The organism is Massilia rhizosphaerae (assembly GCF_016093545.1).
GTDB lineage: Bacteria > Pseudomonadota > Gammaproteobacteria > Burkholderiales > Burkholderiaceae_D > Telluria > Telluria rhizosphaerae.
The window spans coordinates 115,343-173,013 of sequence record NZ_JADKYX010000007.1 but is presented as its reverse complement, the minus strand read 5'-3'; the positions used below and the strand labels follow the sequence as shown (position 1 = coordinate 173,013).

39 protein-coding genes (2 of these 39 running past the window's edge) are annotated in these 57,671 nt (G+C 67.8%); 18 read left to right on the top strand and 21 right to left on the bottom strand.

Annotation, left to right across the window (positions count from 1 at the left end; genetic code table 11):
* Both ISF28_RS12945 and ISF28_RS12940 read left to right on the top strand, forming a co-directional pair.
* A protein-coding gene (locus ISF28_RS12945) for a DUF4214 domain-containing protein (protein WP_198117595.1) crosses the window boundary here: on the top strand, positions 1–177 show its final stretch. It extends 2,127 nt beyond the left edge of the window; 177 of the gene's 2,304 nt are visible here — the last part of the coding sequence; its start codon lies off the left edge, out of view; it ends in the stop codon at positions 175–177.
* A gap of 56 nt (positions 178–233) precedes the next feature.
* The gene (locus tag ISF28_RS12940; protein ID WP_198117594.1) at positions 234–875 is read left to right on the top strand and encodes an SEN1982 family lipoprotein; all 642 of its coding nucleotides are present in this window, start codon (positions 234–236) and stop codon (positions 873–875) included.
* Between the two features lie 7 nt (positions 876–882).
* Here ISF28_RS12940 and ISF28_RS12935 read toward each other — a convergent pair whose 3' ends face one another.
* The 3 genes from ISF28_RS12935 to ISF28_RS12925 all read right to left on the bottom strand — a co-directional run bounded on the left by ISF28_RS12935 (position 883) and on the right by ISF28_RS12925 (position 5,111).
* Positions 883–1,689, bottom strand: a complete 807-nt coding sequence (locus ISF28_RS12935; protein WP_198117684.1) for a DMT family transporter — start codon at positions 1,687–1,689, stop codon at positions 883–885.
* A 52-nt stretch (positions 1,690–1,741) separates the two neighbouring features.
* Positions 1,742–3,613, bottom strand: coding sequence for a glucokinase (locus ISF28_RS12930; RefSeq protein ID WP_198117593.1), 1,872 nt, complete (start codon positions 3,611–3,613; stop codon positions 1,742–1,744).
* A gap of 157 nt (positions 3,614–3,770) precedes the next feature.
* Entirely contained in the window at positions 3,771–5,111 is a 1,341-nt protein-coding gene (locus ISF28_RS12925) for an MFS transporter (protein WP_198117592.1), read from the bottom strand.
* 134 nt (positions 5,112–5,245) lie between these two features.
* Here ISF28_RS12925 and ISF28_RS12920 point away from each other — a divergent pair, with 134 nt between their 5' ends.
* Positions 5,246–7,384 carry a sensor histidine kinase gene (locus ISF28_RS12920; protein ID WP_198117591.1) on the top strand — a complete coding sequence of 713 codons (2,139 nt, stop codon included), beginning with the start codon at positions 5,246–5,248 and terminating at the stop codon, positions 7,382–7,384.
* Positions 7,381–7,980 (top strand): response regulator transcription factor, encoded by a 600-nt coding sequence (locus tag ISF28_RS12915; protein WP_198117590.1) that lies wholly within the window; start codon positions 7,381–7,383, stop codon positions 7,978–7,980. The genes ISF28_RS12920 and ISF28_RS12915 overlap by 4 nt, the downstream gene beginning before the upstream one ends.
* A 103-nt stretch (positions 7,981–8,083) precedes the next feature.
* On the opposite strand, the gene ISF28_RS12910 is transcribed toward ISF28_RS12915, so the two are convergent.
* The 7 genes from ISF28_RS12910 to ISF28_RS12880 form a co-directional block, all read right to left on the bottom strand.
* Positions 8,084–9,766, bottom strand: a complete 1,683-nt coding sequence (locus tag ISF28_RS12910) for an alpha-amylase family glycosyl hydrolase (protein WP_198117589.1) — start codon at positions 9,764–9,766, stop codon at positions 8,084–8,086.
* A 28-nt stretch (positions 9,767–9,794) separates the two neighbouring features.
* A complete protein-coding gene (locus ISF28_RS12905) occupies positions 9,795–11,435 on the bottom strand; it encodes an alpha-D-glucose phosphate-specific phosphoglucomutase (protein ID WP_198117588.1) in 1,641 nt (546 codons plus the stop codon).
* A gap of 73 nt (positions 11,436–11,508) precedes the next feature.
* Positions 11,509–12,843, bottom strand: a complete 1,335-nt coding sequence (locus tag ISF28_RS12900) for an MFS transporter (protein WP_198117587.1) — start codon at positions 12,841–12,843, stop codon at positions 11,509–11,511.
* Between the two features lie 359 nt (positions 12,844–13,202).
* The gene (locus ISF28_RS12895; protein ID WP_198117586.1) at positions 13,203–14,939 is read right to left on the bottom strand and encodes a DEAD/DEAH box helicase; all 1,737 of its coding nucleotides are present in this window, start codon (positions 14,937–14,939) and stop codon (positions 13,203–13,205) included.
* A 143-nt stretch (positions 14,940–15,082) separates the two neighbouring features.
* Entirely contained in the window at positions 15,083–17,746 is a 2,664-nt protein-coding gene (locus ISF28_RS12890) for a TonB-dependent receptor (RefSeq protein WP_198117585.1), read from the bottom strand.
* Between the two features lie 347 nt (positions 17,747–18,093).
* Positions 18,094–19,605: a tryptophan halogenase family protein gene (locus ISF28_RS12885; RefSeq protein WP_198117584.1), complete on the bottom strand. Its 1,512-nt coding sequence runs from the start codon at positions 19,603–19,605 to the stop codon at positions 18,094–18,096.
* 152 nt (positions 19,606–19,757) lie between these two features.
* On the bottom strand, positions 19,758–22,622 hold the full coding sequence (locus ISF28_RS12880) for a TonB-dependent receptor (protein WP_198117583.1): 2,865 nt from the start codon (positions 22,620–22,622) through the stop codon (positions 19,758–19,760).
* 539 nt (positions 22,623–23,161) lie between these two features.
* Here ISF28_RS12880 and ISF28_RS12875 point away from each other — a divergent pair.
* Genes ISF28_RS12875 through ISF28_RS12865 form a run of 3 tightly spaced genes read left to right on the top strand, consistent with a single transcriptional unit; the run spans position 23,162 to position 29,062 of the window.
* Entirely contained in the window at positions 23,162–25,036 is a 1,875-nt protein-coding gene (locus tag ISF28_RS12875) for a glycoside hydrolase family 13 protein (protein WP_198117582.1), read from the top strand.
* Between the two features lie 10 nt (positions 25,037–25,046).
* A complete protein-coding gene (locus ISF28_RS12870; RefSeq protein WP_198117581.1) occupies positions 25,047–27,977 on the top strand; it encodes an esterase in 2,931 nt (976 codons plus the stop codon).
* Positions 27,974–29,062 (top strand): alpha/beta hydrolase, encoded by a 1,089-nt coding sequence (locus ISF28_RS12865; protein ID WP_198117580.1) that lies wholly within the window; start codon positions 27,974–27,976, stop codon positions 29,060–29,062. The genes ISF28_RS12870 and ISF28_RS12865 overlap by 4 nt, the downstream gene beginning before the upstream one ends.
* Before the next feature lie 19 nt (positions 29,063–29,081).
* On the opposite strand, the gene ISF28_RS12860 is transcribed toward ISF28_RS12865, so the two are convergent.
* The 3 genes from ISF28_RS12860 to ISF28_RS12850 all read right to left on the bottom strand — a co-directional run bounded on the left by ISF28_RS12860 (position 29,082) and on the right by ISF28_RS12850 (position 31,543).
* Positions 29,082–29,594: a GNAT family N-acetyltransferase gene (locus tag ISF28_RS12860; protein WP_198117579.1), complete on the bottom strand. Its 513-nt coding sequence runs from the start codon at positions 29,592–29,594 to the stop codon at positions 29,082–29,084.
* Entirely contained in the window at positions 29,594–30,076 is a 483-nt protein-coding gene (locus tag ISF28_RS12855; RefSeq protein ID WP_229519054.1) for a GNAT family N-acetyltransferase, read from the bottom strand. Before ISF28_RS12855 ends, ISF28_RS12860 begins: the two co-directional genes overlap by 1 nt.
* Before the next feature lie 177 nt (positions 30,077–30,253).
* A complete protein-coding gene (locus ISF28_RS12850; RefSeq protein WP_198117577.1) occupies positions 30,254–31,543 on the bottom strand; it encodes an amidohydrolase family protein in 1,290 nt (429 codons plus the stop codon).
* Positions 31,544–31,754: 211 nt separating this feature from the next.
* Here ISF28_RS12850 and ISF28_RS12845 point away from each other — a divergent pair, with 211 nt between their 5' ends.
* The 4 genes from ISF28_RS12845 to ISF28_RS12830 all read left to right on the top strand — a co-directional run bounded on the left by ISF28_RS12845 (position 31,755) and on the right by ISF28_RS12830 (position 38,613).
* Positions 31,755–32,603 (top strand): phasin family protein, encoded by an 849-nt coding sequence (locus tag ISF28_RS12845; protein WP_198117576.1) that lies wholly within the window; start codon positions 31,755–31,757, stop codon positions 32,601–32,603.
* A gap of 159 nt (positions 32,604–32,762) precedes the next feature.
* Positions 32,763–34,514 (top strand): ABC transporter ATP-binding protein, encoded by a 1,752-nt coding sequence (locus ISF28_RS12840; RefSeq protein ID WP_198117575.1) that lies wholly within the window; start codon positions 32,763–32,765, stop codon positions 34,512–34,514.
* Positions 34,504–36,306, top strand: coding sequence for an ABC transporter ATP-binding protein (locus ISF28_RS12835; RefSeq protein ID WP_198117574.1), 1,803 nt, complete (start codon positions 34,504–34,506; stop codon positions 36,304–36,306). The genes ISF28_RS12840 and ISF28_RS12835 overlap by 11 nt, the downstream gene beginning before the upstream one ends.
* A gap of 279 nt (positions 36,307–36,585) precedes the next feature.
* Positions 36,586–38,613, top strand: coding sequence for a tetratricopeptide repeat-containing diguanylate cyclase (locus tag ISF28_RS12830; protein WP_229519053.1), 2,028 nt, complete (start codon positions 36,586–36,588; stop codon positions 38,611–38,613).
* 9 nt (positions 38,614–38,622) lie between these two features.
* On the opposite strand, the gene ISF28_RS12825 is transcribed toward ISF28_RS12830, so the two are convergent.
* Positions 38,623–38,976, bottom strand: coding sequence for a hypothetical protein (locus ISF28_RS12825; RefSeq protein ID WP_198117572.1), 354 nt, complete (start codon positions 38,974–38,976; stop codon positions 38,623–38,625).
* Between the two features lie 167 nt (positions 38,977–39,143).
* On the opposite strand from ISF28_RS12825, the gene ISF28_RS12820 reads away from it, so the two are divergent.
* Positions 39,144–40,934, top strand: a complete 1,791-nt coding sequence (locus ISF28_RS12820) for an FAD-binding oxidoreductase (protein ID WP_198117571.1) — start codon at positions 39,144–39,146, stop codon at positions 40,932–40,934.
* A 4-nt stretch (positions 40,935–40,938) separates the two neighbouring features.
* On the opposite strand, the gene ISF28_RS12815 is transcribed toward ISF28_RS12820, so the two are convergent.
* The 6 genes from ISF28_RS12815 to ISF28_RS12790 all read right to left on the bottom strand — a co-directional run bounded on the left by ISF28_RS12815 (position 40,939) and on the right by ISF28_RS12790 (position 49,771).
* A complete protein-coding gene (locus ISF28_RS12815; RefSeq protein WP_198117570.1) occupies positions 40,939–41,808 on the bottom strand; it encodes a hypothetical protein in 870 nt (289 codons plus the stop codon).
* Positions 41,809–41,817: 9 nt separating this feature from the next.
* Positions 41,818–45,570: a tubulin-like doman-containing protein gene (locus ISF28_RS12810; protein ID WP_198117569.1), complete on the bottom strand. Its 3,753-nt coding sequence runs from the start codon at positions 45,568–45,570 to the stop codon at positions 41,818–41,820.
* 25 nt (positions 45,571–45,595) lie between these two features.
* On the bottom strand, positions 45,596–46,087 hold the full coding sequence (locus ISF28_RS12805) for a hypothetical protein (protein WP_198117568.1): 492 nt from the start codon (positions 46,085–46,087) through the stop codon (positions 45,596–45,598).
* A gap of 20 nt (positions 46,088–46,107) precedes the next feature.
* Positions 46,108–47,598: a hypothetical protein gene (locus ISF28_RS12800; protein ID WP_370663428.1), complete on the bottom strand. Its 1,491-nt coding sequence runs from the start codon at positions 47,596–47,598 to the stop codon at positions 46,108–46,110.
* Positions 47,595–49,091, bottom strand: coding sequence for a hypothetical protein (locus tag ISF28_RS12795; RefSeq protein ID WP_198117567.1), 1,497 nt, complete (start codon positions 49,089–49,091; stop codon positions 47,595–47,597). Before ISF28_RS12795 ends, ISF28_RS12800 begins: the two co-directional genes overlap by 4 nt.
* A gap of 134 nt (positions 49,092–49,225) precedes the next feature.
* Positions 49,226–49,771 (bottom strand): DUF3828 domain-containing protein, encoded by a 546-nt coding sequence (locus ISF28_RS12790; RefSeq protein ID WP_198117566.1) that lies wholly within the window; start codon positions 49,769–49,771, stop codon positions 49,226–49,228.
* Between the two features lie 113 nt (positions 49,772–49,884).
* On the opposite strand from ISF28_RS12790, the gene ISF28_RS12785 reads away from it, so the two are divergent.
* The 4 genes from ISF28_RS12785 to ISF28_RS12770 all read left to right on the top strand — a co-directional run bounded on the left by ISF28_RS12785 (position 49,885) and on the right by ISF28_RS12770 (position 54,352).
* Complete coding sequence (locus ISF28_RS12785) at positions 49,885–50,922, top strand: M29 family metallopeptidase (protein WP_198117565.1); 1,038 nt, start codon at positions 49,885–49,887, stop codon at positions 50,920–50,922.
* A gap of 58 nt (positions 50,923–50,980) precedes the next feature.
* The gene (locus tag ISF28_RS12780) at positions 50,981–51,820 is read left to right on the top strand and encodes a phytanoyl-CoA dioxygenase family protein (RefSeq protein ID WP_198117564.1); all 840 of its coding nucleotides are present in this window, start codon (positions 50,981–50,983) and stop codon (positions 51,818–51,820) included.
* A gap of 173 nt (positions 51,821–51,993) precedes the next feature.
* Positions 51,994–52,863: an NmrA family NAD(P)-binding protein gene (locus tag ISF28_RS12775; RefSeq protein WP_198117563.1), complete on the top strand. Its 870-nt coding sequence runs from the start codon at positions 51,994–51,996 to the stop codon at positions 52,861–52,863.
* 211 nt (positions 52,864–53,074) lie between these two features.
* Positions 53,075–54,352, top strand: a complete 1,278-nt coding sequence (locus tag ISF28_RS12770; protein WP_198117562.1) for a glucan 1,4-alpha-maltotetraohydrolase domain-containing protein — start codon at positions 53,075–53,077, stop codon at positions 54,350–54,352.
* 13 nt (positions 54,353–54,365) lie between these two features.
* Here the strand turns inward: ISF28_RS12770 and ISF28_RS12765 are convergent, their stop codons facing one another.
* On the bottom strand, positions 54,366–55,571 hold the full coding sequence (locus tag ISF28_RS12765) for a GGDEF domain-containing protein (RefSeq protein ID WP_198117561.1): 1,206 nt from the start codon (positions 55,569–55,571) through the stop codon (positions 54,366–54,368).
* A gap of 144 nt (positions 55,572–55,715) precedes the next feature.
* Here ISF28_RS12765 and lplT point away from each other — a divergent pair, with 144 nt between their 5' ends.
* Complete coding sequence (gene lplT, locus ISF28_RS12760) at positions 55,716–56,942, top strand: lysophospholipid transporter LplT (RefSeq protein WP_198117560.1); 1,227 nt, start codon at positions 55,716–55,718, stop codon at positions 56,940–56,942.
* Positions 56,943–57,120: 178 nt separating this feature from the next.
* Positions 57,121–57,671, top strand: the 5' portion of a protein-coding gene (locus ISF28_RS12755) for a PEP-CTERM sorting domain-containing protein (RefSeq protein WP_198117559.1). The gene runs 91 nt beyond the window's last position; 551 of the gene's 642 nt are visible here — the first part of the coding sequence; its start codon is at positions 57,121–57,123; its stop codon lies beyond the right edge, outside the window.

Here is a 57,671-nt window from a genome sequence, read left to right as displayed (position 1 = left end):
ATGCCGGTCACGCTCAAGCCGGGCCAGAGCGTCGCGATCACGTACCGGCTTTCCGTGCGCACGGGCCCCGACGGCAAACCGAAGCGGCCGGGCCTGTACAACGGCCAGCTCACCGTCACGTCGGACGACCCCGGCAGCGCGCGCGTCTATCTGGCGGTACAGGGACGCGTGCGCTGAGCCGTTCGCATGCGGCATGACGGACCGGCCCCAACCCTTGGTACAATCGCCTCACCATGAACAAGACCGCCATTTCCCTGATCCTCGGCGCGACCCTGGCCGCCGCGCTGTCCGCCTGCGACAGCAAGACCTCCGCCAACGACAAGAATTTCGGCATCGCCGTCAACCAGTACTTCGCCAAGAAGGGCGACATGTGCCTGGACCCCGTGACGTGGCCGGTCGACGTGTACGAAGCGGACCTGCGCCAGCAGAAGCTGTACCCGGACGGCCCCGCCGGCCAGATGGCGGCGCTGGAAGCGGCGGGCCTGGCCAAGGGCGAGGACATGGAATTGCCCGTCACCTTTGTCGACGGCAAGCCGGGCGGACCGAAGGTGAAGGTCAGGCGCTACGTCATGACCGACGCCGCCAAGCCCTATCTGCGCGCGGATGCGGGGCGCAAGCCGCGCCTGTGCTGGGGCCACAAGTCGCTGGACAAGGTGATCCGCTGGGCGGACCCGGCCAAGGCGGGCGACCACGAGGAATCCGCCGTGATCTACACGTACACGCTGTCGAACGTGGCCGGCTGGGCCAGGAAGCCGCAGGTCAAGGAGGCGTTCCCCATCCTCGGGCGGACCGTCGACGGCGAGCACACGCAGAAGGAAAAGCTGTACGTGAAGCTCACGCCGCAAGGGTGGGAAGGAATCGGCCTGAACGACTGAGGCTGGGTCAGCCCCGCTTGCGTGCCCGATCCGTCAGCACGAGCGCGATCCCGCCCAGGATCGCGACGACGGCCACCGCGAGCCGCGGCGTGAACGGCTCGTCCAGCCACAACGTGCCGCCGCATGCCGCGATCACGGGCACGGACAACTGCACGCTCGCGGCCTGCAACGCCGACAGGCCGCGCAGCGCCGCATACCAGATCACGTAGCCGAGCCCCGACGTCAGCGCGCCCGAGGCGATGGCGAGCGCGATTCCGGCGGCGTCCGCATGGGCACGCGCGCCGAACGCGACACCCAGCAGCAAGGCGAGCGGCAACGCGCGCAGGAAGTTGGAGGCGGTGGCCGCCAGCGGATCCGGCACCCCGCGCCCGCGCAGCGAGTACGCGCCCCACGCGGCGCCCGCGACCGCCATCAGCGCGGCGCCGGCGAGCGGCGGCGCCGCGACGCCGGGCAGCACGAGCACGACGAGCCCCGCGGCCGCCAGCGCCAGTCCCGCCCAGCCGGCGGGCGCGAACCGCTCGCCGCCCGCGAGGCCCACGGCGAACATCGTCAGTTGCACGGCGCCGAACAAAATCAGCGCGCCCGTCCCCGCCGACAAGGTGAGGTAGGCGAAGGAAAACGCGGCCACGTAGGCGAACAGCATGACGGCGGCGCGCCAGTCGGGGGTTGCGGCGGGACGCGAGCGCAGGCGCAGCGCGACGGCCAGCACGAGCGCGCCGGCCGTCACGCGGATGACGCCGAACGACGCGGGGTCGACGTGGCCGTCGCGCAGCGCGACGCGGCACAGCAGCGAATTCGCCGCGAACGCCGCCATCGCGAGCGCGGTCAGGGCGATCGTGGCGGAGGTCGCGCGCGCCACGAGGACGTCAGATGTCGAGGTGGGAGATCAGCAGGCGGCGCCGTTCGGTGTCGCCGTCGCCCGTGACCTCGCCGGCCGGGCCCAGCGAGATGCCGACGGCCATGATGTCGATGAGGAGCAGTTGCAGGATGCGCGAGATCATCGACAGGAACGTCGTGCTGTCCTCGCTGTGATCGACGGCGAGGCACACGCTGGCCTTGCGCGCCAGCGCCGATTTGCTGCTCGTGATGGCGATGACGTCGGCCCCGGCGGCGCGGGCGACGTCGACGGCGTCCAGCAGTTCCGGCAACTGGCCCGTCGTCGAGATGGCGACGACGACGTCGCCAGGGCCCAGCAGCTCGGCCGCCAGCGCGAACAGGTGCGAGTCGCCGTACGACGACGTCGGGATGCGGAAGCGGAAGAATTTATGCTGACCGTCCAGCGCCACGACGCGCGAATTGCCCATCGCGTAGAACTCGACGCGCTTGGCGCGGCGCAGGATGTCGATGGCGCGGTCGATCGAGTTCACGTCGAGCTGGTCGCGGAATCTCAGGATCGCGGACACCGTGTTGTCGATGACCTTCGCGGACAGGTCGTGCGTGCTGTCCGTCATGCGCACCTGGCTGTGGCGCACGGGGATCGTGCCCGTCAGGCTGCCGGCGAATTTCAGCTTGAAGTCGGCCAGGCCCGAGAAACCCAGCGAGCGGCAGAAACGGATCACGGTCGGTTGGCTGACGTCGGCCAGCTTCGCGATCTCGGCGATCGGCTCGGACAGCACCTTGCGCGGATGCTCGATCACGAGCTGCGCCACGCGCTGCTCGGCCGGCGACAGTTCGGGCTGCAGGTGCTGCACGCGCTCCATCAGCGTGTTGGCCCCGCTGCGGTTGCGCAGGTGTTCGGACAGGATGCTCGAGACGCCGTACAGTGCCGGCGTCGGCATCATGATCACGTACGTCGGGATCTGCGCCAGGTAGCTGGAGAAGCGGCCCTTGGCCTCGAAGCGCGTGCGGAACGGCGACGTCTTGAACCACTCGGCCATGCGCGGCACGATGCCGCCGCCGATGAAGATGCCGCCGAACGCGCCCAGCGTCACCGCCAGGTTCGCGGCCGCGCCGCCCAGCATGCCTGCGAAGCATTCCAGCACTTCCAGGCACAGCGGGTCGTTCTGCTCCAGCGCGCCCGCCATGATCGCGGCGGCGTCGCGCGGCGGCGCCTCTACACCATTGCGGAGCGCGAGCGCGCGATAAATGATTTCCATGCCGGGGCCGGAGATCAGGCGCTCGTTCGACACGTGCTGCCATTCGCGCCAGGCGTATTGCAGGATGGCGAACTCGCGCTCGTCGGCCGGGGCGAAGTTGACGTGGCCGCCCTCGCTGCCGAGGGTGACGAAACCGTCCATGGTCGGGATCACGCCCGACACGCCCAAGCCCGTGCCCGGACCGAGCACGCCGGCCACGGCGTTCGGCACAGGCTTGCCGCCGCCGATCTGCAGCAGGTCTTCCGGCTTGAAGCCGGGCAGCGCCATCGCCAGCGCCGTGAAGTCGTTCACGATCAACAGCGTCGTCAGGCCGAGCGTGCGCCGCACCTCTTCCGTCGAAAACTGCCAGTCGCGGTTGGTCATGCGGATGAAATCGCCGCTGATCGGGTTCGCGAGCGCGAACGCCGCGTGGGTGATGCGGGCGCCGCTGCTCTGGGCCTGGGTCTGCGCCAGGTAGGCGTTCAGCAGCGGGAGGATGCCGGGGTAGTCGTCGCACAGCAGCACGGCCACGTTGCGCATGACGCCCGGCGCGATCTCCAGGGCAAAGCGCGCATGGGTCGCGCCGATGTCGGCCAGGAGGCGCGGGCCGTCGGAGTAGGCGCCGCGGGTTGGCTTTTGTTCGGTATCGGGCTCAAGCGTCATCGTATTGCGTTTCTTGCGAAGGTGTCCTCTATTGCGGCTAGGATACCATTGATTGAAATGCACCAAAAAGCGATTATGAACCGAATCGGACGGTTACAACGAAAAAGCGGCCCCACAGGGACCGCTCTTGCCATATCGACAATTTCAGATCGAGGCTTCAGTGCGCGCGCGTCTCGGCATCGATCTTCGACTGCGCGCTGAAATCGCGCATGAACCAGCAGACGGCCAGCGTGCAGGCGATGACGGCCGTCGCGTACCAGTAAAAGCCGCTTTCCAGGTTGATCGACTTGAACCACAGGGCGAGATACTCGGCCGTGCCGCCGAACACGGACACCGCGAACGCATACGGCACGCCGACGCCGGTGGCGCGGATCGACGCCGGGAACAGCTCGGCCTTGACGAGCGCGTTGATCGACGTGTAGCCGGACACGATCATCCAGGCGCAGGCGATCAGGGCGAACGCTTGCCACGGGCCGCTGGCGTGGCGGATGGCGGACAGCAGCGGCACGGTGAACAACGTGCCGAGCAGCGCGAAGCCCACGAGCAGCGGACGGCGGCCGATGCGGTCGGACAGCGCGCCGTACAGCGGCTGCAGGCACATCGCGAACAGCAGCGACGCGGCCGACACGGCGGTGGCCTGCGCATCCGTCAGGCCGACGGACAGGCGCAGGAATTTCTGCATATACGTCGTGTAGACGTAGAACGCGAGCGTGCCGCCCATCGTCAGGCCGATCACCAGCAGCACCTCGCGCGGGTGCTGCGCCAGCTGCTTCAGGCCGCCCATCGGCTTGGCCTTTTTACGGGCGGCTTCGAACGCCTGGGTCTCCGGCAGGTTGTGACGCATGCGCAGCGCCAGCAGGGCGAGGCAGGCGCCGACGACGAACGGAATGCGCCAGCCCCAGGCATGCAACTGCTCGGCGTCGAGCAGGAATTTCTGCAGCACGAGCAGCAGGATCAGCGCCAGCAACTGGCCGCCGATCAGCGTCACGTACTGGAAGCTGCTGTAGAAGCCGCGGTGCTTCGAGTCCGCCATCTCCGACAAATACGTCGCGCTGGCGCCGTATTCGCCGCCGAGGCTCAGGCCCTGCAGCAGGCGCGCCAGCAGCAGGATGCACGGCGACAGGATGCCGGCGGCGGCATACGTGGGCGCGCAGGCGATCATGAGGGAGCCGAAGCACATCAGCAGCACGGACGTCATCAGCGCGGTCTTGCGGCCGACGCGGTCGCCGATGCGGCCGAACAGGACGCCGCCGATGGGACGCACGAAGAAGCCCAGCGCGAAGATGCCGGCCGTGGACATCATCTGCGCGGTCGGGTCCTGCTTGGGGAAGAACGCGCCCGCGAAGTACAGCGCGAAGGCCGAGTAGCAGTAGAAATCGAACCACTCGACGAGGTTGCCGGCCGAGCCGACCAGGATGGCCGCGAGACGCTTGCCGGAGATGCGTTCGGTGGTAGCGGCGCCGGCGCCGGCGGGCGCCTTGGACGTGACGGTGTTCATGGATGTCTCCTCCTTATTGGTGTGCCCACTATCCCAGCCGGCGCGCCGGCGCACATCCGCAACTTCGCTCTGCCGGCCTCCGTAAAATTACGGAGGCGGTTCCATTCGCTCCGCGCAACTGCTATCGTTGCTCCATGCCCATCCTGCCCAACCCACGTCATTGGCGCCGGCTGCTCGTCGCCGCGGGCGCGCTGGCCGTCATCGCGGCGTCGGGCAACTGGGCCGAGCGGCACGAGCTGCGGACGAAGACGGAAGGCCTGCGCCAGGCCGCGGCGGCGCACGTGCTGGGGCTGCGCGGCCTCGTCGAAAAGCACGACTTCCTGCCGCACGCGGCATCCCGCCACCCCGACGTGCAGGCCCTGCTGCGCAACCCGCGCGACGCGGCCTTGCGCGCGCGCGTGAACGATTACTTTGCCGACCTGCAGGCGACGACGGGCGCCGCCGCGCTGTTCCTCGTCGACCGCGCGGGCCTGACGCTCGCCGCCAGCAACTGGAACCTGCCTTCCAGCTTCGTCGGCCAGTCGTACCGCCAGCGCCCCTATTTCCAGGACGCCGTACAGGGCCGCCGCGGCCTGTTCTACGGCCTCGGCCTCACGACGGGCCAGTCCGGCCTGTTCATCGCGGAGCCCGTGCAGGCGGACGGCGCCATCCTCGGCGTGGTCGTCGTCAAGATCAGCCTGGAGCCGCTGCAGGCCGCGTGGATGCGCGGCGCCGACCCGGTCGTCCTGCGCGACAACCACGGCATCGTGTTCCTCTCCGCCGTGCCGGACTGGCTGTTCCACGCGATCCGGCCCGTGTCCGCGGCCGACCTGCGCTGGATCGTCGCGCACCGCCAGTACGGCGACCGCGACCGCTTCTACGTCCTGCCCTGGGAGACCGAAACGCGCGGGACGGCGCCCGCCTTCGTCCTGCACACGCGCGCGGAAAACCGCCGCATGGACCTGCTCGCGCTCGACACGCCGCTGCCGGAACTGGGCTGGACCCTCACGGTGACGACGGACATGAAGGAAGTCGTGCAGGCGCGCCAGCTGGCGCTCGTGCTGGCGGCGCTGGCCGTCGCGCTGCTGCTGCTCGGCGTCCTGTACTGGCGCCTGCGCGAAAAGCGCTTCATCGAGCAGAAGACGGCGCGCATCGAGCTGGAACGGCGCGTCGAGGAACGCACGCGCGACCTGGAGGAAGCGCACGCGTTCCGCAAGGCGATGGAAGACTCGCTGCTGGTGGGCATGCGCGCGCGCGACCCGGAAGGCAAGATCATCTACGTGAATCCGGCCCTGTGCGCGATGGTCGGCTACAGCGCGCAGGAGCTGCTGGGCCGCCGCCCGCCGTATCCGTACTGGCACCCGGACGACCTGGAAAAACAGGCGCGCGAGAGCGACGAGGTGCTGCAGGGCCGCGCCGCGCCGCACGGCTTCGAATCGCGCATCCGCCACAAGGACGGCCACGACGTGATCACGATGGTCTACACGGCGCCGCTCGTCGACGCCCAGGGCGTGCACCGGGGCTGGATGAGTTCCGTCGTCGACATCACCGCGCAAAAGCAGGCCGAGGCCCGCCAGCGCGACCAGGAAGTGCGCCTGCAGCGCAGCGCGCGCCTGGCGAGCGTCGGCGAGATGGCGTCCACGCTCGCGCACGAACTGAATCAACCGCTGATGGCGCTGTCGAATTTCGCCGTCGCGGCGCGCGCCCTCGCGGTGCAGTCGGCGCCGCCCGACATGCTGGCCGGGGCGCTCGACGAGATCGTCGAGCAGAGCACGCGCGCCAGCGAGATCGTCAAGCGCGTGCGCGCCTTCATCAACCCGCAGCGGGCCCAGTACGAAATCCTGGACATCGACGGCGTCGTCAAGCACGCGGCGGCCCTGCTCATGCCGGAATTGCGGCGCGACGGCATTGCCCTGCGGTTGGCGCTGGACGACGACGGCGCCCGCGTGCGCGGCGACCGCGTGCTGCTCGAACAGGTGCTCGTGAACCTGATCCACAACGCGATGCACGCCATGCAGGACCGGCCGCGCGGCAGCATCGAACTGGCCAGCCGGCGCGCCGACCAGGGCGTGCGCGTCACCGTCGCCGACGAGGGGCCGGGCATCCCGTTTGAGCAGCGCGAACAGATCTTCGCGCCGTTCTTCACGACGCGCCCGGACGGCCTGGGGCTGGGCCTGAACATCTGCCGCACCATCGTCGAAGCCCACGGCGGCTGCATGACCGTCGACAGTGCCGCCGGCGGCGGCGCCGCCTTTTCCTTCACGCTTCCCACCGTGCTTCCCACCGCGCCATGAAAGACATCCCGCTGACACTCTATGTCGTCGACGACGACGAGGCCCTGCGCCGCTCCCTGCTCCTCCTGCTGTTTTCGCAAGGACTGGCCGTGCAGGCCTTCGAGTCCGGCGAAGCGTTCCTCGATGCGGTCGACATGCGCCAGCCGGGCTGCGTGATCCTCGACCTGCGCCTCGGCGGGACGAGCGGCCTGGCCGTGTTCGACCGCCTGCGCGCGGCACACAGCCCGCTCGTCACGCTATTCCTGTCCGGCCACGGCGACATCCCGACCGCGCTGGAAGCGGTGCGGCAAGGCGCTTACGACTGGGTCGAGAAGCCGGACACGCGGCACCTGCTCGACAAGCTCCCCGCCGCGATCGCCGAGGCGCGCGAGCGCGCGCTGGCGCTGCGGCTGTGGGCGGAGCTGACGCCGCGCGAACGCGAGGTGGCGCGGCTCGTGGGGCTGGGCCAGCCGAACAAGGAGATTGCGCGGGTGCTCGTGCCGCCGTGCGGGCCGCGCTCGGTGGAGACGCATCGCGCGAATATCTTCAGCAAGCTGCAGTGCGCGAACGATAATGAGCTGGGGCGGTGGTTGGCCGCCCATCCGTGGTTGGGATGACGCGAACGTCGTGGTGGGCACGGGGTGCCCACCCTACGGCATCGGCAAATCGTAGGGTGGGCTCACCGAGCCCACCAGGCGCATGCGGTATGCGAACGTTTGGTCAATCCAGCGAAATCAACGCCACCGGCGCGCGCGTATCGAACTTCACCTTGCCGCCCGCGACGACGGCCGTGCGGCCCGTGTACGCGTCGCGCACCGTCTGGCCGTCGCCGAACACGCCGGCCACGGAGATCGGCACCGCGCGGTCCTGCGGCAGGTCGAGGGCGACGACGACGCGGTCGGCCACGCCGTTCTTGTCGTAGGTACGCTTGAACGTGTACGGGCTGGACGCGATCATCTGGTGCACGCCCGCGCCCACCGCCGGATGCGCGTGGCGGAAGCGGATCAGCCGCGCCCAGTAGTCGCGCACCTCGGCCACGCCGTGCAGGCCCACGCGCGCATTGTTCTTCAGCTGGTCCCAGTTCATGAAGGCGCGCAGGTTGGCGTCGCCCACCGCGCCGTCGATCTTCAGCACGCGCGCCGTCTCGTCGCCGTAGGTGACCTGCGCGGCGCCCGGCGTCAGCAGCAGCTTGTTCGCTTCCTCGAACGGGTGCTCGCGCATGGCCTCGAACGGGTGGGCATCGTCGTGCGAATCGAGGTAGTTCAGCACCGAGACGCCTTGCAACGGGCCGTTCAAGAGGTTCGAATAACGGGAGAACAGCGCCTCGTAGCCCTGGCTCGCGTCGCGCGGCAGGGTGAAGTTGATCATGCTGTCGAAACCGTTGTTGAAATAATCGACCTTCGTACCGTCGTCGTAGGCGAACGTGCGGCCGTTCTCGATCGCGTAGTTGAAGGCCTCGGCCGTCATGTAGAACGGCGTGTTGCCGATCCTGGCGACGGTCTGCTTGCCGGCCGGCGTGCGCTTCCAGTCCTCGTAGGCCTGGCTCGCGACCTTTTTCAGGTCCTTCCACACGCCCGGTTCCGTGTGCTTGACGGTGTCGGCGCGGAAGCCGTCGAAGCCGTACTTGCGCACCCAGTCGGCGTGCCATTTCATCAGGTAATAACGCGGCGCGCGCGGATAGCCCGTGCGCTTGAAGAAGTCGTCCAGCTCCTTCGTCTCGCGCTCGTAGCGCCCTTCCTTCTTCCATTTCGCGACGAGGAAAGCCGGCAGGGCGACGTTCGCGTTGCTGTCGGTGCGGAAGTCCGGCAGGTTCTTCACGAGCGTGCAATCGACCGTGCCTTTCACGTCCTTGAACGTGCACGTGGGCGACGTGCGCACCCAGTCGGAAGGCCACACGGTGTCCTCGGGCGTGACGGGACCGGTGTGGTTCATCACGACGTCGAGCAGCACGCGGATGCCGCGCGCATGCGCCGCCTCGACGAGGTCGCGCACGTCCTTCTCCGTGCCGAGGTTGGCGTCGACGGCCGTGAAGTCGCGCCCCCAGTAGCCGTGGAAGGCGTAGCTCCGGCCCGTGCCTTCGTCCGTGGAGCCGTGGATCTGCTCCACCGGCGGCGAGATCCAGATCGCGTCCACACCCAGATCCGTGAAATAGCCGTCCTTGACCTTGGCCGTGAGACCGGCCAGGTCGCCGCCCATGAAACCGCGCGCGACGGCAGCGTCGTTCCTGCGGCCGTAGGCGTGGTCGTTCGACGGGTCGCCGTTATTGAAGCGGTCGAGCATGACGAAGTAGACGGTCGCGTTGTCCCAGGTGAACGCCTTGCCCTTGGCGGGCGACAGGTCGGGGGCGGCCGACGCGGCGCCGAAGGCGAACGTCAGGGAGGCGGCGAGAACGGCGAGTTTCATTCAGGGTCCTGTGTGGTGGGTGGAAGAATCAGGTGACGACGCTCGGCTCCTCGCGGCCCGCGCGTTGCTTGAGCGCCGACACCTGTTCGGCGATGGCGATCAGCGGGGCCAGCGCGTCCTGGGTGTCGAGGCCGTGGCGTGCCGGGTCGGCTTCGTAGCGTTCCAGGTACAGGCGCACGGTCGCGCCCTCGGTGCCGGTGCCGGACAGGCGCAGCACGATGCGCGAGCCGTCCGTCATGATGATGCGCACGCCCTGGCGCGTGGAGACGGATTGATCGACCGGGTCGGTGTAGGTGAAGTCGTCGGCCAGCTCGACGCGGAAGCCGCCGAAAGTCTGGCCGGCGAGGCCGGCGAGCTTGCCGCGCAGCGCGTCCATCATCGCGTTGGCGGCGGCCGCATCGACGGCCTCGTAGTCGTGGCGCGAATAGTAATTGCGGCCGAAGCGGGCCCAGTGGTCCTGTACGAGTTCGTTCACGGACTTGCCCGTCGCGGCGATCAGGTTCAGCCAGAACAGCACGGCCCACACGCCATCCTTTTCGCGGATGTGCATCGAGCCGGTGCCGTAGCTCTCTTCGCCGCACAAGGTCGCGAGGCCCGCGTCCAGCAGGTTGCCGAAGTACTTCCAGCCGGTCGGGGTCTCGAAGCACGACACGCCCAGCGCGGCGGCCACGCGGTCCGCGGCCTGCGACGTCGGCATGGAGCGCGCGATGCCCTTGATGCCGCCGCGGTAGCCCGGCGCCACGGTCGCGTTGGCGGCGATGATCGCGAGGCTGTCCGACGGCGACACGGCGAGCTTGCGGCCGACGATCATGTTGCGGTCGCCGTCGCCATCCGATGCGGCGCCGAAGTCCGGCGCGTTCGGGCCATCCATCAGCGCGATCAGTTCGGCCGCGTTGACGGGGTTCGGGTCCGGGTGGTGGCCGCCGAAGTCTTCCAGCGGTTCCGCATTGACGACGGTGCCGGCCGGCGCGCCCAGCATGCCTTCGATGATGGCCTTGGCGTACGGGCCGGAGACGGCGTGCATGCCGTCGAAGCGCATCGTGAAGCCGCGCTGGAACAGCGCGCGGATGGCGTCGAAGTCGAACAGGCCGGCCATCAGCTCGGCGTAGTCGGACACGGAATCGATCACCTCCACTTCCATGTCTTCCAGACGGATGCTGCCGGTCTGGTCCAGGTCGACGGGGTCGGCGTCGCTGATGCGGTACGACGTCAGGGTCTGCGTGTGCGCGTAGATCGCCTCGGTGATTTTTTCCGGCGCCGGGCCGCCGTTGTCGATGTTGTACTTGATGCCGAAATCGCCGTCCGGGCCGCCCGGGTTGTGGCTGGCCGAGAGGACGATGCCGCCCAGCGCGGCGCGCTTGCGGATCACGCAGCTGACGGCCGGCGTCGACAGGATGCCGCCGCGGCCGACGAGCACGCGGCCCACGCCGTGGGCGGCGGCCATGCGCAGGATGGTCTGGATGGCTGCGCGGTTGAAGTAGCGGCCGTCGCCGCCGAGGACCAGGGTGCGGCCCTGCACTTCACCCAGCGCGTCCAGCGTCAGGAAGATGGCCTCGACGAAGTTTTCCAGGTAGCCGGGCTGCTGGAACTCCGTCACCTTCTTGCGCAGGCCGGACGTGCCGGGGCGCTGCCCGGCGAACGGGGTCGTCGCAATCGTAAGAATCGTCATATCGTGCTCCTGTCGGGGGGGTTGTTGTCAAACCCGTAAGGATACGACACCCGCAGGGCGTATGGCGCCGCTCTTAGGCGGCGGCGAGGTCCGCCTTGTCGGTGACGAACACGCACAGCACGGCCGCGATGAGCATCGAGACACCGCCCAGCACCAGCGTGAACACGGCGTGGTTGCCGAAGAAGTGCTTCGTGAAGTAGCCGAGCACGAGACCGCTGACGACCTGCGGGATGACGACGAAGAAGTTGAACAGGCCCATGTAATAGCCCATGCGGTTGGCCGGCAGCGCGGCGGCCAGGATCGCGTACGGCATCGTCAGCACGCTCGCCCACGCCAGGCCGACGCCCAGCATCGGAATCATCAGCAGATGCTTGTCGTGGATGAAGAACACGCTGGCCAGCGACAGGCCGCCCACCGCCAGGCAGACGGCGTGGCAGGCCTTGCGGCTGGTGGCGCGCGCCAGCACGGGCAGCGCGAAGGCGGCCAGCGCGGACAGGCCGTTGTACACGGCGAACATCACGCCGACCCAGTTGCCCGCGTCCTGGTAGCCGGCCGACAGCGGGTCGGTCGTGTTGTAGACGTTGTCGGCGATCGCGGGGCCGGTGTAGATCCACAGCGCGAACAGGGCGATCCACGTGAAGAACTGGACGAACGCCAGTTGCACCATCGTCTTCGGCATGTCCCCGAAGCCGCCGACGATCTCGCGCAGCGCCACGCCGACGTTGCGCGACTGGCGGCGCTGGGCCATGAAGCGGTCGAGGTCGGGCGGCGGCAGTTCGGTCGACGTGAACACGGTCCACGTCACGGCCACGATGAAGGCGGCGGCGCCGATGTAGAACGAGTAGCGCACCGAATCCGGCACACCGCCGCCCACCGGCACATTGGACACGCCGAGGTAGTTCGTGAAGATGATCGGCAGCAGCGACGCGATCACCGCGCCGCAGCCGATGAGGAAGGTCTGCATCGCGAAGCCGGCCGTCTGCTGCGACGTATCGAGCTTGTCGCCGACGAAGGCGCGGAACGGTTCCATCGAGATGTTAATCGACGCGTCCATCAGCCACAGCACGGCCACGGCCATCCAGATCGCGACCGAATTCGGCATCAGGAACAGCGCGGTCGCGGCCAGCACGGCGCCGAGGAAGAAGAACGGACGGCGACGACCCCAGGTCGGGTGCCACGTATTGTCGCTGAGGTAGCCGATCACCGGCTGCACGAGCAGGCCCGTGACCGGCGCGGCCAGCCAGACGAGAGCCAGGTCGTCCATCGACGTGCCGAGCGTGGCGAAGATCCGGCTCGTGTTCACGTTTTGCAGCGCGAAGCCGAACTGGATGCCGAAGAAGCCGAAGCTCATGTTCCACAGCTGCCAGAACGACAGCCGCGGCTTGAGCGTGTGAGTTTGCATTTCCATCTGTGTCCCCTAACGCGCCTGGACTTCCGCCAGGCTGCCACATGTAGCAAAGTAACATGCAGTTTTCTGGGTGTCAACGAAGATGGCGCCCTAACTCGCTAGGAGGCCCACAGAAAATGTAGTCAAACAACAAATTCGGGGTCAGAGCATATTTTTTGCCAAATTCGGGGTCAGAGCACTTTTTGGGGCAACGGCTACTGAGCAATTTTCGACGTTCGGCCAACCGGATTCGAGCCCTCGAGCTCGCACGTCCGCCTGCGGTCTGCGAACGATTACTTCCTCGGATCAATTGCCGAGAAATGTGCTCTGACCCCGAATTTCAAACAAAATGTGCTCTGACCCCGAATTAAGGCGGGTTTTTATTTGCGGGGCTTTTTGTCGGCGAACTTGCGCTTCGCCGGCTTTTTCTCGGGCGGTTCCTCGCCGTCGCGCGTGATGGCGAGTTGCTGGCCCGCGACCCACACTTTTTTCAGGTGGTCGACCAGGTCGCGCGGCAGGTCGGCCGGCATGTCGAGCGTGCTGAAGTCGTCGTAGATCTCGATGCGGCCGATGTCGCGCGCCGCGATGCCGCCTTCGTTGGCGATCGCGCCCACGATATTGCCCGGCTTGACGCCGTGGAAGTGGCCCACCTCGATGCGGTACGTGGCCATGCCCGGTTCCGGCGCGCGTACGATGCGCTCTTTCTTGAAGGTTTCGCGGCCGGCGCGGGCCGGGCGCTCCTGGCGCGTTTCGCGTTCGCGCGGCTCGTGGACGTCCGGCTTGGGCTCGCGCTCCGGCTTTTCCAGCAACAGCGGCTCGTCGCCGCGATACAGCTTGGCCAGCGCGGCCGCGATGTCGGTCGCGGGCACGTTCTGTTCACGCTCGTATTCCTCGATCAGGGAGCGGAACACGTCCAGGCCGCCCGCGGCCAGCGTCTGCCCGATCTGCTCCTTGAAGCGGGTGATGCGCACTTCGTTGACGGCCTTGATGGTCGGCAGCGCGAGGGGCGCCACCGGCTGGCGCGTGGCGCGTTCGATCGCCTTCAGCAGGCCCCGTTCGCGCGGCGTGATGAACAGGATCGCGTCGCCGCTGCGGCCCGCGCGGCCCGTGCGGCCGATGCGGTGCGTGTAGCTTTCCGGATCGGACGGCACGTCGTAGTTGATCACGTGGCTGATGCGCTCCACGTCCAGGCCGCGCGCGGCGACGTCGGTGGCGACGAGGATGTCGATCTTGCCGTTCTTGAGCTGCTCGATGGTGCGCTCGCGCTGTTGCTGCGCCATGTCGCCGTTGATGGCCGCCGCCGCGAAGCCGCGCGCCTGCAGCTTGGCCGCCAGTTCCTCGGTGCCGAGCTTCGTGCGCGCGAACACGATCATGCCGTCGAACGGCTCGGCTTCCAGGATGCGCGTGAGCGCGTCCAGCTTCTGCAGGCCGGCGACCAGCCAGTAGCGCTGCGTGATGTTGGTGGCCGTCGTCGTCTTGGCGGCGACCGTCACCTCCTTCGGCTCGTGCAGGTAGGTCTTGGCGATGCGCTTGATCTGCGGCGGCATCGTGGCCGAGAACAGCGCGGTCTGGCGCGTTTCCGGGGTCTGCTGCAGGATGTGCTCGACGTCGTCGATGAACCCCATGCGCAGCATTTCGTCGGCCTCGTCCAGCACGAGGGTCTTCAGCTGCGACAGGTCGAGCGAACCTTTTTCGATGTGATCGATGACGCGGCCCGGCGTGCCGACGACGACCTGCACGCCGCGACGCAGCGCGGACAATTGCGGGCCGTAGCTCTGGCCGCCGTAGATCGGCAGCACGTGGAAGTTCTCGAGGTGCGCGGCATAGCTCTGGAACGCTTCGGCCACCTGGATCGCCAGCTCGCGCGTGGGCGCGAGCACGAGGGCCTGCACGGCCGGGCTCTTGACGTCGATCTGCGCCAGCACGGGCAGCGCGAAGGCGGCCGTCTTGCCGGTGCCCGTCTGCGCCTGCCCCAGCACGTCGCGGCCTTCCATCAGGAGAGGGATGGTGGCCGCCTGGATCGGCGACGGCGTCTCGTAGCCGACCTCCTTCAATGCCTTGAGGATGGGGGCCGGGAGGTCGAGGTCGGCGAACGTCTGGAGCTGTGTGTCGTGCATGGAAAGTATTTTCAAAAATCGTAAGCAAACCTGCAGTTTACTCCTTCGCACGCCGGGGTTCAGGTTTATTTGCCGCGGCGTCCATGAAAAATGCCCCTTGCCGCAACAACGGCAAGGGGCATGCGGACTGGGTCGGAACCCGGTTACAGCTTGTAGTTAAAGCCGAACAGCATCTGGCGGCCGTACTTCGTGTAGCCGCGCGGACGGTCCGTCGTGCCGGAATAGGTCTGGAACGCCGTGTCGGTGAGGTTGTTCACCTGGAACAGCACGGACAGGCCCTTGACCGACTTGAAGTCGTAGCCGAGCTGCAGGTCGACGACGCGGTCCGGCTTCGTGAACGTCAGCTCGGTGGCGCCGCCGATGCCGCCGATCTCGGCCACGTAGTCGCTGCGGTAACGCTCGCTGACGCGGGCCGAGAAGCCGTTGTCCTCATAGTAGGCCGTCACGTTGAACACGCGCTTCGACAGGCCCGGCAGCGGGATGCCCATGTCGCCGAAGCTCTGGTTCTTGATCGAGATCTCGCTGGTCGTGAACGCCGCGTTGGCCGTCACGCCAAAGCCGCTGAGCACGGGCGTGAACATGTCCAGCGGCACCGACGCGGCCAGTTCCAGCCCTTCCAGCTTGCCGCCCTTGCCGTTTTGCGGCTGGGTCATCGTGCCGATATTGCTCGTCGCGCCCTGCAGGTGATATTCGGAGAAGTCGCGCGGACCCGTGACGGTGTAGATGTAGGACTTCAGGTCTTTATAAAAGCCCGCCGCCTGCACGTACCCCTTGTTGCCGAAGTATTTTTCCCACGACAGGTCGACCGCGTTCGCGCGCCACGGGTCGAGCTGGGCATTGCCGCCGTTGCCGTAAGGCGTACCGGTGCTCTGGTGCGTCAGGCCGACTTCACGCGACGCGTTCAGCTGATCGAGGCGCGGACGCGCCAGCGTCTTGTTGGCGCCGAAACGCACGATCTGCTGGTCCGGCAGGCTCCAGATCAGGTTCAGGCTCGGCAGGTAATCGTTGTACTTCTTGCCGTCGGTGAGCGGCACCAGGTCGGCGAACGGCCAGGCGCGCAGCGTCTGCGCGGTCGAGCTCTGGTCCGTGTGCACGGCCTGGATGCCGACGTTGCCGCGCAGCGGCATCGACAGCAGCTCGGTGTCGATGTTCAGCTTGGCGTAGCCGGTCTGGACTTTCTCGGTGATCGTCCAGTTCTTGGTCGCGCCCCACGGCACCAGCACGGCCGGCGTGTACGGCGCAAAATTCTGCGACAGCACGGCCGGGATATCCCAGCTCAGCGTATCCGGCAGCGCGTACAGCGACTGCGAGCCGTTGACGGCGCCGGCGGCGATGGCGCCGTTGCCCAGCTTGGTGAAGCCCGTCTCGAGGTGGTGCTTTTCCTTGTCGCGCTTGGACGAATTGAAGCCCACTTCGACGCTGTTGAACAACCTGCTGTCGAAGCGGTATTCGGCGCTGACTCGGAACGAATTCAGCTTGTCTTTCAGGTGCGGCGCGTTGACGTAGCCGTCGCCGTACTGGCCGCCGATGGCCAGCTGCGACGGGTCGTCGTACACGCCCGTCAGGCCGATGGCCGGCACGGTGCCGTTCGCGTAGTCGAACGTCATCGTCTGGCGCGATGCGGGACCGGTGTTGATCTCGTCGAGCTCTTCCCGGTGGTCGGCCTGCGAGTGGCTCAGGTCCGCGACGAAGGTCCAGTCGCCCGCGATGTATTTGTTGTTCCAGCCGTAGGCCGACAGCGTATCGGTCTGGTGGAAGTGGTTGTTGCGCACCACCGGGTTGACGTTGTTGGCGGTGCCGGCCGTCATGATGCCGTTGCCGTTGATCGAGCCCGGCGCGAACGTGACGTTGCCGTCGTCCGTCAGCTGGACTTCCATGCCGCGGCGGTCTTCGTCCTGCTTGAAGCGCGAGTGGTAGGCGTCGACGGTGGACGTGAATTCGCGCATCGGGTGCCATTCGACGACGCCCATCAGGCCGTCGCGCACCTGGTTGCCGGTCTGCGCCAGCGACTTGATGCCTTTCGGGACCTTGACGGTCTTGCCCGGCACGGCCGTGGTGTTGTCGACCCAGTCCCAGGTCTCGAACTGTTTCGACACGTTCGGCTTGTCGGCGCGGGCATAGCCGACCGCCACGCCCAGCGTGCGATTGAAGAACTGATCGACGTACGACGCGCTGACGCGGCTGCCGGTGTCCGGCGAACCCGCGCTGATCTTGCCCATGCCGTTCCGTTCGCCGCGCGCGTTCAGCGTGATGACGCGTTCGCGCAGCAACAGCGGCTTGATCGTCTGCAGGTCGACCGTGCCGGACAGGCCCTGGCCGACGAGGGCGGCGTCCGCCGTCTTGTAGACGGTGACGGCGTTGATCAGTTCGGACGGGTACTGGTCGTACTCGACGATGCGGTTCGGGCTCGTGCTGACCTGTTCGCGGCCGTTCAGCAGCGCGGTCGACAGGTCGCCCGACGTGCCGCGGATGCTGATCTGCTGCGCCTGGCCGTTGACGCGTTGCGCCGACAGGCCCGGCAGGCGCGCCAGCGATTCGGCGATGCTGATGTCCGGCAGCTTGCCGATGTCCTCGGCGGAGATGGCTTCGACGATGCTGGTCGAATCGCGCTTGACGGCGATCGCATCCTCGATACTGCGGCGGATGCCCGTGACGGTGACGGTGGCCACCGGCGCCGCCTGGGCGCCCTCGGCACCCTGCGTCTGCGCGGACGCCTGCGCGCCCGCGAGCGCCAGGAAGACGGCACAGCCCACGGCGACCGGGCTCGGTTGGAATGCGGGCGCGTGCGGCCCCTTCGTAATCTTCATGTGTCCCCTCGACAAAATCGGTTTGCTTATCAGAGGAACGTCAGCCTTTTGCCGAAGCAGGCGCCGGCCACGGGCTGAAACGTTCGCGATCGATTCTGTATTAAAACTAGATTGCATGTCAACGAAACCAGAAATTTAGTGAAGTATTTGTCGTTTTTGCTCACGATCTGCGCCATATCCTGCGATTTTTACGCAGATTGAGTAAATACATATATGAAGCAAATGTAGTTCGAGTACAAATTACCGAGAAAAAGCAGACGCAGTGCGGCAGCGGCGCGTGCCGGCGGCCATGGCGGAGGGGGGCGGGAACATGCGGGTGCCGCCAGGCCGCGGCACCCGTCGTGGACTTACATCTTGGGGGCTTGGCAATACTCGGCGACGAACTGGGCGTGATCCGGCATGAAATCGACGCACTGGCGGATCACGTCGGCCACGCCGTCCATGTACTCCTGGATGCCCTCTTCCGACTGCACGTCCACCAGCGGGTGATAGGCCTCGGGGTGGATGTTCTGGCCGATGAGCACCTGCAGCCAGCCGACCTCGGTGAACAGTTCGCTGTCGACGCGGCGCAGGCGGCCGTGCGTGCGGAACAGGTCGATCTTTTCGCGCAGCGTGGCCGGGATCTCCATGTGCGCGCAGGCCTGCCAGAACGGGGCGTCGTCGCGCTGGTTGGCGTAGTAATGCAGAATGATGAAGTCGCGGATGCGCTCGTAGTGGAAGCGCGACAGGCGGTTGAACGCGTCCACGTCCGGCTGGCTGAAGCCCTGGTCCGGGAAGTAGTCCAGCAAGCGCTGGATCGCATCCTGGATCATGTGGATGCTCGTCGATTCGATCGGCTCCAGGAATCCGCTGGACAGGCCGATCGCCACGACGTTCTTGTCCCACGACTTCTTGCGCATGCCGGTCGTGAAGCGTACCGGGCGCGGATCGGCCAGCGGCTTGCCGTCCAGGTTCGACAACAGCACGGCCGCCGCCTCGTCGTCGCTGATGTAGCGGCTGCAGTACACATGGCCGTTGCCGATGCGGTTCTGCAGCGGAATGCGCCACTGCCAGCCCGATTTGTGCGCGGTGGCGCGCGTGTACGGCGTGAGCGCGGGCACCGGTTCGCACGGCACCGCGAGCGCGCGGTCGCACGGCAGCCAATGACTCCAGTCCTCGAAGCCGGCTTCCAGCGTCTGCTCGATCAGCAGGCCGCGGAAGCCCGAGCAGTCGATGAACAAGTCACCCTCGATGCGCTCGCCGTTTTCCATCACGACGGCGTCCACGTGGCCGTCCGTGGCACGCTGCGTCACGCGCACGATTTTGCCCTCGGTGCGCTCGACGCCGCGGCTTTCGGACAGCTTGCGCAAGTGGCGCGCGTACAGGCTGGCGTCGAAATGGTAGGCGTAGTTGATGTCGGCCAGCGGCGAATTGCCCAGGTCCGTGCGCGGCTGCATGAATTTATTGGCGCGGGCGGCCGCGCGCGTGATCGAGTAATCGGCCAGGTCGCGCGCCTTGCCCAGTGCGCGCATCTTGTGCCAGTACTGCTCGAAGCCGACCATCCACAGGTCCTGGCCCATGCGCCCGAAGCCGTGCGTGTAGCGGTCGCCCAGGCGGCCCCAGTTGACGAATTCGACGCCGAGCTTGAAGGTGCCGTTGGTGGCCCGCAGAAACTCGGCCTCGTCGATGCCGGCGACGGTATTGAAGCGCTGGATCATCGGGATGGTGGCCTCGCCCACGCCGACGATGCCGATCTCGTCGGACTCGACGAGGCGGATGCGGTAGCGGCCGCGCAGCGCGGTGGCCAGGGCGGTGGCGGTCATCCAGCCGGCGGTGCCGCCGCCGACGATGACGATGGTGTTCAGGTGTGGTACTTGCATGTTCGTCCCGCGATCATGAAAAAACACCCCTGCTGACCAGGGCCGGCAGGGGTGTCCAGTTTAACCGTATCGTCGCGTTGGGTGGGCGGCCCTCCGCCCACGCGTGACGTTCGCGTTGTGTCGGCGTCACGCGTGGGTGCCCACCCACAGCCTCAGAACTTGTAGCTCGCGCCCACGCTGTAGGTACGGCCGAAGCTGATGTCTTCCGCAATGCTGTCGCGGTTGCCGGCGTAGCGGATGAAGTGCGAGTTCGTGAAGTTGTTCACCGCACCCGACAGCGTCAAGCCCTTCAGCACGCTCGTGCTCGGGAAGTCGTAGTTGACCTGCGCATCCACCGTCGTGTTGCCACGGATGAAGGTGAGCTGGTTGTTGTCCTGGAAGTCGCTGACCTCGCCCAGGAAATCGCCACGCTTCTTGGCGGCCACCGAGACGCGGAAACCGGCGTTCTCATAGTAGACGCGAGCGTTGGTCACCGTATGCGACAGGCCCGGCAGCGGCATCGAGGCGAGACCGCCCGTGTCTTCCACGGTCAGGCCGGTGGTCAACAGGCTCACCGAGCTCAGGGTGTTCGAATAGTTGACCTCGACACCGAAACCGTTCAGGTACTTGGTCACCATGGCGAACGGCAGCGACGCCGACAGCTCGATACCCTTGATGTTGCCGCCCGAACCGTTGACCGGGGTGTTCAGGATACCGACGGTCGAGCCGGCGTGCGGACCGGACGCCGGCAGCGGGGTCTTGGCGCTCAGCAGGCCCGTCGTCGCGAAGTCGACGGTCTTCGGCACGGTCAGCACGTAGGTGTCGAGCTTCTTGTAGAAGGCGGCCGCGGCCACGTAGCCCTTGGCACCGTTAACCGAGAAGTATTTTTCCCACGACAGATCCAGTGCCTTCGCACGGAACGGTTCCAGGTTCGGATTGCCCGCGCTGCCCGACAGGATCGGACCCTCGCGGAACGACGTGTTCAGGCTCACGCCGCCGCCCGGACGCATGTCGTTCATCTTGGAGCGCGACAGCGTCTTGCCCAGGCCGAAACGCAGCATCTGGTCGTACGGCAGTTCGAAGCCCAGGTTCATGCTCGGCAGGAAGTCGTTGTACGAGTGGTGGCCCTGGACCGCGTAGGCCGGGCAAGCCTGGCCGGCGACGCCGGCGCACTTGCTCGTGTCGACGACGGTGCCGGTCGAGCTCTGGTTCGTGTGGATGTACTGCGCGCCGATGTTGCCGCGGTAGGACAGGCCGAACAGCTCGCCTTCCAGGTTGCCCATCAGGTAGCCGGTCGAGACTTTTTCCGACACATCCCAGTTCTTGTCCGTCTGGATCGGCTGGTCGACTTTCGGCAGCAGCTGATAAATCGTGCCCAGCGAACCGAGCGGGTTCCAGGCGACGACCGGGATGCCCGACTGCGGCGTCACGACGACGTCCGTGCCCGGCACCGGTGCCGAACCGTACGGACCCGTGCCGACGACCAGGTTGCCTTCGTTCTGGTCGCGGCCCTTGGTGCGGTTGGTGCGGTTGACGCCGAATTCGACGGAGGTCAGCGGACCCAGCTCCAGATCATGCTTGGCGGACAGGCGGCCCGACTTGATCTCGTCGGTCGTCACGCCCACGGCCACGTAGCCGGCCTGCGGGTTGCCGGTCAGGCCGCCACCCCAGCCGGCGTGGTCGGTCAGGACGACCTGGCCGCGGTCGGCGTAGTTGAGCGACGTCGTGTATTTCGGCGCCAGGTTGTCGTTGCCGTTGTAGCCGGTCCACGAGATGGTGGAGAGGTTCGTGGCATCGCCCGGCTGGCCGGCCGTCGTTTCATAGCGGCTCGAGTCGTGCTTGACCTTCGAGCCGGCCACGTCGCCGGTCACGGTCCAGCCGTCGTGGCGCAGGCGGCTGTTGATGCCCCAGGAATTCAGGGTGTCGGTCACGGCCTCGATGTGGTTGCGCACGTCGCCCTTGAAGTTCGAGCAGGTGCCCGACGTGGCGACGCCGTCGACGATGGTGGCGTTGGTCAGCACGCCGTTCGGATCGTACGAGCCGGTGCTGCCGCAGACGGAGCCTTCCAGGCCGGTCTTCTTGGTGTTGTCGGTGTTCTTCGAGTGGAACAGGTCGACGGTGGTGAGGAAGTCCTTGTTCGGGCGGAACTGCAGGATGCCCATCACGCCCTTGTTCGTCTGCGGGTCGCGCTGCACGTCCGTCTTGAAGCCGTTCGGCACCTTGACGCTCTGGCCGTTGTACATGGTCGAACCCGCGCCGCCGCCCCAGCCATCGGCCTGGAACTGTTCGGCGCCGGTGTCGTTGAACTTGACCGCGCCCAGGGCCACGCCGATCGTGCGGTTGGCGAACTGGTCGATGTAGGTCAGGGTGCTGCGGTAGCCGGAGCCGGTCCCGAGACCGTTGTTGTGCTCACCGAAGCGCATGGCCTTGTAGCCGACGGCGACGGTGCGCTTGGCGAAGTCCAGCGGCATCACGGTGCGCTGGTCGATCGTCGAGGCGATGCCCTGGCCCATCAGGCTGGCGTCCGGCGATTTGTAGATGGTGATGGTGCCCAGCATCTCGGCCGGGTACAGGTCGAACTTGACGCCGCGGCTGTCGCCGGCGGACGCCTGCTCGCGGCCGTTCAGCAGCGTGCCGTTGAAGTCCGGCGACAGGCCGCGCACGGATATCGCGGACGCGCGGCCCGACGACTTGTCGCGCTGCGCCGTCACGCCCGGCAGGCGCGAGATCGACTCGGCGACCGTCGCATCCGGCAGCTTGCCGATGTCTTCCGCCGAAATCGCTTCGACGATGGAGTTCGAATTCTTCTTGATCGAAATTGCCGCTTCGATGCCGCGGCGGATGCCGGTCACGGTCACCTGGCTGATCGGATTGCCGTTGGCGTCCGTCGTCTGCACGGCCTGCGTGGTGGCGTCCTGGGCATACACATTGGTGCCGAGTGCCGACAGGAACACGGCGCAACCGGCGGCCACCGGGCTCAGCTTGAATACAAGTGCGCCATTGACGTTACGTGCGTGCTTGCCATTAAAAATCTTCATTTGTCCCCTCAAATCATCAGATCTCATTGTTTTCCCGAGGACGACAGCGTGAGCCCGCACACGGGAGCCAGAAGCAAACGTTTATATATACCTACGTTCTGTCAAGGATTCTGTATTAAAACTAGATGCACTGTCAACGCGAGTTGCTTTCAATTACGGGAATGTAGGAGTTTTACGCTGTTTTGACGAAAAAATAGCTTTTCCCGTTGTATCCGAGCTACAAAACATACTCATCTGTGATGTAGTCGCGCTACAAATTGATTTCCATGCACCAACTTGAGCATGAAATGCACCGTTTTGGCGCAAATTCTCGCAATAGTTTTACGGAACGTTGGGATTTGCCAACATTTGGTCTTTGACTTTTCAGAAAACCGATGTAGCAAAACTAAAGAATACGGGACCGTGCCGCGTTGCTGGGCTCAATCGTCTGTAGTATTCTCGGCGCAATAATGTAATAAGCACATTGCCGTCAAGCAATCATCTGAGCGCGCCGATGTAGTCGCACTACGTCGACGAGCACCACCGCCCCTGGAGACCGCATGTCCATCCCCGCCCGCCCCCTGCTTGCCGCCCTGCTGGCCGGCGCCGCCCTTCTTGCCGGCGTGCCGGCCGAGGCGGCCGAGGCGGCCTCCACCGCGGCCGCCATCGACCACATGGACCCGCCGTTCTGGTGGACGGGCATGCACGACCGGCGCCTGCAGCTGATGGTGCACGGCGCGGCCATCGCCGGCCTCGAACCGGCCATCGCGTATCCCGGCGTGCGCATCGCCGCCGTCACGCGCGTGGCCAACCACAACTACCTGTTCATCGACCTGGACGTCGCGCCGGACACGAAGCCGGGCAGCTTCGCCATCGATTTCAGGGCGCCGGCGGGCAGCGCGGCGCAGCCCGCGCGCTACACATATCGCCTGCTGGCGCGCGCGCCGGGATCGAGCGAACGTCAGGGCTTCTCGACGGCCGACACGATCTACCAACTGATGCCGGACCGCTTCGCCAACGGCATGCCTTCCAACGACAGCGTGCCGGGACTCGCCGACAAGCTCGATCGCGCGCTGGGTTACGGGCGCCACGGCGGCGACATCCAGGGCATCATCGACCACCTCGGCTACATCGCCGGCATGGGCTTCACGCAGCTGTGGCCCACGCCGCTCGTCGAGAACGACATGCCGGCCGCGTCCTACCACGGCTATGCGGCGACGGATCACTACCGGATCGATCCGCGCTACGGCAGCAACGCGGACTACGTGCGGCTGGCGCAGGCGGCGCGGCAGCATGGCATCGGGTTGATCCAGGACGTGGTGCTGTCGCACATCGGCCTGAATCACTGGTGGATGAAGGACTTGCCGACGCCGGACTGGATCAACCACGACGGCAAATTCGTGCCGACCATGCACCACCGCACGGCCGTGCAGGATCCATATGCGTCGCAGGAAGACGCCAGCAATTTCACGACGGGCTGGTTCAGCCCCGGCATGCCCGACCTGAACCAGACCAACCCGTTCGTCGCCAACTACCTCATCCAGAACAACATCTGGTGGATCGAATACGCGGGGCTGTCCGGCCTGCGCATCGACACGTTCGGCTATTCGGACGGCGCCTTCCTCGCGCGCTACACGCGGCGCCTGAAGGCCGAATACCCGCACTTGGGCCTGGTGGGCGAGGAATGGAGCAAGCTGCCGCCCGTCGTCGCGCACTGGCAGCGCGCCCCGACCTCGATGCCCGGCATGATGGACTTCCCGCTGGCGGAAGCGATGCGCACGGCGCTGGCGGACAAGAACAACCGCAACACCTTCAACGACGTGTACGAGACGCTGTCGCTGGACTGGCTCTACCCCGATCCTTCGCACCTCGTGCTGTTCGAAGGGAACCACGACATGGCGCGCCTGTACAGCCTCGTCGGCGAGGATATCGCGCGCTGGAAGATGGACCTCGCCTTCGTGATGACGATGCCGCGCATCCCCCATTTCTACACGGGCGACGAGATCCTCATGACGAGCACCACCGGCCGGCGCGACGACAGCAGCTACCGCCGCGACTTCCCCGGCGGCTGGGCCGGCGACAAGGTCGACGCGCTCACGGGCGTGGGCCTCACGCCGCGCCAGCGCGAGGCGCAGGACTTCGTCAGGAAACTCGTCAACTGGCGCAAGGGAGCGGACGTCATCCACCACGGGAAGCTGATGCAGTACGGGCCGGAGAACAATACGTGGGTGTACTTCCGCTACGATCCGCCGACGCGGCGCAAGGTCATGGTCGCGTTCAACGCGAACGACAAGGAGGCCGTGCTCCCCGTCGCGCGGTTCCATGAGATGCTGGCGGGCGTCGCGGCCGGCACCGACGTGCTCACGGGCCGGCGCTTCGACCTGCGCAAGGAAATCCGCCTGCCGGCAAATTCGGTCGTCATCCTCGAACTGTAACGTCTGCGCCATGAACAAACCCACGCTCCTCGCCGCCGCCCTCCTTGTACACGCCCTGACCGCCACCGCGGCCGATGCGCCGCCGCTGCGCTACGACATCTACGTGCGCGGCGCCTTCAACGGCTGGGGCACGGACAACGCCCTCGTCTACCAGGGCAAGGGCGTCTACCAGGCCGACATCCTCGTCAGCCCCGGCAACCATGCCTTCAAGGTGGGCAGCCGCGACTGGGCCGCCGAGTGGGTCGCGAATCCGGCCGCCAGCGTCAGCGTCAAGCCCGGCGCGGCGTATCCGCTGGCGACGGAAGCGGGGCCGGAAGACTATCTGTTCACGAAGCGCACGGCCACGTTCCGCTTCCGCGTCGACGTGTCCGATCCCATGCATCCCGTGCTGACGGTCGCGCCGATCGAGATGCCCGCCGCAGCCGCCCCGGCCGACCCGCACGCGGGCGCGGGCGCAACGGCCGCGCTGACCTTCCCCACTTGGGACGGCAAGGTGGAAACGGCGCGCTTTTCCGTGCGCGACCCGCAGGCGCCGCTGCGCCGCTACGCGCAATCGACGACGATGCAATTGCGCGACCCCGGCCCGCAATCGACGACCTACGAAGAGGACGCGGCGCTGCCCGTCGTCCGCAGCGGCAACCTCGCGTTCGACGCGCTGTTCGCGCTGGCCGGACACGAGATGAAGCAGGATTCCGTGACGGCGATCCGCGACGGGAACTACAACGGCGGCGCGGCCATCCCGTGCGACTGCTTCGAAACCGGCGAAAAATGGCATTACGTGTGGACCCGCGACCTGTCGTACGCGGCGGATCTCGGCCTCGCCCTGCTCGATCCGGAGCGCGTGCGCAATTCGCTGCTGTTCAAGCTGTCCGGCTGGCGTGCCGGGGTGACGAAGGCGGCACACGTCGCGGGCAGCGCGAACGGCCTGCAAGTCGTGCAGGACACGGGCAGCGGCGGCAGCTGGCCCGTCAGCACGGACCGCGTCACGTGGGCGTTCGCGGCCGAGGACCTGCTCCAGACGCTGCCGGCAAGCGAGCGCGCGGCGTTCGCCGCCAAGGCGCTGCGCGCGCTGTCGAACACGATCGAGAACGACCGCCTGGCCGCGTTCGACCAGGCGACGGGCCTGTACACGGGCGAGGAATCGTTCCTCGACTGGCGCGACCAGACCTACGCGAAGTGGATCACGAACGACCTGGCGTCGCTGGCCGGCTCGAAAGCCCTGTCGACCAACGTCGGCCATTACAAGGCGTTGACGGTGGCCGCCGGGCTGGCGCGCGAACATGGAGACCATGAACGCGCCACGCGCTACGACCGATGGGCGCGCGACCTCAAGCGCGCCATCAACGCGCGCCTGTGGCTGCCGGACGCCGGCATGTACAGCAGCCTCACCGCGCCGCATTTCGACGGCGCGCCGCTGCACAAATTCGACTGGCTCGGCCAGGCGCTCGCCATCGTCACGGGCGTCGCCGACGGCGCGCGCGCGCAATCGATCCTCGCCCACTATCCGCACGGGCCGATGGGCGCGCCCGTCATCTGGCCGCAGCAGCAGGACATGCCGGTCTATCACAACCGCGCGCTCTGGCCGTTCGTCACGGCGTACGGCCTGCGCGCCGCGATCGCCGGCCGCAACGTCGCCGTGGCCGACGCCGCGTACGACTCGCTGATGCGCGGCGCCGCGCTGAACCTGTCGAACATGGAAAACCTGGAGTGGCTCTCCGGCCAGCCGCTGCTGCTGGACGAGCAGCACCCCAACCTGATCGGCCCCGTCATCAGCTCGAAGCGCCAGCTGTGGTCCGTCGGCGCCTATCTCGGCATGGTGATCCGCGACGTGTTCGGCGTCGCGGCGACGCCGGACGGCATCGACGTCCGGCCGTTCGTGACCGCGAAGCTGCGCGGCGGCGTGTTCGCGCCGGGCGACGCCATCGCCCTGTACAACCTGCGCCTGCAGGGCCGCGCGATCGACGTCAAGCTGCACCTGCCGCCGGTGCCGGCGGCCGGCAGCAGCGGCTATTACGCGGTCGAGCGCATCCTCGTCGACGGCAAGCCGCAAAGCGGCACGATCCCGTGGCGCGCCCTCGGCAAGCACAGCGCGATCGACGTCCAGCTGGGCAAGCTGGTCGCGGGCGACACGGCCATCCACCGCGTGAACGCCGATCCGTACGAGGAAGCGCCGGCCGTCTTCGGTCCGCGCGAACCGCGCATCGCGGCGCTCGCGCGCACGGGCGGGACGACGACCCTGACGATCGCGCCGGCCGACGGCCAGGCCGGCATCGCGTACAACATCTACCGCGACGGCAGGCTGGTCGCGTCGAACCTGCCGGCCGGCGCGTGGACGGACCGCGCGGGCAGCGCCAGGTCGTGCTACGCCGTCGAAGCGCAATACACGGCGTCGGGCAACCGCAGCCACCACAGCGTGCCGCGCTGCGTCGACGCCGGCGTGTCCATCGCCGCGACGGACCCGCGCGTGCAGGCGAGCGTGGCCCTCGCGCCGGCCAATGCGCGCTTCGCCGAGCCGCACCTCGCCGACTGGGGCCGGCCGGCGGACCGCTTCACGGTACGCGACGTGCGCGTGCCCACGGCCGGCGACTACGCCGTGCAGGTCCGCTACCACAACGGCGCCAACCAGGTGAACCTGGGCATCAGCGGTGGCGTAAAATGGCTGGCGCTCAAGGACCGGTCGGGACGCATCGTCGCGCAGGGCGTCGTGCAGCTGCCGCACGCGCGCATCGAAAAGGCGAACACGCCGACCGTGTATTCGACCCCGCTCGCCGCGCACCTGCAGGCGAACGTGCCGTACCGGATCGAGATGAGCGATTTCTACAATATGAGTTATCTGGACAGCAACCGCACCTTCAGCGCGGCGGGCGGCGTCGACGGACCGTCGAACCGCTTCGACATCTACGGCGTGCGGCTGCTGGCCATCGACGGAACGACCCCATGAAACGAATCGCAATCGCCGCCGCCACGCTGTTGCCCGCCCTGCTGCTGGTTCAACCGCAAGCCGGCGCCACCACCGTGCGCGTGCACTACCCGGCCGGCAAGGACGGCATCCAGATCCGGGCCGACAAAGGCGCCGCCGGCTGGTCGCACGGCGTGCCCGCCACACCCGACGCCGGCCCGGTGAACGTGTGGACCTTCACGTGGCCGGACGCGCTGGGCGACATCCAGATGAAGCCCGCGCTGGGCGCGGACAAGGTATCGATCGGCGGCGTCTACAAGCTGCCGGCCGGCGCCACGCTCGACATCTACCCGTTCTTCGGCCCGCCGTTCGGCAAGGTGACGATCGTGAAGGACTTCGCGTCGCCGCAGCTGGACAACAAGCGTGCGCTGCGCATCTACCTGCCGCCCAGCTACGGGGAGAACGCCGCCAAGCGCTATCCCGTCCTGTACATGCACGACGGCCAGAACCTGTTCGATGCGAAGACGGCGTCGTACGGCGTCGAGTGGGGCGTCGACGAGACCATCAACCGCCTCGTGGCGACGGGTGTGATGGACGAAGCGATCGTCGTCGGCATCGACAACACGCCGGAGCGCATCCCCGAATACACGCCCTGCTGCGACCCGAAATACGGCGGCGGCAAGCTGAAAGCCTACGACGCGTTCATCGTGGAGACGGTGAAGCCCTGGGTCGACAGCCACTACCGCACGCTGCCCGGCAAGGACACGACGGCGATCATGGGCTCGTCGCTGGGCGGCCTCGCCTCCGTGCTGATCGCCCAGCGCCATCCGGACATCTTTTCGAAGGCGGGCGGCGTCTCCAGCTCGTTCTGGTGGAACAACGGGGCGACGATCGCGCAGGCGCCGGCACGCGTGCCCGTGAAGTTCTACATCGACGCCGGCACCCGCGACGACGACCTGGACGACGCGACGAAGATGCGCGACGCGCTGCTGGCCAAGGGCTGGCGCGAGGCGGACGACCTGATGTTCTACAAGGCCGAGGGCGGCCGCCACAACGAAAAGTCGTGGGCCGCGCGCGTGGACAAGCCGCTCACGTGGTTCTTCCCGTGGGGCTCGACCCGGCAGTGACGCGGCGCGGCGCGGACGATCAGAAATCCAGGCTGTACAGATTACTGCCCGCATCCCCCGGCACCAGGTGGACGAAGCGCTCGAACCGCATGCCCATCTTGCGCAGCAGCGCGTTCGACGCGAGGTTGTTGGGCGACGTAATGGCCAGCACGCGCTTCAGGCCCAGCGCCGGCGCGTGGGCCAGCACGGCCATGCCGGCCTCGTACGCATAGCCGCGGCCGCAGTACGGTGCCAGGTAGGCATAGCCGATGTCGACGCCGTCCAGGGTCTCGCGCTTGATCAGGCCGCACATGCCGACCGGCGCGCCGGTCTCCTTCAGCTCGACGACGTAGAGCGAGTGGCCGCGCACCTCCTGCATCGCGATCGGGCCGTCGAGCAGCGCCTGGACCGCGTCCTCGCGCGTGCGGATGCCGCGGTCGCCGATGTGTTCGAGGAAGCCGGGGTCGTTGACGAGCGCCAGGTAGAAATCGGCGTCGTCCGGATGCGCCGTGCGCAGGCGCAGGCGGGCGGTCGCGAGGACGTCCGGCGGCATCAGTCTTCCTCCGGCAGCGGCCAGCGCGCCGGGTCTTCGAGCAGCTTGTACATCACGTAGGCATCCACGTAGCCGAGCCGGCGGTGGCGGTAGGCCTTGGGCAAGGTGCCGACGATGGAAAAGCCGAGCCGCTTCCACAAGTGGATCGCGGGGTTGTTGGTGCTGACGACGAAGTTGAACTGCATCGCCAGGTAGCCCATGCGCCGCGCCTCGCCGATGCTGTGTTCGCCGAGCAGGTGGCCGACGCCAACGCCCTGCGCGTTCGGACTCACCATGTACGACGCGTTCGCCACGTGCGCGCCGCGTCCCACGTGGTTCGGCTGCAGCTTGTACATCCCGAGGATGCGCTCCTCGCCGCGCACGGCGACGTAGGTCGACGCGTCGGGCGCGAACCAGTAGTCGTACGTGTCCTCCCGGCTCGTGCCCGCATCCTGGGCATAGGTCTCGCCCTCGGCCGCGTGCGCCTGGAAAATAGTCCACATAGCATTGAAATCAGTTTCAGTAGCGGGACGAATCTGGATATCTTTCACTGCGTGGCCTGCTATATGTATCGAAAGCGCAAGATTCTACCTAAGGATTCGGCTGCACGGCTGCGAATCCGGTAACTGTGCGTAGAAAATTTCCGTTGAATAAAGGTAGGAAAGAGATCGTGCCCTGCGTTACTGCCCTGCTCGCTTTGGCGTTCCCAAGCGGAAATCGACCGTGTCCGGCCGCCCCGGCAGATGCAAGGTCGCGCGTGCGGGCGGCGCCTCGCTGACGACCTTGCCGGCGCGCAGCACGAGCCGGCGTGCGGCGCGCAGGCGAATCGCTTCGACGGGGTCGGCGGCGTCGAGCCAGACGAGGTCCGCGCGGCAGCCCGGCGCGATGCCGTAGCCCTGCAGGCCGAGGATGCGCGCGGGCACCGCCGTGACCGCGTCGAAGCATTGGCGCATCGCGGCCTGCCCCGTCATCTGCGCGACGTGCAGCCCCATGTGCGCCACTTCGAGCATGTCGCCGGAACCGAGGCCATACCACGGATCCATCACGCAATCGTGTCCGAACGCCACCGGCACGCCGGCCGCCAGCAGTTCCGGCACGCGCGTCATGCCGCGCCGCTTCGGATACGTGTCGTGCCGGCCCTGCAAGGTGATGTTGATGAGGGGATTGGCGATCGCGGCCACGCCGGATTCCGCGATCAGCGGCAGCAGCTTGCTCACATAGTAATTGTCCATCGAATGCATCGACGTCAGGTGCGATCCGGCCACCCTGCCTTGCATGCCCAGCCGTAAAGTCTCGGCGGCAAGGGTTTCGATGTGGCGCGACAGCGGATCGTCGCTTTCGTCGCAATGCATGTCGACCATCAGGCCCTGCTCAGCCGCGAATTCGCACAGCAGCCGGACGGACACCGCGCCGTCCGCCATCGTACGCTCGAAATGCGGGATGCCGCCGACGACGTCCACGCCCATGCCGATGGCGCGCTTCAGGTTGGCGAGGGCCGTCGGGCTGCGCAGCAGGCCGTCCTGCGGGAAGGCGACGAGTTGCAGGTCGATGTAAGGCGCGATGCGGCGCTTGACGTCGAGCAAAGCCTCGACGGCCAGCAGGCGGTCGTCGCACACGTCCACGTGGGTGCGGATGGCCAGCAGTCCGCGTGCCACGGCCCAGTCGCAATAGCGCAGCGCCCGTTCGACCAGAGCCTCCTGCGCCAGTTGCGGCTTCAGCTCGCCCCACAGCGCGATGCCTTCCAGCAGCGTGCCGGATTCGTTCACGCGCGGCAGACCGTAGCTGAGCGTGGCATCCATGTGAAAATGGGCGTCGACGAAAGGCGGGCTCACGAGGTCCCCGCCCACGTCGATCTCGCGCGTGCCGCGCTGCGGCAAAGCGGGCTCGACGGCTGCGATGCGGGCGCCGTCGATCGCGATGTCGACCCGGCGGCCGTCCGGCAGGGTGGCGTTGCGGAGGACGAGATCCATGCTGCTGTCTCCAGATGGGTTACGGTCATATCAGAGTACCACGATGTACATCTTGTCAATGATCTAAATCAAACCCCTATGCTGCATTGCAAGATTTCCGTATAAAAACTACATAGAATTCGCTTTTCAACCCGCATAAAGACCTTTACACTCATCTTATTGCAGTGCGTCATAAACCATACGGTTATAACCTGAAAGACAAGGAACCCAGATGACTTCACTTACCGAACAGTTGTCCGCCGTCCGCAAGTCCCAATGGGAAGCTCAGCTCGACGTGTTCCGGGCCTTGAGCAAGCGCGCACTCGACGGTGCCGAACAGCTGATTGCACTCAACTTGAAAACCTCGCGCGCATCGGTCGAACAGGCCGCCGGTACATTCAAGCAAATGCTCGAAGCAAGTAATCCACGCGACCTGTTGGCGATCAGCTCGACGGCCCAGGGCCAGTGGCAACAATTCTTTTCCTACGGCCGCGAGTTGCTGGGCATTGCCGCCGGCACCCACGAACGCACCTGGAGCACGCAGCCCGCGCCCCTGCAACTGGTGCCCGCCGCGACGGCGAACATCCCGACCTCCGTGCCGCAACTGATGGAACAGGCGGCCATCGCGACGGCCGACGCCACCACGGTGAACAGCGAGATCGCCCAGGCCGCCGTCGACACGGGCGCCGCGCTGGCCGAAGCCGCGCTGGACGCCGGCAAGCAGGCGGTGGCCCGCGCCACGGACACCGCGGCCGAGCAGGTCAAGGAGGCCAAACAGGCCGAAGCCCCGGCGACGACCGTGACCGAAGCGGTCGCCGCCGAACCGCCGGTCCCGGCGCCCGATCCGGTCGAGACGGCCATCGCCGACGAGGCGCCGCGCGCCAAGGCCAAGCCCTTGGCCAAGGCCCTGAACGAGGCCGCGCCGAAGCCGGCCGCCGCCGAGCACCCGATCGCATCCACGGTGCCGCTGGAAGCCGGTCCGCAGGTCGACCTGCCGATCGTCACGCCCAGCGAAAACACGGCGCCGCTGCGCGTCGTGAAGCACGGCGGCAAGACGCCACGCACGCCGCGCAAGAAATAACGATCCGTGCACGCGACGCAAGGCGACAATAGTACGTAGGGTGGGCACCCCGTGCCCACCAATACATGCGTCGCGCGTACGCAAGAAATCGGCAAAAATAGTACAGTAGCGGGCTTCGGCCCGCTTTTTCTTTTGCGGGCACCACAACAAGGATCTTCAATGGGTTTGGCAAGGCTGATCGGCGGCTTCGTGCGCCGCCACTGGCGTTCCTATGCGTCGTCGGCGGTGATGCTGTTCGGCGTGGCCCTGTGCACGGTGCTCGTGCCGCGCAAGGTGGGCGCGATGATCGACGGCCTCGCCGCGCACCGCCTCGGCGGGCACGACCTCCTCGTCCAGATCGGCCAGCTGCTCGGCCTCGGCCTCGCGATCTACCTGCTGCGCGTGGCGTGGCGCCTGCGCCTGTATTCCGCGTCGTACCGCCTCGGCGTCGAATTGCGCACGAAGCTGTACGACCGCCTGTCGGCGCAAGGGCCGGCCTTCTTCCAGCGCCAGCGCACGGGCGACCTGATGGCGCTCGGCACGAACGACATCGACGCCATCGAGCAGGCCGCCGGCGAAGCGATGCTGGCCGGCTTCGACGGCACGCTCACCCTCGTCATGGTCCTGGGCATCATGTTCCTCGGCGTGGACTGGCGCCTGACCCTGATCGCCCTGCTGCCGTTTCCCTTGATGGCGCTGGCGTTCAAGCGCATCTCGAGCCACATCCACGCGGCGTCCACGGATTCGCTGAAGCGGTTCTCGGCCCTCAACGACCACGTGCAGGAAACCCTGTCCGGCGTGCGCACCTTGCGCGCCCTCGGCCTGGAACAACGCAGCGCCGACCAGTTCGCGCAACTGGCCGCGCACGCGGCCGAGGCGAGCCTCGCGGCGCAGAAGTGGGAAGCCGCGTACGAACCGGCCGTCGGCCTCACGCTTACCGCCGCAACCGGCCTCACGCTGGGCCTCGGCGGCTATCTCGTGTGGCAGGGCCAGATCACCATCGGCAGCCTCACGAGCTTCACGATGTACCTGGGACAGCTGATCTGGCCGATGTTCGCCGCGGGCTGGGTGCTGTCGCTGATCGAACGCGGCCGCGCCGCCCTCGCGCGCCTGCAGCCGCTGCTGGACGCGCCGCTCACCGTCGACGACCACGGCACGCTGGAACGGCTGGAGCGGGGTCCGCTCGTGCTGGAACACATCCGCTTCGCCTACGCCGGCGACGCGCGCGCCGCGCTGGACGACGTCTCGCTGCGCCTGGAACCCGGCAAGACGCTGGGCCTCGTCGGCGCCACCGGCGCGGGCAAGTCCACGCTGCTGCGCGTGCTGCTGCGCCAGGCCACGCCGCAGCACGGCAAGGTCGCGTGGGGCGGCCATGCGCTGGACGAGTACACGCTCGCGACGCTGCGCGCGCACATCAGCTGGGTGCCGCAGGAATCGTTCCTGTTCTCCGCGTCGATCGCGGAAAACATCGCCCTCGCCAACCCGGGCGCGTCGCGCGCCGAGATCGAGCAGGCGGCCAAGATGGCCGCGATCCACGACGACATCCTGCGCTTCCCGGACGGCTACGACACGCCCGTCGGCGAAAAAGGCATCACCTTGTCGGGCGGGCAGCGCCAGCGCGTGGCCATCGCGCGCGCGCTGCTGGGGCGCAGCACCCTGCTGCTGCTCGACGACGCCCTGTCCGCCGTCGACACGGGCACGGAAACGAACATCCTCGACCACCTCGACGACGTGCGCCGCAAACGCCCGGAACTGTCCGCGATCATCGCGAGCCATCGCCTGTCGGCCGTCGTGAAGGCCGACCTGATCGTCGTGCTGCGCGACGGCCGCGTCGTCGAACGCGGCACGCACGACGAACTGCTCGCCCTGGACGGCTGGTACGCCAGCCAGTGGCGCTACCAGCAACTGGAGGCCAGCCTCGATGCCATCTGATTCCACCGCCAACAAGGTCACCAAAAGCGTGACCGCCGCCCAGGCGCGCCAGGCCGCGGGCCTGCTGCGCCGCGCCGCGCATCCGGACCGCGGCCACCTCGTGTGGGCCACGTTGTGGCTGATCCTCGCCGCCGGCCTGGAAGTGCTCGGTCCCCTACTCGGCAAGAAGCTGATCGACGAGCACCTGCTGCCGCACCGCCTCGACTGGGCGCGCATGGCGTGGCTGCTGGCCGGCGTGCTGCTCACGGGATGGGCCGCGTCGTGGCTGCGCTTTCTGCAGCTGGTGCGGCTGTCCGGCCTCGCGATGCGCGCCGTGCAGCGCCTGCGCGAATGGGTCTACGGCCATGTGTTGCGGCTGCCGATGGCCTTCTTCGACCGCGCGATCACGGGCCAGCTCGTGAGCCGCGTCACCAACGACACCGAGGCCGTGAAGACCCTGTACATCCAGGTGCTGTTCGTGATCCTCGATTCGAGCATCGTCCTCGTCGGCACGTCGATCGCGATGGCCTGGCTGGACTGGCACCTGATGGTGATCGTGCTGGCGCTCGTGCCCGCGGTGCTGGGCATCGTGTGGCTGTACCAGCGGCTGTCCGCCCCCGCGGTCACCAGGGCGCGGGCGCTGCGCAGCGACATCAACGGGCAGATGGCGGAATCCATCGGCGGCATGAGCGTGCTGCAGGCGAACAATGCGCAGCACCGCTTCGGCCAGCGCTTCGCCCACACGAACGACCAGCACTACACGGCCCGCGTGGCCGAGCTGCGCGCCAACGCCTTCCTGCTGCGGCCCGCGCTCGACTTCCTCAACGTGGTCCTGCTGGCGATCGTCATCTTCAGCTTCGGGCAGCGCAGCATGAACGGCGTCGAAGTCGGGGTGCTGTACGCGTTCATCAGCTACATCGCGCGCGTCGTCGAACCGCTCATCCAGATCACGATGCAGTTTTCGGGCCTGCAGCAGGCCGTCGTCGCGACGGCGCGCGTGGCCGCGCTGCTCGACGAAGCGGGCGCCGCGGAACACCTGGCCGGGCGCGTCACATCCGAACGCCGGCCGGTCGCGCACGACGTCCCCGCCGTGCGCGTGCGCGACCTCTCGTTCGGCTACGCCCCCGGCCAGACGGTGCTGCACGACCTGTCGCTCGACATCCCGCAGGGCGCCTTCTTCGGCATCGTCGGCCACACGGGCAGCGGCAAGTCGACCTTGCTGTCGCTGCTGCTGCGCTACTACGTGTTCGAGCACGGCACCATCACGCTGTTCGGCGAACCGCTGGCGGCCATCGGCAACGAGCGCTTCCGCGCGGAAGTCGGCCTCGTGCCGCAGGATCCATTCCTGCTCGCGGCGTCGGCGCGCGAGAACATCGACATGGGGCGCGGCCTGCCGCACGAGGCCATCGAGGCGGCCGCCCGCGCCGCGCACGCGCACGACTTCATCGCGCGGCTCGAACAGGGCTACGACACGCCGCTGGGCGAAGGCGGCTCGCGCCTGTCGTCCGGCCAGAAGCAGCTGATCGCGATCGCGCGCGCCCTCGCCGGCCGCCCGCGCATCCTGCTGTTGGACGAAGCCACGTCGCGCATCGACAGCCAGACGGAGCAAATCGTGCAGCAGGCCCTGGACGAGCTGCGCGGCCAGGTCACGATCGTCGCCATCGCGCACCGCCTGTCGACGATCCGCGACGCCGACCGCATCGTCGTGCTGAACCATGGCCGCATCAGCGAATCGGGCAGCCACGACGAGCTGATGCGCATCGAAGGCGGCCTGTACCAGCGACTCTATTTACTGCAGCAACTGAGCGTCTGACGCGGCCGTATGGCCGGGAACTTGACCTTCCCACAAAGTTAGCGCCAAACCAACTTTGTTACCGAGATGTTATTGACGTGGTGACGCAGTTTTTTCGATACGAAACTGTGTCTTTTCCGCATAATCGCTCTAAAATCTGATCTTTCTCAATTGCAAGAGCCTATAATCGCGTATGCAGATGTCCCAAATTGAGGGACACCACTTCCTCGGGGAGCTATGTTGGCAGGCCTATTCCGCGCGTTGCAGCACCGACGCAGCCGTGCGCTGCCGGCTCTGCTATTGCTCGTCGCAGGCGGAGCGCTGGCCGCTGACGCCGCCGGCCCTGCCACGCCCGTACGCGACCGCTATGCCGAGATCGCCGAAACCATCCGCGTCACGCCCCAGCGCGCCGTGCCGCTGCTGGCCGGCCTGCAAGCCGAGGCGCGCCGCACGCCCGCCGAACACGCCCGTTTCCTGACCCTCTCCTGCGACCTGAGCCACCGCCTCGGCAAGCACGTGGAAGCCGTCCAGCTGTGCGAACGGGCCCTGCAACTGGGCCGCCAGGCGCAGGACAACGACATCGTCGCGCGCACCCTGCTGTCCAAGGCCTATGCCGTGTTCGGCCTGAACGAATCCGGACAGGCGCACCAACTGGTCTGGGAAGCCGAGCGCCTCGCCGCGGGCAGTGCCGACATCAACCTGCGCATCCTCGTGCTGATCTCGTCGGGCGAATCGTTCGCCGAGGAAGGCAACTTTCCCGTCGCGCTGAACAAGCTGCAAAGCGCCGTGACGCTCGCGCGCCAGAGCGGCGCCCCTCTGCAGATCGCCATCTCGCTCAATGCGCTGGCCTACCTGTACGGCGAGATGCGCGAATTCGACAAGGGCTTCGACGCGATCGGCGAAGCGGAGCGGCTCGCGGAGCAGATCAATTCGCCGGGCCGCCTGGCGATCTTCAAGACCACCGAATACATCCTCGCGGTGAACAACGGCGACGTGGCGCGCGGCACCAAGGCGCTGCTGTCCGCGCTCGCGCTGGAGCGCGGCATCGATGCGGATGCGATGGTCGCCAACACCCTCGTCAACCTGGCCGACGCCTACCTCAAGGAGCAGGAGTGGCGCCGCGCCCTCACCTATGCCCAGCAGGCGCTGGACCAGGCGGAAAAGCTGCATGACGACGCCCTCGCGGCCACGGCCCGCGTCAACGTGGGACAGGCCTATCTCGGCATGGGCCATCTGGCCGAGGGCAAGAAGGCCATCGAGCTGGGCATGGACTGGTACCAGCGCTCCGGCAACAAGCCGGACCAGCAGGGCGTGCTCGTCGAATATGGCGACGCGCTGGAACGCGCCGGCGACCTGGCCGGCGCGCTGGCCGCGTATCACCGCGAGCGCGCGCTGTCGAACGAGTTGTTCGAGACGCGCCGCCAGAAGGCGATGATGGAGCTGCAGGAAAAATACGAGGCCGACAAGCGCCAGCGCCAGATCGAGATGCTGCGCCAGGAAAACCAGGTCAAGTCGACGGAACTCGACAACCGGCGCCTGCAGCAACGCATCTGGTGGCTGCTGGCGCTCGTGTTCGCGCTCGCGTCGGTCATCGTCGGCATCCTGTACCGCAAGGTGCGCCACGCCAACGCCCAGCTCGAGGAAAAGAACCAGGAACTCAAGCTGCAAAGCGCGCGCGATCCGCTGACGGCGCTGTACAACCGCCGCCACTTCCAGGAATTCATGCGCGCGCACCAGGAGATCGAACGCCGCGGCGCCGACAGTCAGGGCAACCGCAGCGGCGAGGAAATGGTCAGCGCCATGTTCCTGCTCGACGTCGACCACTTCAAGCACATCAACGACACCTACGGCCACGGCGCCGGCGACGCGGTGCTGCGCGAGATCGCGGAAGCGCTGCGCGACATCCTGCGCGAGACCGACATGATCGTGCGCTGGGGCGGCGAGGAATTCCTCGCCTTCCTGCCGGCCGTGCCGAGGAACAGCCTGGACGAGGTGGCGCGCCGTCTGCTGGCGGGCATCCCGGAACGCGCGATCGACTACCAGGGCACCCGGCTGTCGGTGAACGTGTCGATCGGCTTCGCGCCGTTCCCGCTGGCGCCCGGCGCGAGCGACATCTCGTGGGAGCGCGCGATCAACATCGTCGACATGGCGCTGTACCTGGCCAAGGGCCATGGCCGCAACCGCGCGTACGGCGTGCGCGGCCTGGCCGGCCTGGATCCGGCCGCGATGGACGAGGTCGAGCACGACATCGAACAGGCGTGGCGCGCGGGCCTCGTCGATCTCTCGATCGTGACCGCGCACATGCCGGCGCTGCGCATGGCGTCGTAACGCCGCGCGTTACTGCGCCGCGCGCTGCATCTTCTCGCCGGCCTTTTCCACCTTCTTGCCGGCCTGCTCGGTCGCTTGCCTGGCACCCTCGCGCGCCTCGCGCACGGCGGCGTCGGCCTTGTCGACCTGCGCCTGCACCTTGTCGGTCACCTTGTCGTTGATCTGCTCGATCTTGCCGTTCACGCGGTCGAGCTTTTCCTGCACCCGGGTGCCGGCCGCGTCGACCTTCGCCTGCGCGCGCGCGCCCGCGTCGTCGATGGCCTTGCCGGCCTGCTGGGCGGGGCCCATGCCGTCGCTTGCGCGGTTGCACGCCGCCAGGAGACAGCCCGCCAGCATTGCGCCGATGATGGATATGCGGTTCATTTTCCGTCCTCCTCGGCTGCCGAATATACACCCGCGACACGGCCCGCGGCGGACGCTTCGTGCCCGCATCCGGTTCGCCCCGCCCATCCCCCGGCTCGCCACATTCCGCTGGCCCGGGCCGCCCGGCCGGCGTAGCCTGGCACGCAATGACCCAGCCAGGAGACACGATGAAACGACGAAGCCTGCTCAAGGCGGCCGCCGCGCTGCCGTTCGCGCTCACGGACATGGCGACCGCGGCGCCGCTGTTGCGGCGCGTGCGTCCGGGCGACCCGGGCTGGCCGTCCGCCGCCGCGTGGGATGGCCTGAAGCGCAGCGTGGACGGCCGCCTCGTCAAGCTCGACGCGCCCTTCGCCGGCTGCGCCGCCGGCGCGGACACGCCCGCGTGCACGGCCGCCCTCGCGCGCCTGAAGAACGGCTTCGACATGGGCGACCAGCCCAACTTCACGCACACGAGCGGCTGGATCGATGCCTGGTCGTCGCAGCCGAGCGCGTACGCGGTGGCGGCGCGCACGACGGCGGACGTCGCCGCCGCCGTGGATTTCGCGCGCACCCACAACCTGCGCCTCGTCGTCAAGGGCGGCGGGCACAGTTACCAGGGCACGTCCGACGCGCCCGGCTCGCTGCTCGTCTGGACCCGCCACATGAACGACGTGCGCGTGGAACCGGCGTTCGTCGCCCGCAACTGCGGCGCCGCGCCGCAGCCGGCCGTGACCCTGGGCGCGGGCGCCATGTGGATCGACGCCTACGACGCCGTGACGACGCGCGCCGGCCGCTACGTGCAGGGCGGCGGATGCACGAGCGTCGGCGTGGCGGGCCTCGTCCAGAGCGGCGGCTTCGGTAATTTTTCCAAGCGCTACGGCACGGCGGCGGCCGGCCTGCTGGAAGCGGAGGTCGTGACGGCCGACGGCCAGGTTCGCATCGCCAACGCCTGCACGAACGCGGACCTGTTCTGGGCGCTGAAAGGCGGCGGCGGCGGCAGCGTCGGCGTCGTCACCCGGCTCACGCTGCGCACGCACGCGCTGCCGGCCACCTTCGGCGGCCTCTTCTGCAAGGTGCGCGCCGCCGGCGACGCCGCGTTCCGTGCGCTGGTCGCCAGGTTCGTCGAGTTCTACGCGCAGGCGCTGTTCAACCCGCACTGGGGCGAGCAGATCGTGTTCAACGGCGACAACACCGTCGACGTCTCGATGGTGTTCCAGGACCTCGGCGAAGCGGAGGTCACCCGCGCATGGGCACCGCTGCTCGACTGGCTGCGCGGGCGCCCCGAGTACACGTTCGACAAGCCGTTCAAGGTCCTGGCGCTGCCGGCGCGGCACTTCTGGGACGTCGCGTACTTGCGCGACCACGCGCCCGGCTTCATGGTGTCCGATCCGCGTCCCGGCGCACCCGCGCATCACGCGATGTGGAAGGGCGACACGGACCAGGAAGGCTGGTTCATCCACGGCTACAAGTCGGCCTGGCTGCCGGCCGGGCTGCTCGACGCGCACCGCCGGGCCGGCCTCGCCGACGCGCTGTTCCGATCGAGCCGCCACTGGAGCGTCGCGCTGCATTTCAACAAGGGACTGGCCGGCGCGCCGCAGGCGGAGCTCGACGCGGTGCGCGCCACCGCGACCAATCCCGCCGTGCTGGACGCCTTCGCCCTGGCGATCATCGCCGGCGGCGACGGTCCGCACTTCCCCGGCATGCCCGGCGGCGCCGTCGACATGCCGCGGGCCCGCGACCGCGCGCAGGCGATCGGCCGGGCGATGGACGCCCTGCTGGCGGTGGCGCCGCACGCCGGTTCCTATGTCTCGGAAAGCGATTACTTCCTGGACGACTGGCAGACCGCCTTCTGGGGTACCAACTATCCGCGGCTCGCGCGGATCAAACGACAATACGATCGGGACGGCTTGTTCTACGTGCACCACGGCGTGGGCAGCGAAGCGTGGAGCGACGACGGTTTTACGCGCGTGCGGACGTGACGGTCTAGCGCGCGCCGTCCGGCGGCACGGCCAGCGGATGCTCGCGCTTCTCCGCATCGATGCGGGCCTTGAGCGCGCGCGTGTCGTCGTCCTCGCCCCAGCGCTTCGTGAACGCCTGCAGGCGCCAGCGCGCCCGCTCCACGTTGCCGGACGCCAGCGCGGACTCGACGGCCCCGCGCGCCTCGCCCCACGCGCCCGCGCGCTGGCGCTTGCGCGCGCAGACGTTCGACGCCTCGTTCAGCGCGCGCTGCAGCCTTTCCAGCTGCTGCGCCGTCGCGCGGCCGGCGCGCAGCGCGATCAGCTCATCCTGCGCCGCCTTGCCCTTGCAGTCCCGGGCCAGCGCGATGGCGGCGTCGATGCGCCGGTCGATCTTTTGCGCCGACGGCTTCGCCCACAGCCACACGACCCACAGCACGGCCAGCGCGGCGATCCACCAGCGCAGGCGGATCGGCTGGCGGCCCGGCGGCTTGTCCGCCGGCGCGGGTGCGGGCGGCGGCGGCCACGGGATGCCGCGGCCGCGTTCCGGCGCGGCGGCGCTGCCCGCGACCGGGCGGCCGCTGTGGCCGAATGCCGTCGCGGACGGCGCCGGCGCGGCCGGCTTCGGCACCGGCTGGGCCGGCGCGGCCGGTGCCGCCGGCGCCGGCTCGGGCACGGTGTCCGGCGCATCCGACCAGCCCGCCAATCCGGCCGCCGCCTCGGCGCCGGCGACAGCGGCCGTGGCGGCGGCGGCGCGGCGCGCGCGGCCGTCGTCGTGCGCAGGCGCCGGCGCGCCCGCCTGCTGCGCCGTCCCGCAATACGGACAGTAATGCACCCGGCGCGGCATGCCGCGCGCGCAATTGGCGTTGATGCAGCGGTAGATCGCTTCGTCCTGCACGGCGCGTCCTTATTCCGGGTCCGGGATGACGTCGTCGTCCGGATCGGGAATCGCCGTGCCGGCGGCCGCCATCACTTCCGGAACGTCACCGACGGTCTTCCACTTGTCCGTGCGCGGATTCCACTGCATGTTCCAGATGCGCGTGCCAGGGTCGATCTCGCCGCGCATCAGCTGCTGCACGACGTCGTCCAGCGCGAACGGCCCGCGCTGCGTACCGCCGACGAACAGCTTGTAGCGCGCGGCGATGGGCGTCGCGCCGACGACGTAGGCGGACGGCCCCAGGCTCGGCCCCGGCACCGCGTCCGGCGTGCTTGCGCCGGCCATCGGCGTGGGCGCGACGACGGTGGGCGCGGCCGGCGCGAACGAGGCCGGCGGCATGACGGGCGCGGGTGCGCGCCGTTCCAGCGCCTGCGCGGCGCGCGCGTCGGCGGCCAGGAACTCCGGACGGATCACGCGCTTGTCCGCCGGCCGCTCCACTTCCCACGCGTACGCGTCGGACGCCGAATCGGGCACCGCTTCCGTCCACGCATCCAGCTGCGCGAGCGCCGCCTCCACCTGGGCCGGCGACAGCTGCGGATCGAGCGCCACGGCGCGCCGCATCCACTGGTCGTACAGCCGCCGCGCCGTGATGTAAGGCAGCGACGGCGACGGCAGCTGGGCGCCCGTTTCGTCCACTTCCAGCTTCGGTTCGTACACGCGCAGTTGATAGTGGCGCATCAAGGCGGCCAAGAGCGCCAGCTGGTGCGGGCCCATCGCGGCCAGGCGCTGGCGCGTCGCCGCGATCACCTGTTCGCGGTAGTACACGGGCAGGCCGTTCGAGCGGATCGCGTACTCGTTGCCGATCTGGAGCCACTCGCCCGATCCCGGCTCGACCTCGAACAGGTATTGCCCGCGCGGCTGGAACGCGGCTTCGCGGTCGCCCGCGTCGTGCTTGCGGCGCAGGACGCCCAGCGCGATCGCGGCGAGGAAGAATTCGTAGTCGTCGGCCAGGCGATTCAGCTCGTCCATCGACGGCGAGATCGGATGGCGGAACCGCGTCGAATCGAAGTGCAGGTGCGTGGGAATCTTCGGGTTCTCGATCTGGTAGCTGGCGCGCCACGTCGGCAGCCCGCGCAGCACCGTCATCGGGTAGCCGGACAGCTCGATGTAGCACACGGCCCGCCCCGGCACGCCCGTGTTCACGACGGAGACGAGGTCGCCGTGAAAGAAACCGTTCGGCACGGCGGCGCGGATTTCCGGCTCCAGCTTGCGCCACGCGGCCGGGTCGCCGACGCCGACGAAGCATTTGAACTGGTCGGCGCTGGGCGTGAACTCGGCCGAGAAGCGCGCGTTAATCCACGGCATGGCGCTCTTGATCCACTCGGAAAAGATGCGGTGCCGTTCCGGCGGCGACAGCGCGCCCAGGCGCTCCACCAGCGGGTCCGGCAGCTCGGCGTCCGCCTGTTCGCCGGACAGCTGCAGCTGCGCGCGCCGGAACAGTTTAAGCAGCAGGTCGGCGCGCAATCTCTCGTCGCCCAGTAGCGGGAACAGGCGCGCGGAACCGCCGAATTCCAGCAGCACCTCTTCGCTCCAGGCGCTCACGTCGCCCGTCAGCCTGACGGGTTCGGGCAGCACGTCGCTCGCGAGCTTGATGTACGTGGCGTGCTCCTGGCGCGCGTCGGCCCGCAGTTGGCCGATGCGCTGGTCGACGGCGGCCAGCATCGCCCCCACGTTGCGCCGCCCTTCCTGGAATTCGCCGGCCACGCCGCTCCAACGCACTTGCCCGTGTTCGTCCGGCGCCTGCGGTTCGCCCAGCCAACCGGACAGACTTTGCAGCACCTCGATGGACTGTCCCGCCGCAACAGCCAGCAGGTGAAAGCGCAGGTAGTCGGCGATGTCGCGCTTGAGGTGGTTCATGATTTCCCGCGCCTGCGCATCCTTGCCGAACAAGCGGCCCGCGGCCTGCGAGAGGTTGTTCAGCGATTCCTCGACCTGGCGCGTGCGCAGCGCGTCGCGCACGTCGCGGTAGCGCTTGCCGTTGCGCTGGACGTTGGCGAGGTCGCGCTGCGCGAGGCGCGCCTTCACCTGCTCCAGCAGCGACAGTACGAATTCGAGGCCGCCCTGCTTGCGGTCGTCCAGCAGCATGTACAGGCGGCCGCGCACGTTCAGGCGCAGCTGCGCGAGCAGCTCGCCCGTGTGGCGCTTGATGCGGTCCTCGCTCGTCTCCGCCGTCGCGCCGGCCTCGCGGATGGCGTCGCGCTCCAGGTTCGGCAGCAGTTCGGCGACCTTCTCGCGCCACAGCTTCAGGTCGTACGAGGCCATGATGCGGTCCATCTCCAGCTGCACCTTGCTGTCGACGCGCTCCAGCAGCGAACGCTGGTCCTTGTCGAGCAACAGCATGTCGGTCAGCGCATATTCCGGGAACGGCGTGACGTCGACGGTGCCCTTTTTAAAATCGGGGAATTCCGCGAACGGGTGCTCGGCCATGCCCATCTGGTCGCGCATGAACGCGTCGCGTTCCTGGTCGGTGGCGCGCCGCGCGGCCATGCCGTCGGCGGCGACGAGGCCGAAGAACGCCTTCACCATCAGCGCCGCGAGTTCATACGCGCGGATGTCTTCGCGCAGGCTTTGCTGCGTGTCGAGCACGGCCTGGCCGAACGCGGAATACACCTTCGAGTACGACAGGCGCATGTCGCCGAAGCGCTGCTCCGGCACGCGCGGGTTGTACGGCCCCAGCTTGTGCTGTTGCTGGTTGACCGCGACGGAGCGCTTGCGGTTGGCGAAATCGGCCGACGCGAAATCCTCGAACAGCGTATCGGCCACCATCTGGTACACGTCCTTGACGTCTTGCGTGGCCTTGTTCGCGAGGTTCGCCGTGTCGACGAAATACACGTCGTCGAACGGCGTGCCGCGGCCGACGACGCTGTCCGGCTCCATCCACTGCACGCGCGCGTTCATGTCGCGCATGCTCGTCTCCAGCTCCATCAGCGTGGCGTACGCGTTCGCCTCCGTGCGCTCCTTGTTCGCCTTGGCGTAGCCGGACGGCAGGAACATCACGAGGTCGACCTGGCTGTCCGACACTTCCTGGCGGGCGACGGCCTTGGCGATCCACCCAAGGTCGATGGCGCTGCCGGCGCCCGTGCCGCCCGCGTTCGACGCGATGACGACGATGCGGAACTTGGAGGTGTCGACCTGCAGGCCGAGGCGCTGGTAATTCTCCTTGCGCTCGATGCCCGCGTTACTGCTCAGGAAGTTCAACGCGCCCTTGATGCGGCCGCGCAGCTTGGGGTATTTGTCGAACAGGTAGAGCCGTGCCAGCGCGCGGATCTGGCCCGCGCCCTTCGATGGATCGATGCCCAGCGAACGCAGTTTTTTCGGGCGCAACGGCATCCAGTTTTCGATGAGCGGGAAGCGCGCGAGGCTGTCGTCCGACTCGTGGTATTGCGGCAGGTCGAGCGGCTCGACGAGGCGTTCTTCGTCGGACAGTTTCACCAGCTCGAACCACGGGTCGGTGCGTTGCGACTTGCCTTCGTCGATGACGGCGTTCGCATCGAGGTCGAAGTGCAGGAAGCGGGCGACGGGGAAGTCGGCGATGGAGTCGACGCGGGTCGGATGCCGGCGGTTCCACACGGCCGCGAGGATGCGGCGGCGGATGCGCATCATGACTTCCATGCCGGTGCCGCCGGCGCCGATGAACAGGGTCGGGCGCAGGTCGACTTTCAATTCTGCGCGGCCGGCGTCGGCTGTGTTGCCGAGCGCTGCGGGATCGGGAAAATCTGCCATGGTGTTCTCTGTGAAAAGCGTGACGTCAGCGGCGGCCGACGAAGAAGGCCGCGACCAGCGTGACGACGCCGACGACGACCAGCGGTCCGGTGATGGCGGGCGTCAGGTATCTGCTCGCGTTGACGATGGCCAGCACGACGGCGGCCGACAGGAAGCCCATGCCGACGAACAGCAGCCAGCCCGCGCTGCCGGCCGCCGACGGCGCCACGCGCTTGACGACGAGGTGGTGCACGTAGGCGTTACGCACGAAAAAGTAAATCACGAGCAGCACGACGAAGGCGACGGCGCCGATCGCCATGTCGCGCCCGGCCGTGTCGCGCAGCGGCGCCGCGCTCGTGTTGGTGGCGCCGCCGGGTGCGATCTCGACGGGCTGCGTCGCCGTGTCGGGCGTCGTCTTCGGCAGGCTGTCCTGCGGCGTCGTCGCGGCCTGGCCGGGCAGCTTGAAGCCGGGATCGGTGGCCGTGCCGGCCGTATCGGGCGCGCCGGCGTGGCCTGGTTGGGTCTGGGCGTTCTGCATGATCGCTTTCCTGGGTGGGTTCATCGGCCGAGCCTGACCTGCGCGCCTTCGCGCAAGTCGAGCAACTGGTGGCCGAACAAGGTCGTCTTCAGGCGGGCCACTTCATTGCCCGCCTTGTCGTAGATCGGTTGCGTGGTCCCGGCGCGCGCTTGCACGGTGCGCGGTTCGTCTTCCACGACGAGCCGCACCTGGCGCGGCCGGCCATAGGCATACGCCGCGCCCGCGCCGGCCGCCAGCAGCGCCAGGCAGCCGGCGAGCACGGTGACGAGCGGGCCCGCGCCGTAATGCACGTGCACCTCGACGGGCAGCACGGCGGTCGACGCCTGGATGTCGGCCGGCGGCGTGAAGATGTCCGGCAGCGGATCACCCGGGAACAGCGCCGCCATGCGGTCGCGGAACGCCTGCGACAATTCCAGTTTCTGATCCTGCAGGTGCAGCTCGATGCGGCCCGGCAGCACGTAGGCGGAGCCGGCCGATTTCAATGCCGCCAGCGACCATTTGCCGGGCAGTTGCGCGACGGGCAGTTGCAACGTCGACGCCAGCGGTACGGCGCGGCCCGGCGCCAGCCGCGCGACGGTGTTCGTGCGCAGCAGGATCGGCCGGTTCTCGCCGCCGAGCACCGAGCGCGCGCTGATGGCCGCGCCCGCGATCGTGTACGGATAAATCGTGTTCTCCAGCTGCCACAGGATCGTCGCGCTGGGCGTGCGCGCGTCCGGCGCGACGTCGGCGCGCAGGCGGCCCGCCGCGTCCATCGAGAAGTCGACGCCGGGCGCGTCCTCGACCTTGCGCGGCACGAGGCGCACCGTGTCGCGGTCGAGCGGTTTCAGGCGCGCCGGCGGTTCCGTGATCACGCGCCGCACGCGGCCCGATGCCAGCATGGCGTCGAGGGCGCGCGCGCCGTTGCGGCCGACGGCGAACACATACACCATCAGGCCGTTGGCGCGGTAATGCCGGCCCACGACCGGCATGCGCAGCGGGAACGCGAGCGCCGTCGTGATGGCCGCGCCACGGTGGATCAACGCATAGAATTCGCGGTTGCGCTGGGCCGTTGCCTGGTCGTTGTTCGGGCTGTTGCGGTTGTTCGTCACGAGCCAGACGAGACCGCCCTTCCCGTCCAGCACCCGGCTGATGGTCGTCTCGACCGCCTCGCCCAGGTCGGTGTCGGCCAGCGCCGCGGCGCCGGGCTTGTGCGCCGTGCCGAGCGCCGCCAGCGCGGCCCGCACGTGCGCGGGTGTGGCGCTCGTCACCTGCTCGGACAGCAGGGCGCGCGGCGACGGCGCGCCGGGCAGCGACTGGTTGAACGCGGCCAGCACGAGCGCGTCGCCCGGCTGCGCGACGCTGGCCGCCAGCGCCGCCACCAGCGGCTTGAATTGCGACTGCGGATCGGTGTAGAACGGCTCCATCCAGCCCGAATTCTGGACCAGCACCACCTGCGGCACGGCCCGCGCCGGCGCCATGCCGGACAGCGCGCACAGGGCGAGGATCGCGGCGAAGCGGCGTGCGGCCCTCACGTCGGCGCGTCCAGGTTCCAGCCGCGGATCCGGTTCCAGTCGGGGTGGTGCAGCCACAGGCGGTTGGCGTAGACGAAGGGCACGCATTCGAGCGGCCGCGCCAGGCGCGCCACTTCGTCCAGGATCACGTTGCGCCGGCCGATCCACTCCACCGTGGTGCGGGCGATCACGCGGTTGGCCAGCGCCTCTTCGGCGCGGCCCGTGTATTTGTGGAAGCGCAGCACGAGCCCGCTGGGCTGGCTGCGGTTGTTGTTGAAGCTGCGCAGCAGCGGCAGGACGAGCGAGTCGTCCTCGTGCTGGTCCTCGACGTGCTCGCCGGACCACGGTTCGTCGACGACCGGATGGCCACGGCGGAACAGCAGGTTCGCGAAGCCGAGGCGCGCGCCGTCGATGCACTCGCGCTGCGGCCGGTCGCTCCCCAGCTCGAGGAACGAGTATGACTGGCCGTCATGCCCGATCAGCCACATGCGGCCGTCGCGGCTCAAGGTGGGGCCGCCGAGGTCGAGGCTGGGCAGCCAGGTGTCGGGCCACGCCAGCCAGCGCGGCGCCTCGCCGGGACGCCAGACGAGCTGCCCCTCGCCGTGCAGCCAGAACAGCTGGCCGTCGTAGCCGATGGGCCGCGTCCAGCCGGACAGCGGCAGCGCGCCGCAGTCGAATTGCGGCCCCGGGGACAGGTCCGCGCCGAGCGCGCACAGGCCGAGGGTGCCGCCCGGATTGCGCACGAGGACGCCCAGCTGGCGCCGCATCAGGCCCGGCGCGGCGGCGACGGGCGCGGCCAGCACGGCCTCCGTCCGGCACGTCTCGCTGACCGGGTTGACGACCAGGCGGTACAGGCCGCCCGCGGTGGGCACGAGCGCCACGTCGCCGCGGCGCGCGGGCACCTGCAGTTGCGGCATGGGCAGCCAGCCGTAGTCGGACGCGCCGAACGCGAGATCGGCCGCGCCCTCTTCCGGCATCATCACGTGCCAGACTTCGGCCAGCGGATCCCAGTACTGCAGCACGCCGCGCCCCGGCGCGAGGGCGAGCAGGCGCTGTTCGGGAAAGCCGTACGTGGCGGCCGCGAACACGCAGTGGGCGTTGGGCGGGGGCGGCAGCGCGGCGTCGCAGCGGCCGACGTCCGGCGCGGGCGGCCGTTCCTCGAGGCTGTCGCCCAGCGCCAGCGACGTCACGGGCAAGCCATGCGGCACGTGCCGGGGCAGCAGCGCGTCCGCGTGCGGTCCCCACCAGTCGGGACGGCGCGCCTGCACGGCGCCGAGGCGTTCGAGCGGCCGCCCGCAGGCGGGACAGAACGCGAACCCTTCGGGATAGATGGCCGCGTGGTCGCAGGACAGCGGCAGCGAGGCGCCGAGCAGGTGGGCGCAATCGGCCAGGCGGCCGCGTGCCGAGGCCTGCCAGTCGATCCGGCCCAGCCCGTCGCTGGACACCGGCACGAACTGCCCGCTGCGCTCATCCTCCAGCCAGACGCTGGTCGGCGTTTCCCATCGGTATGCCATGCGCTCCACCGTCGATTCGTCAAAAGGGATCGCGGCCCGCGCGCACGTGGGCCGTTATCGTTTTGGAATCATAGCGCCGGGATCAAGGCGACGGCGCCCTGTTCACGGGGTAGCGCGTGACTGTGCTTCCGGGATCAAATGCCGGGCCGGACCGGGGAACTTTCGGACAGATCCAATGCCGCGCGGGTCACCTGGCGGATCTTCCAGACGCGGTTGTCCAGCACCATCGCGAGCACCACCTCGTGCTTCGCGTCGCCGTCGCCGTCGAGCGTGACGAGGACGTCCGCACTGCGCGCCTGCCGCCGCAAGGTCACGGCCTGCACGCGCCCATGCAGCCATGCGCCGCGGATGCGGGACGCCTGCAGGAAGTAGTCGCCCGCCGCCGTGCGGCCGGCGTCCGTCGCCTGCAGGCGCTTCAGCAACTGATCGACGAGGGGCCGGGCGACGTAGGCATTCAGGCGGTCGTAACGGTCGCTCAACGGGTCCTGGTCGGCGTCCAGCGTCTGCAGATACCAGCCATAGAATTCCGCGGCGACGGCCTCCGGCGCGCGCAGCCCCGCGGCGGGCGCAGCGGCTCGGGGGGGCGCGGCCGGCAGCGGACCCGCGAGACCTGCCAGCGCGGCCGCCAGCAACAGGCTGGCCGATTTACGTTTAAGAACATTTCCTTTATGAATCAACATGATGACACTCCTGACAGCCAGACTGTGCAGCAATCCGGCCCGGCGGTTCCTGCGCTGCCGCAAGCACATGGTCGACGTATAATGCCGGGTTGTCCTCCCTACCGATCCGCGCCATGACGTCCACCGCCACCCTGCCCGCCGCCTCCATCGCCGCCGCCACCGCGCACTTGCGCGACGTGCTCGCGATCGCGCTCGAACACACCCGCGAGCGGCGCGCGCTGGTCGTCTTCGATACCCGCACGGCATTGGCCGGCGCGCTCGTGGAGGCCTATCGGCGCAACCTGCCCGACGCGACCTTCATCGACTTCGACGCCGTCGCGCCCGGCGAGGTGCTCGCGACGTTCCGCACCTTGGCGCCGCAGGACCTGGTCGTGCTCGTGCAGTCGACGAACTTCCGGCTGGACGGTTTCCGCCTGCGCGTGGAATTGTTCAAGCTGGGATTGAAAGTGATCGAGCACGTGCACCTGTCGCGCATGCCGGGCAGCCAGGGCGAGCACTACATCGAGGCGCTGGCCTACGACCCCGCGTACTTCCGCGGCGTGGGCCACGCGCTGAAGGCCCGCATCGACCGCGCCCGCCGCGCCGAGGTGCATGGCGGCGGCGACGTCCTCGTGTTCGCGTCGCCCTTCGAGTCCGCGAAACTGAACGTGGGCGACTACCGCGCGATGCACAACGCCGGCGGCCAGTTCCCGATCGGCGAAGTGTTCACGGAAGCGCGGGACCTGGAAGCCGTCGGCGGCCGCGCGCAGGTGCACGTGTTCGGCGACACGTCCTACCTCGTCAACCGGCCCGCGGAACCCATCACGCTGGTCATCGACAAGGGCCGCGTCGTCGGCGCGGAGAACGCCACGCCGGCGTTCCGGGAAGTCCTCGACATCATCCGCCGCGACGAGGGCGAGGTGTGGGTGCGCGAACTGGGCTTCGGCATGAACCGCGCCTTCACGCGCGAGCGCCGCGTGGACGACATCGGCACCTACGAGCGCATGTGCGGCATCCACCTGTCGCTGGGCGCCAAGCACGGCGTGTACGCCAAGCCGGGCTTCAAGCGCAAGGACGCGCGCTACCACATCGACGTGTTCGTCGTGACGGATGCGGTCTACCTGGACGACGAACGCGTGTATGCGGACGGGGCGTGGACGGTGTCCGCCTGATCTTCCTGCAATCGGCGGCATTCTCTACAATGGCATCGTCACTTTCCCGGACCATGCCATGCTCACCACCGAACAACGCGAGCAGTACCAGCGCGACGGCTACGTCGTCATCCCGAATTTCAAATCGCACGACGAGATCGCGCGCCTGCGCACGCGCGCCGGCGAGATCGTCGACGCATTCGACCCGAGCGCGTCGCGCGCGATCTTCACGACGCGCGACCAGGCCAGTGCCAGCGACGCCTGGTTCCTCGGCTCGGACAACACGATCCGCTGCTTCTTCGAAGAGGAAGCCTTCGGCCCGGACGGCCGGCTGAAGCAGGCCAAGCACCTGTCGATCAACAAGATCGGCCACGCCATGCACGACCTCGACCCCGTCTTCGAAGCCTTCACGCGCGACGCGAAACTGGCCGCCGTCGCGCGCGACCTCGGGCTGGCGCAGCCGCAGGTCTGGCAATCGATGTACATCTTCAAGCAGCCGGGCATCGGCGGCGAGGTGCGCTGGCACCAGGACGCGACGTTCTTCGATTCCACGCCGATCAGCGTGACGACGTTCTGGTTCGCGCTGGAATACGCGACCATCGAGAACGGCTGCCTGTGGGTGGAACCGGGCGGCCACCGCGGTCCGCTGCGCGAGCGTTTCCTGCGCGACGGCGATGCGATCACGATGGAAAAGCTGGACAGCACGCCGTGGCCGGACGACAGCACGGCCGTGCCGCTCGAAGCGAAGGCCGGGGACCTCGTCTGCTTCCACGGGCTGCTGCCGCATTACAGCGCGCCGAACCGCTCGCCGGTCTCGCGTCATGCGTTCACCTTGCATGTGACGGATGCGCGGACCCGGTATTCGGCGCGGAACTGGATTCAGCGGGATGACAGGCTGCCGGTGCGGGGGCTCGACTGAACCTGCCGCACGGAAATCGCCCATCTCGCTCCTGACAAAAACTGTCAGTAGCCTCCCTTACCATTGTCGCCTCGTTATCCCACCAGGCCGCGGCGACGCCACCGATCCTCCTTTCGCAGGGCCGCCGCCGGCACTGGCACGCGTCCACGCATCGAACACGAAAGGAGCACGTCATGCACATCATCATCGGAGGAACGGGACGGGTCGGCTCGGCGACGGCGCGCGCGCTGTTGCGCCAGGGCGAACCCGTCACCGTCGTCACGCGCAATGCCGGCCACGCGGCCGACCTCAGGGATGCCGGGGCGAAGATCGCCGTGGCCGACGTGCGCGACGTGCCGGCGCTGCGGGCGATCCTGCGCACGGGCACGACGGCGTTGCTGCTCAATCCGCCGGCCGCGCCGTTCACGGACACGGATGCCGTCGAGCGCGCGAACGCCGCGGCCATCGTCGACGCGGTGACGGGATCCGGATTGCGCAAGGCCGTCGCGGTGTCGACGTTCGGCGCGCGGCCCGGGGCGCCGTGCGGCGACCTGACCGTGCTGTTCGAGTTCGAGGAGAAGCTGCGGGCGCAGGCGGTCCCGGTCGCGGTCAATCGCGGCGCCTACTACATGAGCAACTGGGCCGAGATGCTCGACACCGTGCGCCACCGCGGCAAGCTGCCCAGTTTCTTCCCGCAGGACGTCGCCATTCCGATGGTCGCGCCCGACGACCTGGGCGAGGCCGCCGCCGGCCGGCTGATGGACCCGGCCGACCACGCCGGCATCCGCTACATCGAAGGGCCGCGGCGCTACACCCCGCGCGACGTCGCCGACGCCTTCGCGCGCGCACTGGACCGGCCGGTGGACGTCGAGGTCATTCCCCGCCCCGCGTGGGAGCAGACGTACCGCCGGCTCGGATTTTCGCCGGAAGCGGCCCGCTCCTATGCCTGCATGACGGGGACCGTGCTGGACGAGCAGGACCGCTGGCCCGACACGCCCGTCCGCGGCCCGACGACGCTCGACGACTTCATCCGCAACGTGGTCCGGCAGCGCCGGGGCGGTTGACGTTGCGCAAACCGCAAGTATTAAAACTACACAAAATATGCGAAATGCATTGACACGAAAATACGTATAGCCAAGAATCTCCTCTGTCGGGCGCGAGAACCACATAGAATGATCGCCCGATACGTAGTAAAAGTACCTACCAGAGCAACGGACTTTTGCACGACCTCCGTTGCCGGCCGGAACCTTACCCGTATCACATCGGAGGAGAAGCATGAAGAAGAGCACCATCGTCGCCCTGCTCGCGGCGGGCATGATGACGTCCATGGCGGCGGCAACGCACGCGGCCACCCCCACCCAGCAGGCCGGCGGCAGCACGGCCATCGTCCTGCAGGGTTTCCACTGGAACTCGGCCAATTATTCCGGCCCGGACTGGTATAACACCCTGCTGAACAATGTCGGCGACCTGAGCGCCATGGGATTCACGCACGTGTGGTTCCCGCCGCCGTCGGATTCCGGCGCCAAGCAAGGCTATCTGCCGCGCCAGCTGAACAAGCTCGATTCCAGCTACGGCAGCGCGGCCGAACTGACGAACGTCGTTTCCGCCTTCAAGAACAAGGGCGTCAAATCCATCGTCGACGTCGTCGTCAACCACCGCGTGGGCACGACCGGCTGGTCCGATTTCACGAATCCTAACTGGACCACCTACACGATCGTCAACAACGACGAGTGCAACTGCGGCCTGGGCACGGGCGACACGGGCCAGGGCTTCAACGGCGGGCGCGACCTGGACCATACCAACGTCGGCGAAGTCCAGAACGGCATCATCAACTGGCTCAACTACACGCTGAAACCGGTGGGCTTCTCGGGCCTGCGCTTCGACTTCGTGAAGGGCTATTCCGCCAGCTACGTCGGCCAGTACGCGAACGCGTTCGCGCCCGATTTCTGCGTCGGCGAGATGTGGCCGGACTCGTTCGACCTGAACAACCTGGATGCCAACCGCCAGGCGATCATGAACTGGATTAACGGCACCAACAACAGCTGCGGCGCGTTCGACTTCACGACCAAGGGCATCCTCAACGACGCCCTCGCCAACGGCAATTACTGGCGCCTCAAGGCAAGCGACGGCAAGCCGCAAGGCGCCATCGGCTGGTGGCCGGCGATGTCGGTGACCTTCGTCGACAACCACGACACCGGCCCCGCCGAAAGCTGCGGCACGGGCCAGAACCTGTGGCCGGTGCCGTGCGGCTCCGTGATGGAAGGCTATGCCTACATCCTCACGCATCCGGGCATCCCGACCGTGTTCTACCCGCACATCTACAACTGGAACCTCAAGACGCAGATCGCGGCGCTGATGGCGGCCCGCAAGAACGCCGGCGTGACGTCGACGTCGGCCGTCTCGATCCAGCAGGCGACCCAGGGCCTGTACGCGGCCATCGTCACGGGCACGACGCACCAGCTGGCCATGAAGATCGGTCCGAACAGCTGGAGCCCGGGCAGCGGCTGGACGCTGCAGACCTCCGGCAACAACTACGCCGTCTGGATGAAGTGATCCGACGCGCGGCTCAGGCGACCGCCGCCTGCAGCCGCGTGGCGTGGCCGCGGCCCGCGAGGTCGCGGCCATGCACGCTGACGCGGTTGCGGCCGCGCTGCTTGGCGTCATACAGCGCCTCGTCCGCGCGGCGCAGGATGTCTTCCCATTTGTGGTCCTGCGGATCCAGCGCGGCCACGCCCACGCTGACGGTCATCGCGACGCCCGCCCCGTCGACGATCAGCGGGGTGCAGGCCACCCATTCGCGCAGGCGCTCGGCGATGCCGCACACGCTGCCGAGGTGCTCGCCGCAGACCAGCACCGCGAATTCCTCCCCGCCGAGCCGGAACAACGCATCGTAGCCGCGCAGCATGCGCGCGGACAGCGCCGTCACGTGACGGATCGCCGTGTCGCCCACGCCGTGGCCGTAGCGGTCGTTGATCGACTTGAAGTGGTCGATGTCGAAGGCGATGAAAAACATGGCCGCCCCCGTGCGCCGGCAGCGGCGGAAATCGCGCGTGGCGATGTCGTGCAGGGCGCGCCGGTTCAGCCAGCCGGTCAGCACGTCCGTCAGCGACGCGCGGTGCAGCGCCAGCGTCTGCTGATGGGTGACGATCAGCGCGCAGCACATCGTCGCGAGCGACAAATACACCAACATGGCCAGCGCGCCCGACGTGCGATAGAAGTGGCCACCGAGGAACCCCGGCGGTTCGCCGTCGTGCGCGACGACGACCGCCACGCGCACGGCCTGCTGCAGCGCGAACAGCACCTGCAGCACGATCAACGGCAGGTACGACGCGCGCGCCTCGCTGTCGGGCTGGCGCCACAACAGCCAGGCCGCGCACAGATTGATCGCGCCGAGGAACGGCGTGAACAGCATGAGACGATACAGCGGCGCGCCCCGCAGGGCCAGCAGCACGTGCGCCGCCAGCACGGTGCCGACGAGAACGGCGCCCCAGCGCCAGCCGGGCGCGCGGTGCAGGTGGCGCCGGACCCCGGCCAGCATGCCGAAGTGGCCGCCAAGTTGGAGCGCATTGACGCAGGCGATGAAGACGATGGGATTCGTCTGCAGGTGCAGGCCGATTGCGCCCATCATGTTACTGAGGGCGAAGAACACGGCGGCCACCGTCCAGTCGACGAGGCAGGCCTGGCGCGCGCTGGCGAGGTAGAGCAGACCCATGCTGGCCGCCATGGTCAGCGCCGCGAGCGCGGCAGCCACGACGAGTGTGAATGCATCCATCTTTTCTCCTCGGCCAACGATCACGTCGCAGGTTTAATTTTAATTTCATAAGTATAAAACTATTGTCCATATGTAAATCTCTCGAATTATTGCGGTCGCAAGCGAAACCGGCGCGAATAGCGGCTGTGATATAAGGATGGCCCCATGAATGCCGCTTTCTTTGCCATCGTCGGCGCCCAGTTCTTTTCGTCCCTGGCGGACAGCGCGCTGTTCATCCTGTGCGTGTCGCTGATCGCCACGCTCTCGTTTCCGCAGTGGATGACGCCCTTGCTGAAGATGGGGTTCGTCGTCTCGTACATCGTGCTGGCGCCGTTCGCCGGCGCCTTCGCCGACCGCTTTCCCAAGGGACGCGTGATGCTGCTGACGAACGCCGTCAAGATGGTCGGCTGTTCGTTGATCCTGGCCAAGGCCAATCCGCTGCTCGCCTACGGCATCGTGGGCATGGGCGCGTCCGCGTATTCGCCCGCCAAATACGGCATCCTGGCCGAGGTGCTGCCGCCGCGCCGGCTCGTGGCGGCCAACGGCTGGATCGAGGGGACGACGGTGCTCGCGATGATCCTCGGCACGGTGCTGGGCGGCGTCATCTCCGCGAATCCGCATGCGATCGCCTGGCTGCTGCACCTGCGCGCCGCGCTCACCTTGCCGTGGCAGGCGACGCCCGTCGGCATGGCGGTGGCCGTGATCGTGATGACCTACCTGCTCGCGACGCTGCTGAACCTGCCCGTGATGCACGCCGGCGCCCGCCCGGCCGACGCGCGCCGCACCCTGCCCGCGCTGCTCGCCGATTTCTACCGCTGCAACCGCTCCCTGTGGCGCGACCGCGAAGGCCGCGTCTCGCTCGGCGTGACGTCGCTGTTCTGGGGCAGCGGGATGGTGCTGCAGGTGCTGCTGCTGACGTGGGCGCAGAACGTCCTCGGCCTCACGCTGGACCGGGCCGCCGCGCTGCAGGGCATGTTCGCGCTCGGCGTCGCGCTGGGCGCCGCCATCGCGGGCAAGGCCGTGCCGCTCGTACGCTCGCTGTCCGTGATGCCGCTGGGTGCCGTGATGGGCGCCGGACTGTGCGCGATGGTCTGGGTGCATTCCGTGCAGGTGGCGCTGCCGCTGCTGCTGGCGATCGGCATCCTGGCCGGCCTGTTCGTCGTCCCGATGAACGCCATCCTGCAGCACCGCGGCCACCGCCTGATGAGCGCCGGCCAATCGATCGCCGTGCAGAACTTCAACGAGAACCTGGCCATCCTCGCGATGACCTCCACCTACGCGCTGGCCCTGCAGGCGCAGCTGCGGCTCGACACCGTGCTCGTGTTGCTGGGCATGCTGATCGTGCTCGTCACGGTGGGCCTGCGCCGGATGTCCGCGCCGCGCGGCGAGTGACGGCGTAGGCCGGTGGCTGACGCCGATCAAAAACTGGCAGGGCCGGTGTCGATAATATTTACATATTACAACAATAATTTATTTTCAGAAATCTCAAGTCATTGTTTTTATTGAGAAAATATTTTATGGCACGCTAGTTGCTCTCCAGGATGCGTCCAACACACCCTAAGGGAAATCCATGAAAACCACGCTCTCGCGCTGCGCCATCGCCGCCTTCCTGCTGGGCACGTCCGCCCTGGCCCACGCAACCGTCGTTTTCGACAGCTCGCTGGGCGCCTACGGCACCACCACGAGCGAAATGCGCGGCTCCGATCGAAACTACGCCGCCGTGCTCAGCTTCAGCCGCGACGTGAAGGTGTCGCAGATCGGCGTCTTCATCAGCGTGGACAACGCCCAGGACGTCAAATTCCTGATCTTCGACAGCAAGCAGTCCGGCGGCACCGGCTCGGTGCTGCTGTCGGATCAAAAGTCGTTCGCGCAGAATACGACGCAGACGTTCATCTATTCCGACCTCATCGATTTCACGTTCCTGGCCAATCATACGTACGACGTCGGTATCCTCGGTTCGACCGGTTCGCTGACGGGCTTCTGGGGTGTCGGCGACTACACCCAGAACGGGATCACCGGCATCAGCAACAACGCCAACATCAGTCACTTCAATGCGCCGACCACCGGCGACTATGCCGGGGTCTTGCCTTACATCCAGCTCGTCACGGCGGACGCGAAGGT

Excerpts from the sequence above, each read along its gene's own strand:
- ISF28_RS12765 (WP_198117561.1), bottom strand. The coding sequence starts at position 55,571 with ATGGATGCATTCACACTCGTCGTGGCTGCCGCGCTCGCGGCGCTGACC.
- ISF28_RS12825 (WP_198117572.1), bottom strand. The coding sequence starts at position 38,976 with ATGAACCGCATATCCATCATCGGCGCAATGCTGGCGGGCTGTCTCCTG.
- ISF28_RS12935 (WP_198117684.1), bottom strand. The coding sequence starts at position 1,689 with ATGGCGGCGTTCGCGGCGAATTCGCTGCTGTGCCGCGTCGCGCTGCGC.
- ISF28_RS12850 (WP_198117577.1), bottom strand. The coding sequence starts at position 31,543 with ATGGATCTCGTCCTCCGCAACGCCACCCTGCCGGACGGCCGCCGGGTC.
- ISF28_RS12905 (WP_198117588.1), bottom strand. The coding sequence starts at position 11,435 with ATGACGATTCTTACGATTGCGACGACCCCGTTCGCCGGGCAGCGCCCC.
- ISF28_RS12895 (WP_198117586.1), bottom strand. The coding sequence starts at position 14,939 with ATGCACGACACACAGCTCCAGACGTTCGCCGACCTCGACCTCCCGGCC.
- ISF28_RS12790 (WP_198117566.1), bottom strand. The coding sequence starts at position 49,771 with ATGTTGATTCATAAAGGAAATGTTCTTAAACGTAAATCGGCCAGCCTG.
- ISF28_RS12885 (WP_198117584.1), bottom strand. The coding sequence starts at position 19,605 with ATGCAAGTACCACACCTGAACACCATCGTCATCGTCGGCGGCGGCACC.
- ISF28_RS12775 (WP_198117563.1), top strand. The coding sequence starts at position 51,994 with ATGCACATCATCATCGGAGGAACGGGACGGGTCGGCTCGGCGACGGCG.
- ISF28_RS12900 (WP_198117587.1), bottom strand. The coding sequence starts at position 12,843 with ATGGAAATGCAAACTCACACGCTCAAGCCGCGGCTGTCGTTCTGGCAG.
- ISF28_RS12890 (WP_198117585.1), bottom strand. The coding sequence starts at position 17,746 with ATGAAGATTACGAAGGGGCCGCACGCGCCCGCATTCCAACCGAGCCCG.
- ISF28_RS12925 (WP_198117592.1), bottom strand. The coding sequence starts at position 5,111 with ATGAACACCGTCACGTCCAAGGCGCCCGCCGGCGCCGGCGCCGCTACC.
- ISF28_RS12875 (WP_198117582.1), top strand. The coding sequence starts at position 23,162 with ATGTCCATCCCCGCCCGCCCCCTGCTTGCCGCCCTGCTGGCCGGCGCC.
- ISF28_RS12915 (WP_198117590.1), top strand. The coding sequence starts at position 7,381 with ATGAAAGACATCCCGCTGACACTCTATGTCGTCGACGACGACGAGGCC.
- ISF28_RS12845 (WP_198117576.1), top strand. The coding sequence starts at position 31,755 with ATGACTTCACTTACCGAACAGTTGTCCGCCGTCCGCAAGTCCCAATGG.
- ISF28_RS12785 (WP_198117565.1), top strand. The coding sequence starts at position 49,885 with ATGACGTCCACCGCCACCCTGCCCGCCGCCTCCATCGCCGCCGCCACC.
- ISF28_RS12880 (WP_198117583.1), bottom strand. The coding sequence starts at position 22,622 with ATGAAGATTTTTAATGGCAAGCACGCACGTAACGTCAATGGCGCACTT.
- ISF28_RS12810 (WP_198117569.1), bottom strand. The coding sequence starts at position 45,570 with ATGGCAGATTTTCCCGATCCCGCAGCGCTCGGCAACACAGCCGACGCC.
- ISF28_RS12855 (WP_229519054.1), bottom strand. The coding sequence starts at position 30,076 with ATGTGGACTATTTTCCAGGCGCACGCGGCCGAGGGCGAGACCTATGCC.
- ISF28_RS12910 (WP_198117589.1), bottom strand. The coding sequence starts at position 9,766 with ATGAAACTCGCCGTTCTCGCCGCCTCCCTGACGTTCGCCTTCGGCGCC.
- ISF28_RS12865 (WP_198117580.1), top strand. The coding sequence starts at position 27,974 with ATGAAACGAATCGCAATCGCCGCCGCCACGCTGTTGCCCGCCCTGCTG.
- ISF28_RS12820 (WP_198117571.1), top strand. The coding sequence starts at position 39,144 with ATGAAACGACGAAGCCTGCTCAAGGCGGCCGCCGCGCTGCCGTTCGCG.
- ISF28_RS12870 (WP_198117581.1), top strand. The coding sequence starts at position 25,047 with ATGAACAAACCCACGCTCCTCGCCGCCGCCCTCCTTGTACACGCCCTG.
- ISF28_RS12920 (WP_198117591.1), top strand. The coding sequence starts at position 5,246 with ATGCCCATCCTGCCCAACCCACGTCATTGGCGCCGGCTGCTCGTCGCC.
- ISF28_RS12940 (WP_198117594.1), top strand. The coding sequence starts at position 234 with ATGAACAAGACCGCCATTTCCCTGATCCTCGGCGCGACCCTGGCCGCC.
- ISF28_RS12840 (WP_198117575.1), top strand. The coding sequence starts at position 32,763 with ATGGGTTTGGCAAGGCTGATCGGCGGCTTCGTGCGCCGCCACTGGCGT.
- ISF28_RS12795 (WP_198117567.1), bottom strand. The coding sequence starts at position 49,091 with ATGGCATACCGATGGGAAACGCCGACCAGCGTCTGGCTGGAGGATGAG.
- ISF28_RS12835 (WP_198117574.1), top strand. The coding sequence starts at position 34,504 with ATGCCATCTGATTCCACCGCCAACAAGGTCACCAAAAGCGTGACCGCC.
- lplT (WP_198117560.1), top strand. The coding sequence starts at position 55,716 with ATGAATGCCGCTTTCTTTGCCATCGTCGGCGCCCAGTTCTTTTCGTCC.
- ISF28_RS12930 (WP_198117593.1), bottom strand. The coding sequence starts at position 3,613 with ATGACGCTTGAGCCCGATACCGAACAAAAGCCAACCCGCGGCGCCTAC.
- ISF28_RS12805 (WP_198117568.1), bottom strand. The coding sequence starts at position 46,087 with ATGCAGAACGCCCAGACCCAACCAGGCCACGCCGGCGCGCCCGATACG.
- ISF28_RS12780 (WP_198117564.1), top strand. The coding sequence starts at position 50,981 with ATGCTCACCACCGAACAACGCGAGCAGTACCAGCGCGACGGCTACGTC.
- ISF28_RS12860 (WP_198117579.1), bottom strand. The coding sequence starts at position 29,594 with ATGCCGCCGGACGTCCTCGCGACCGCCCGCCTGCGCCTGCGCACGGCG.
- ISF28_RS12770 (WP_198117562.1), top strand. The coding sequence starts at position 53,075 with ATGAAGAAGAGCACCATCGTCGCCCTGCTCGCGGCGGGCATGATGACG.